The 51,826-nt window shown below is 75.4% G+C and carries 46 protein-coding genes; 35 read left to right on the forward strand and 11 right to left on the reverse strand.

Annotated features, from left to right (window positions below; all coding sequences use genetic code 11):
- Positions 1 to 35 precede the first annotated feature (35 nt).
- Complete coding sequence (locus ACFUVW_RS03020; protein WP_430569871.1) at positions 36 to 866, reverse strand: spermidine synthase; 831 nt, start codon at positions 864 to 866, stop codon at positions 36 to 38.
- 312 nt (positions 867 to 1,178) lie between these two features.
- Here ACFUVW_RS03020 and ACFUVW_RS03025 point away from each other — a divergent pair, with 312 nt between their 5' ends.
- Genes ACFUVW_RS03025 through ACFUVW_RS03035 form a run of 3 tightly spaced genes read left to right on the forward strand, consistent with a single transcriptional unit; the run spans position 1,179 to position 3,315 of the window.
- A complete protein-coding gene (locus ACFUVW_RS03025) occupies positions 1,179 to 1,574 on the forward strand; it encodes an SAV_6107 family HEPN domain-containing protein (protein WP_430569872.1) in 396 nt (131 codons plus the stop codon).
- On the forward strand, positions 1,571 to 2,848 hold the full coding sequence (locus ACFUVW_RS03030; RefSeq protein ID WP_430569873.1) for a DNA polymerase IV: 1,278 nt from the start codon (positions 1,571 to 1,573) through the stop codon (positions 2,846 to 2,848). The genes ACFUVW_RS03025 and ACFUVW_RS03030 overlap by 4 nt, the downstream gene beginning before the upstream one ends.
- A 38-nt stretch (positions 2,849 to 2,886) precedes the next feature.
- Complete coding sequence (locus ACFUVW_RS03035) at positions 2,887 to 3,315, forward strand: DUF3040 domain-containing protein (protein WP_430569874.1); 429 nt, start codon at positions 2,887 to 2,889, stop codon at positions 3,313 to 3,315.
- 181 nt (positions 3,316 to 3,496) lie between these two features.
- Here ACFUVW_RS03035 and ACFUVW_RS03040 read toward each other — a convergent pair whose 3' ends face one another.
- From ACFUVW_RS03040 to ACFUVW_RS03050, 3 genes are read right to left on the reverse strand one after another with little or no spacing between them, the layout of a single operon-like run.
- Complete coding sequence (locus ACFUVW_RS03040) at positions 3,497 to 5,734, reverse strand: transglutaminaseTgpA domain-containing protein (RefSeq protein ID WP_430569875.1); 2,238 nt, start codon at positions 5,732 to 5,734, stop codon at positions 3,497 to 3,499.
- On the reverse strand, positions 5,731 to 7,131 hold the full coding sequence (locus tag ACFUVW_RS03045) for a DUF58 domain-containing protein (RefSeq protein WP_430569876.1): 1,401 nt from the start codon (positions 7,129 to 7,131) through the stop codon (positions 5,731 to 5,733). The genes ACFUVW_RS03040 and ACFUVW_RS03045 overlap by 4 nt, the downstream gene beginning before the upstream one ends.
- Before the next feature lie 8 nt (positions 7,132 to 7,139).
- The gene (locus ACFUVW_RS03050; RefSeq protein WP_430569877.1) at positions 7,140 to 8,252 is read right to left on the reverse strand and encodes an AAA family ATPase; all 1,113 of its coding nucleotides are present in this window, start codon (positions 8,250 to 8,252) and stop codon (positions 7,140 to 7,142) included.
- Between the two features lie 392 nt (positions 8,253 to 8,644).
- On the opposite strand from ACFUVW_RS03050, the gene mraZ reads away from it, so the two are divergent.
- The 23 genes from mraZ (at position 8,645) to ACFUVW_RS03165 (ending at position 35,085) form a co-directional block, all read left to right on the forward strand.
- Positions 8,645 to 9,079, forward strand: a complete 435-nt coding sequence (gene mraZ, locus ACFUVW_RS03055) for a division/cell wall cluster transcriptional repressor MraZ (protein ID WP_429762671.1) — start codon at positions 8,645 to 8,647, stop codon at positions 9,077 to 9,079.
- A 227-nt stretch (positions 9,080 to 9,306) separates the two neighbouring features.
- The gene (rsmH, locus tag ACFUVW_RS03060) at positions 9,307 to 10,359 is read left to right on the forward strand and encodes a 16S rRNA (cytosine(1402)-N(4))-methyltransferase RsmH (protein WP_430569878.1); all 1,053 of its coding nucleotides are present in this window, start codon (positions 9,307 to 9,309) and stop codon (positions 10,357 to 10,359) included.
- Positions 10,356 to 10,787 (forward strand): hypothetical protein, encoded by a 432-nt coding sequence (locus tag ACFUVW_RS03065; RefSeq protein ID WP_430569879.1) that lies wholly within the window; start codon positions 10,356 to 10,358, stop codon positions 10,785 to 10,787. The genes rsmH and ACFUVW_RS03065 overlap by 4 nt, the downstream gene beginning before the upstream one ends.
- Positions 10,788 to 11,209: 422 nt before the next feature.
- Positions 11,210 to 12,937, forward strand: a complete 1,728-nt coding sequence (locus ACFUVW_RS03070) for a peptidoglycan D,D-transpeptidase FtsI family protein (RefSeq protein ID WP_430569880.1) — start codon at positions 11,210 to 11,212, stop codon at positions 12,935 to 12,937.
- A 130-nt stretch (positions 12,938 to 13,067) separates the two neighbouring features.
- On the forward strand, positions 13,068 to 14,711 hold the full coding sequence (locus ACFUVW_RS03075; protein WP_430569881.1) for a UDP-N-acetylmuramoyl-L-alanyl-D-glutamate--2,6-diaminopimelate ligase: 1,644 nt from the start codon (positions 13,068 to 13,070) through the stop codon (positions 14,709 to 14,711).
- Positions 14,708 to 16,192, forward strand: a complete 1,485-nt coding sequence (gene murF, locus ACFUVW_RS03080; RefSeq protein ID WP_430569882.1) for a UDP-N-acetylmuramoyl-tripeptide--D-alanyl-D-alanine ligase — start codon at positions 14,708 to 14,710, stop codon at positions 16,190 to 16,192. The genes ACFUVW_RS03075 and murF overlap by 4 nt, the downstream gene beginning before the upstream one ends.
- Entirely contained in the window at positions 16,189 to 17,271 is a 1,083-nt protein-coding gene (gene mraY / locus ACFUVW_RS03085; protein ID WP_430569883.1) for a phospho-N-acetylmuramoyl-pentapeptide-transferase, read from the forward strand. The genes murF and mraY overlap by 4 nt, the downstream gene beginning before the upstream one ends.
- Complete coding sequence (murD, locus tag ACFUVW_RS03090; RefSeq protein ID WP_430569884.1) at positions 17,268 to 18,743, forward strand: UDP-N-acetylmuramoyl-L-alanine--D-glutamate ligase; 1,476 nt, start codon at positions 17,268 to 17,270, stop codon at positions 18,741 to 18,743. Before mraY ends, murD begins: the two co-directional genes overlap by 4 nt.
- A gap of 36 nt (positions 18,744 to 18,779) precedes the next feature.
- A complete protein-coding gene (gene ftsW, locus ACFUVW_RS03095) occupies positions 18,780 to 20,123 on the forward strand; it encodes a putative lipid II flippase FtsW (protein ID WP_430569885.1) in 1,344 nt (447 codons plus the stop codon).
- A 9-nt stretch (positions 20,124 to 20,132) separates the two neighbouring features.
- Positions 20,133 to 21,314 carry an undecaprenyldiphospho-muramoylpentapeptide beta-N-acetylglucosaminyltransferase gene (murG, locus tag ACFUVW_RS03100; RefSeq protein WP_430569886.1) on the forward strand — a complete coding sequence of 394 codons (1,182 nt, stop codon included), beginning with the start codon at positions 20,133 to 20,135 and terminating at the stop codon, positions 21,312 to 21,314.
- Positions 21,311 to 22,834, forward strand: coding sequence for a UDP-N-acetylmuramate--L-alanine ligase (murC, locus tag ACFUVW_RS03105; RefSeq protein WP_430569887.1), 1,524 nt, complete (start codon positions 21,311 to 21,313; stop codon positions 22,832 to 22,834). The genes murG and murC overlap by 4 nt, the downstream gene beginning before the upstream one ends.
- A gap of 137 nt (positions 22,835 to 22,971) precedes the next feature.
- Positions 22,972 to 23,832: a cell division protein FtsQ/DivIB gene (locus ACFUVW_RS03110; RefSeq protein ID WP_430569888.1), complete on the forward strand. Its 861-nt coding sequence runs from the start codon at positions 22,972 to 22,974 to the stop codon at positions 23,830 to 23,832.
- A 261-nt stretch (positions 23,833 to 24,093) separates the two neighbouring features.
- On the forward strand, positions 24,094 to 25,449 hold the full coding sequence (gene ftsZ, locus ACFUVW_RS03115) for a cell division protein FtsZ (RefSeq protein WP_430569889.1): 1,356 nt from the start codon (positions 24,094 to 24,096) through the stop codon (positions 25,447 to 25,449).
- 52 nt (positions 25,450 to 25,501) lie between these two features.
- Positions 25,502 to 26,275: a peptidoglycan editing factor PgeF gene (gene pgeF / locus ACFUVW_RS03120; RefSeq protein ID WP_430569890.1), complete on the forward strand. Its 774-nt coding sequence runs from the start codon at positions 25,502 to 25,504 to the stop codon at positions 26,273 to 26,275.
- A 118-nt stretch (positions 26,276 to 26,393) separates the two neighbouring features.
- Positions 26,394 to 26,864, forward strand: coding sequence for a cell division protein SepF (locus ACFUVW_RS03125; protein ID WP_430567103.1), 471 nt, complete (start codon positions 26,394 to 26,396; stop codon positions 26,862 to 26,864).
- Positions 26,865 to 26,964: 100 nt separating this feature from the next.
- Entirely contained in the window at positions 26,965 to 27,258 is a 294-nt protein-coding gene (locus tag ACFUVW_RS03130; protein WP_430569891.1) for a YggT family protein, read from the forward strand.
- 209 nt (positions 27,259 to 27,467) lie between these two features.
- Positions 27,468 to 28,100, forward strand: a complete 633-nt coding sequence (locus ACFUVW_RS03135) for a DivIVA domain-containing protein (protein ID WP_430569892.1) — start codon at positions 27,468 to 27,470, stop codon at positions 28,098 to 28,100.
- A gap of 159 nt (positions 28,101 to 28,259) precedes the next feature.
- On the forward strand, positions 28,260 to 28,721 hold the full coding sequence (locus ACFUVW_RS03140) for a TraR/DksA family transcriptional regulator (RefSeq protein WP_429728575.1): 462 nt from the start codon (positions 28,260 to 28,262) through the stop codon (positions 28,719 to 28,721).
- 51 nt (positions 28,722 to 28,772) lie between these two features.
- On the forward strand, positions 28,773 to 29,489 hold the full coding sequence (locus ACFUVW_RS03145; RefSeq protein ID WP_430569893.1) for a signal peptidase II: 717 nt from the start codon (positions 28,773 to 28,775) through the stop codon (positions 29,487 to 29,489).
- Positions 29,490 to 29,491: 2 nt separating this feature from the next.
- Complete coding sequence (locus ACFUVW_RS03150; protein WP_430569894.1) at positions 29,492 to 30,430, forward strand: RluA family pseudouridine synthase; 939 nt, start codon at positions 29,492 to 29,494, stop codon at positions 30,428 to 30,430.
- 64 nt (positions 30,431 to 30,494) lie between these two features.
- A complete protein-coding gene (dnaE, locus tag ACFUVW_RS03155) occupies positions 30,495 to 34,082 on the forward strand; it encodes a DNA polymerase III subunit alpha (protein WP_430569895.1) in 3,588 nt (1,195 codons plus the stop codon).
- On the forward strand, positions 34,079 to 34,621 hold the full coding sequence (locus ACFUVW_RS03160) for an NUDIX domain-containing protein (RefSeq protein ID WP_430569896.1): 543 nt from the start codon (positions 34,079 to 34,081) through the stop codon (positions 34,619 to 34,621). Before dnaE ends, ACFUVW_RS03160 begins: the two co-directional genes overlap by 4 nt.
- Before the next feature lie 59 nt (positions 34,622 to 34,680).
- On the forward strand, positions 34,681 to 35,085 hold the full coding sequence (locus ACFUVW_RS03165; protein WP_430569897.1) for a pyridoxamine 5'-phosphate oxidase family protein: 405 nt from the start codon (positions 34,681 to 34,683) through the stop codon (positions 35,083 to 35,085).
- Between the two features lie 38 nt (positions 35,086 to 35,123).
- Here ACFUVW_RS03165 and ACFUVW_RS03170 read toward each other — a convergent pair whose 3' ends face one another.
- Positions 35,124 to 35,402, reverse strand: coding sequence for an RNA-binding S4 domain-containing protein (locus ACFUVW_RS03170; RefSeq protein ID WP_430569898.1), 279 nt, complete (start codon positions 35,400 to 35,402; stop codon positions 35,124 to 35,126).
- 58 nt (positions 35,403 to 35,460) lie between these two features.
- On the opposite strand from ACFUVW_RS03170, the gene hisD reads away from it, so the two are divergent.
- Both hisD and ACFUVW_RS03180 read left to right on the forward strand, forming a co-directional pair.
- Positions 35,461 to 36,786, forward strand: a complete 1,326-nt coding sequence (gene hisD / locus ACFUVW_RS03175; RefSeq protein WP_430569899.1) for a histidinol dehydrogenase — start codon at positions 35,461 to 35,463, stop codon at positions 36,784 to 36,786.
- A 107-nt stretch (positions 36,787 to 36,893) separates the two neighbouring features.
- A complete protein-coding gene (locus tag ACFUVW_RS03180) occupies positions 36,894 to 40,238 on the forward strand; it encodes an SNF2-related protein (protein ID WP_430569900.1) in 3,345 nt (1,114 codons plus the stop codon).
- 33 nt (positions 40,239 to 40,271) lie between these two features.
- On the opposite strand, the gene ACFUVW_RS03185 is transcribed toward ACFUVW_RS03180, so the two are convergent.
- Both ACFUVW_RS03185 and ACFUVW_RS03190 read right to left on the reverse strand, forming a co-directional pair.
- The gene (locus ACFUVW_RS03185; protein ID WP_430569911.1) at positions 40,272 to 42,515 is read right to left on the reverse strand and encodes a RecQ family ATP-dependent DNA helicase; all 2,244 of its coding nucleotides are present in this window, start codon (positions 42,513 to 42,515) and stop codon (positions 40,272 to 40,274) included.
- A gap of 253 nt (positions 42,516 to 42,768) precedes the next feature.
- A complete protein-coding gene (locus tag ACFUVW_RS03190) occupies positions 42,769 to 43,191 on the reverse strand; it encodes a hypothetical protein (protein ID WP_430569901.1) in 423 nt (140 codons plus the stop codon).
- Between the two features lie 91 nt (positions 43,192 to 43,282).
- Here ACFUVW_RS03190 and ACFUVW_RS03195 point away from each other — a divergent pair, with 91 nt between their 5' ends.
- Entirely contained in the window at positions 43,283 to 43,816 is a 534-nt protein-coding gene (locus tag ACFUVW_RS03195; RefSeq protein ID WP_430569902.1) for a ubiquinol-cytochrome c reductase iron-sulfur subunit, read from the forward strand.
- 25 nt (positions 43,817 to 43,841) lie between these two features.
- Here ACFUVW_RS03195 and adhP read toward each other — a convergent pair whose 3' ends face one another.
- Positions 43,842 to 44,873, reverse strand: coding sequence for an alcohol dehydrogenase AdhP (adhP, locus tag ACFUVW_RS03200; RefSeq protein WP_430569903.1), 1,032 nt, complete (start codon positions 44,871 to 44,873; stop codon positions 43,842 to 43,844).
- Positions 44,874 to 45,151: 278 nt separating this feature from the next.
- Here adhP and ACFUVW_RS03205 point away from each other — a divergent pair, with 278 nt between their 5' ends.
- The 6 genes from ACFUVW_RS03205 to ACFUVW_RS03230 all read left to right on the forward strand — a co-directional run bounded on the left by ACFUVW_RS03205 (position 45,152) and on the right by ACFUVW_RS03230 (position 49,896).
- The gene (locus ACFUVW_RS03205; RefSeq protein ID WP_430569904.1) at positions 45,152 to 46,381 is read left to right on the forward strand and encodes a histidinol-phosphate transaminase; all 1,230 of its coding nucleotides are present in this window, start codon (positions 45,152 to 45,154) and stop codon (positions 46,379 to 46,381) included.
- Positions 46,381 to 46,983, forward strand: coding sequence for an imidazoleglycerol-phosphate dehydratase HisB (hisB, locus tag ACFUVW_RS03210; RefSeq protein ID WP_430547395.1), 603 nt, complete (start codon positions 46,381 to 46,383; stop codon positions 46,981 to 46,983). Before ACFUVW_RS03205 ends, hisB begins: the two co-directional genes overlap by 1 nt.
- A gap of 4 nt (positions 46,984 to 46,987) precedes the next feature.
- Positions 46,988 to 47,533: a hypothetical protein gene (locus ACFUVW_RS03215; RefSeq protein ID WP_430569905.1), complete on the forward strand. Its 546-nt coding sequence runs from the start codon at positions 46,988 to 46,990 to the stop codon at positions 47,531 to 47,533.
- 84 nt (positions 47,534 to 47,617) lie between these two features.
- Entirely contained in the window at positions 47,618 to 48,346 is a 729-nt protein-coding gene (gene hisH / locus ACFUVW_RS03220; protein WP_430569912.1) for an imidazole glycerol phosphate synthase subunit HisH, read from the forward strand.
- A 30-nt stretch (positions 48,347 to 48,376) separates the two neighbouring features.
- Positions 48,377 to 49,108, forward strand: a complete 732-nt coding sequence (gene priA / locus ACFUVW_RS03225) for a bifunctional 1-(5-phosphoribosyl)-5-((5-phosphoribosylamino)methylideneamino)imidazole-4-carboxamide isomerase/phosphoribosylanthranilate isomerase PriA (protein WP_430569906.1) — start codon at positions 48,377 to 48,379, stop codon at positions 49,106 to 49,108.
- Positions 49,105 to 49,896 (forward strand): SseB family protein, encoded by a 792-nt coding sequence (locus tag ACFUVW_RS03230; RefSeq protein WP_430569907.1) that lies wholly within the window; start codon positions 49,105 to 49,107, stop codon positions 49,894 to 49,896. Before priA ends, ACFUVW_RS03230 begins: the two co-directional genes overlap by 4 nt.
- A 10-nt stretch (positions 49,897 to 49,906) precedes the next feature.
- On the opposite strand, the gene ACFUVW_RS03235 is transcribed toward ACFUVW_RS03230, so the two are convergent.
- From ACFUVW_RS03235 to ACFUVW_RS03245, 3 genes are all read right to left on the reverse strand, one after another.
- On the reverse strand, positions 49,907 to 50,722 hold the full coding sequence (locus tag ACFUVW_RS03235; protein WP_430569908.1) for a S1C family serine protease: 816 nt from the start codon (positions 50,720 to 50,722) through the stop codon (positions 49,907 to 49,909).
- Complete coding sequence (locus ACFUVW_RS03240) at positions 50,719 to 51,204, reverse strand: hypothetical protein (protein ID WP_430569909.1); 486 nt, start codon at positions 51,202 to 51,204, stop codon at positions 50,719 to 50,721. The genes ACFUVW_RS03235 and ACFUVW_RS03240 overlap by 4 nt, the downstream gene beginning before the upstream one ends.
- A 97-nt stretch (positions 51,205 to 51,301) precedes the next feature.
- The gene (locus ACFUVW_RS03245) at positions 51,302 to 51,703 is read right to left on the reverse strand and encodes a DUF1844 domain-containing protein (RefSeq protein WP_430569910.1); all 402 of its coding nucleotides are present in this window, start codon (positions 51,701 to 51,703) and stop codon (positions 51,302 to 51,304) included.
- Between the last annotated feature and the right edge of the window lie 123 nt (positions 51,704 to 51,826).

Consider the following 51,826-nt stretch of genomic DNA (forward strand, 5'->3'; position numbering starts at 1 on the left):
CCCGACGGGGGGCGCGGCCGTCGTCGTCGGGGCTGTCAGGCCCCGGCGAACCTCGCGAGCTCGTCGCCGACGAGGAGCCGGGCCGGGACGGGGAGGCTGCGCAGCCGTCGCGCGAGGCCGGCGTCGTGCAGGTCTGGCGCCTCCCGGGTGCGGTCGCCGGCGTCGTCCGACGTCGGGGACGCCGCGTCGTCGGGCGCGGCCCGCACCGCGACGAGCACCACGTTGCCGTACCGGCGGCCCTTGAGGATCGCGTGCTCCGCGATCACCGCCAGCCGGCCGTCGGCGGCGGCGTCCCGCCCGAAGGCGGCGGCGAGCGTGGCGGCCTCGCGGCGCGCGAGGGACAGCGGCGGGCGGTCCGCGCAGTTGGCGAGCAGGACGCCGCCGGGCCGCAGCGCCCGGTGCGCGGCCGCGGCGAACGCGTCGTCGGCCAGGTGGTCGGGCGTGCGGTCGCCGGCGAAGACGTCGCGTACGACGACGTCGAACGAGCCCGGCGCCAGCGAGGCGAGGGCGCGGCCCGCGTCGTCGGCCCGCAGCCGGAGCCGTGGCGAGCGCGGCAGCGCGAACCAGGACCGCACGAGCTCGAGGAGGCGCGCGTCGACGTCGACGCCGAGTTGGCGCGAGTCCGGGCGCTCGTGCTCGACGTGCCGCGCGAGGGCGCACCCCGCCGCGCCGAGGTGCAGCACCCGCAGCGGTCCCGAGGGCAGCCCTGCCAGCACGGCGGCCATCTGCTGCATGTACTCGAAGGCGAGGAAGCCCGGGTCGCCGAGGTCGAGGGCGGAGCTGGGCACGCCGTTGACGTGCAGCGTCACCCGGTCGGGGTGGTCCGGGTCGCGCTCGACGCGCGCCGTGCCGGTGTCGATCGGCACCTCCTCGTCGGGGAGTGTCGGTGCGTCGGAGGATGCTGGGTGGCGTCGACCGGACCGGCGCTCGGGGCGCGATCCGCCTCGGGAGGAGCGGGACATGCGACCAGTCTCCCCGCTCCTGAGGGCGGGGAGGGCCGGTCGGCGGTTGACAGGTTCGAACAGGTGTTCGACACTGGACGGGCGCGGGGAACCGCGGAGCACGGGAGGTGCAGGATGTCGGCTCGCACGAGATCTGCCGGTGCGACGGGCGGCCGCGGCCATGCCGGCCGAGCAGGCCACGCCGGTGCGGGCGCGACGCTGCCCCCGAGCCCGGAGGTGACCCGGCTGCTCGACCGCTCCGACGCGGAGCTCGCGGCGGCCGCGACGGCGACGGACGCGGCCGAGCGCTTCGTGCACGCCCACCTGGCGGCGCTGCGTGCGGCCGCCGCCGTCGTCGCGCTGCGCGGTCGTCCCTCGGCCCGGAGCCGGGCGCGATCGGTCTGGGACATGCTGGCCCTCGTCGAGCCCGACCTTGCCGCGTGGTCGGGATACTTCGCCTCCGGCGCCCGCGTCCGGGCGGCGGTCGAGGCGGGCCTGGAGCCCGACGTCGACGCCCGCCGGGCGGCCGAGCTCGTCGCGTGCGCGGAGGACTTCCGGGACGAGGTCGGCCTCCTGATCGACCCGCGCGCCGGGTTCGCGCGACCGCTCGCCGTCGCGCCGGCGGCGTCGTGAGCCGGGGTCCGCGGTCCGCCGAGGCGTTCCGCGACTGGGGCACCGACGAGTCCGGCACCTCCGTGCTGCACGTCGACATGGACGCCTTCTTCGCGTCCTGCGAGCTCGCCCGCCGGCCTGAGCTGCGCGGCCGCCCCGTCATCGTCGGGGGACGGGAGCGCGGCGTCGTGCTCGCGGCGACCTACGAGGCGCGGGCCTTCGGCGTGCGCTCCGCGATGTCGATGGCCGCGGGGCTGCGCCTGTGCCCGCAGGCCGTCGTGGTGCCGCCCGACCACACGCTGTACCACGAGGTGTCCGAGTCGGTCATGGCGATCCTCGCCACGATCACGCCCCTGGTGGAGCGCATCTCGGTCGACGAGGCCTTCCTCGACGTGAGCGGCGCCCGCCGACGGCTCGGCGCGCCGACGGCCATCGGGGCCCGTCTGCGCGAGCAGGTCCGGGCCGAGCACGGGATCACCTGCTCCGTCGGCGTCGCGCGGAACAAGTTCGTCGCCAAGCTGGCGTCCACCCACGCGAAGCCGGACGGGATGATGCTCGTGCCGGCGGACGCGACCGTGCCCTTCCTGCGGACGCTGCCGGTCGGAGCGCTCTGGGGGGTGGGGGAGAAGACGGAGGCCGCCCTGGCGCGCTGGGGCATCACCACCGTGGCCCAGCTCGCGGACACCGACGTGCCGACGCTGCAGGCGGCGGTCGGGTCGGTCTCCGGGGCGCACCTGCACGACCTCGCGTGGGGGCGTGACCCGAGGCCCGTCGTCCCGGGACACGAGGAGCGCAGCGTGGGGGCCGAGACGACGTTCGAGCGCGACCTGTGGGACCTGGACGCGGTGGAGCAGCGCGTCCTCGAGCTGGCGGACCGGGTCGCTGCCCGGCTGCGGCACCAGGGCGTGGTCGCGCGGACGGTGTCGATCAAGGTGCGCACCTCCGACTTCCGCACCCTGACCCGCTCCCGCACGCTCGACGGCCCCACCGACGTGGCGCGCGAGATCTTCCTGGTCGCGCGCGAGCTGCTGGGTGCGGCGGACCTGCGCGGGCTGCCCGTGCGGCTGGTCGGCGTCCGTGGGGAGAACCTGCAGGTCAGGGCCGGTCTCGCCGAGCAGGTGACGCTCGACGAGGCCGTCGACCCGCGTCAGGAGGCCCGCCGGGAGGCCGAGCTCGCGCTGGACGCCGTGCGCGAACGCTTCGGCCGATCCGCCATCAGCCTGGGTGCCGCGCCGGGCCGTCGTCGAGGTTCACCCCCGCCGACTACCGTGCCGGGCGGCGCGGGCATATCCTGAGGGCGTTACCGTTCCACCGCGAGACCCGGGGGGACTCGATGCCACTGTCCGAGTACGAGCAGCGAGTGCTGGAGCAGATGGAGCGCGCGCTGAGCAGCGACGATCCCCGTCTGGCCAACACCCTGCAGCAGGCGCGCCGCCGGTCGCCCCTGCGCTATGTCCTGGCCGGCGTAGGAGTCGTCGCGGGGTTGCTGCTGCTCGTGGTCGGTGCTGCGACGTCCCAGGCCTGGGTCGGTGTCGCCGGCTTCGTCCTCATGTTCGCCGGCGTCGCCTACGCGTTCGCGGCCCCGCGCCGGTCGGGCCCCACGGGAGTGGTCCGGCCGGACGGCACCGTCGACCCCGTGACGAACCCGGACCGCGCGCGGCCGGGCCGCACCGCCCCGCGTCCGGCTCCCGCGGCGAAGAAGGAGGGGTTCCTGGCCCGCCTCGAGGAGCGCTGGGAGCGGCGACGCAACGAGGGCCGGTGACGCGCCGGCGAGGCCTGGTCGTCGAACGGCCCGGCCAGCGCCTCGTCACCAGCACCGCCGCGACGAGGGCCGGGTGACAGGCGCCACAGGCAAGCACCGAAGGGCCCGGCCCGTCTCCAGGACGGGGCGGGCCCTTCGGTCGTGTGGGCCGCGCGCCTCGCTCGCGGCCCAGCTGCCGGGATCATCGCGTCGACAGGGTCTCCCCGAGACCGGCGGTCACCGCCGTCGCGAGCCGTTCGAGCTCGTCGGGCTCGGGCGGGACGGGCTCCCGTGCGTACCGGCTCGTCTCGGCGGCCCGCGCGAGCGAGGCGAGGTCCTCGCGCACCTCGGGGGCGAGGTCGCGGCCGGTCCGGGTGGTCACGGCCGTGGCGATGGCGTCGGGGGCGCGCCGGAGCGTGGTGGCGGGCGGTAGCGCCACGCCCTCGGCGGCGAGGGCGGCGAGCACCTGCTGCCAGGCGAGCTCGGGATCGAGCTCCTGCGAGGCGCGCCGTCGCCGGGCGAGCAGCAGCACCAGGCCGCCGACCAGGACGACGACGAGGCTGCCCGAGGTGATCCACACCCAGCCGGGCAGGCCGGTGTCGACGACGGGTGTGGCCGCCACGGCCGTCGACGCGGACGGCGTCGCCTGCTCGTCGGTCGCGGTGCTCCCCGCCGTGGGCTGCCGCTCGCGGAGGTCGTTCCCCGTGGGCGCCGCGGTCGGGTCGCCCTGGACGCGGGGCGTCGTGTAGGCGGGCGGGCTCCCGGTCTGCTGGGCGGGCGTGGGCTCGAAGCGCACCCACCCGGCGCCGGCGAAGTAGATCTCCGGCCAGGCGTGCGAGTCCTGCCCCGTGATCCGCCACGTGGTCTCGCCCGTGCGGTCGCCGGGCAGGTAGCCGACCGCGAGGCGCGCGGGGAGGCCGAGCGACCGCGCCATGACCACCATGGTCGTCGCGAACTGGATGCAGTAGCCCGTGCGGTGCTGGAGGAAGTCCCAGACCGGGTCACCCGTGCCGCCGCGGGGGACCGTCGTCGAATAGGTGAAGCGGGTGGGGTCCCGCAGCCAGCGCTGGAGGGCGACCGCCTGGTCGTAGGCGGTCTCGGCGTCGCCCACGGCCTCACGCGCGGCCGTCTCGACGTCGCCCGCGTGCGCGGTCTCGGGCACCTGGGTGTAGACCTCGTCGAGGTCGGCCGCCGGCGCCTCCCGGAGGGCGGCGGGGTCGAGGTCCCGCTCGTGCACGGTGAGGGTGTAGGAGTCGCCCGCCGCCGTCAGCCCGCCGACCACCTCGTCCCGGGCGGGGTCGTAGCCCCACCCGCCGCCGTCCGTGGCCACCTGGCGCGGGTCGATGGTGATGGGCAGCTTGTCGTCGCGGAGCTCGCCCACGTCGAGGGCGACGCTGCGCACGGAGGTCTCCCCGGACGGCGGGTCGTCGGGCCACAGGACGTCGCGGTCGCCGAACTCCCGGCCGCCGCGCTCCTCCCCGCGCTGCCACCGCCGCCCGTCGAAGGCCGTGGCGGTGTAGCTGCGCAGCGGCCCGACGTCGGTGTCGGAGCCCGTGTCGTAGGACAGGACGACGGAGCCGGACCGTTCGGTCAGGCTCCGCAGGATGTCGAGGTCCTCGGCGAGGCGGATCGTGTCGCCCGTGGTCGTGAAGGTCCGGTACCAGCCCGCCGGCCCGCCGGGGAGCGCGGCGGACGCGGTGCCGACGAGCCCGGCGACGACGGCGAGGACGACGGCGCCGGCCGTCGTCGCGACGGCCCGGGACCGCTCGGCCCGCCGCACGGGCGCGGGCGTGCGCTCGGCCCGTCGCGTCCGAGCGACCAGCGGGCCGTCGAGGGTGAGGAGCAGCAGCAGCGCCGTGACGGTCACGACGAAGACGCCCCACGGCACGTGTCCCGTGAGCACGAGCGGCGGGGTCCAGAGGGCGAGGAGCGGCAGGCCGACCGCCGCCGGGCGGCGCAGCGCGCCCGCGAGCGCGTCGGCGAGCAGCAGCACGAGCAGCGTGCCGCCGACGGTGAGCAGCCCCATGGGGACGCTCCCGGTCACGGGAGCGACCTCGGACCGCGCGATCTCGCCGGCCTCGCCGAGCCGGGCCACGACGCGCGACAGGTGCTCCGGGGTGACCAGGAAGGTGGGGTCGGCGGTCGGGCCGCCGTACCGCGCGAGCACGAACCAGGCGGCGACGACGCCGCCCAGCAGGCTGGGCCACGCGGAGCCGGACTCCTTGGAACGCAGGCCCCGGGCGCGGGCCCGTCGCTCGATCACCACGCGGGACGTGACCGTCGTCGCGCTGACGAGAAGGATGCCGAGGAGCCCCGCGCGCGTCCAGCCGCCGGGCAGCACGATGCTCGTGAGCGAGAGCATCGACGCGGCGACCGCCACCGCGACCAGGACCCCGGAGGCAACGGTGCGGGCCGTCGGGCCCGCGTGGGCGGGGATCATGCGGCTCCCTCCGCGAGGAGCGCCCAGGCGCGGTCGGGCGCCGTGCCCGGGCGGCAGGTGGCCACGCGCCAGCCCGCGGCACGCAGCGCGCCGACAGTGGCCGCGGCGGGCGCGGGCCCGGGGCCCGGGGCGTCGTCCGGCGCCACGACGAGCGCCCAGCAGGTGCCCTCGACACCGAGCTCGGCCGCCTCGCGCAGCGCCGTCTCCGGCTGGGGCCCGAGCACGGCGACGACGATCTCCTCCTGCGAGCGCGAGGCGCGCAGGGCGCGGACCGTCTGCAGGACGGCGCGCTCGGCGTCGGCGGTCCCGCGGTGCCCGCGCAGGTCGACCGCCTGGTCGAGGACCGTCGCGCGGCCGGTGCGCGCGCCGGCCGCGAACGGCACGGGCGCGGGGCCCGAGCCGGTGGGCACCAGGCGCGCCGGGTGGCCCGCGTCGAGGAACGACGTGGCGACCGAGGCCGCGAGCTCGACGGCGAGCTCGCCCTCCGCGTGCGTGCGGGAGCCGCGGGTGGACGGCCACACGCCCGTGCGCGGGTCGGCGGGCGCCGGCAGCAGCGACCGGTCGAACAGCACGGTCACGGGCCGCACGCCGGCGCTCTCGTCCGCCCGGACCATGAGCCGGCCCTGGCGCGCCGACCCCGCCCAGTGCACCCGGCGGGGGTCGTCCCCGGAGACGTACTCGCGCAGGACGGAGTCGTCCGTGGACGCCAGCCGTGCGCCGGTGGCCGCGCGCTCGACGTCGCCGAGCACCCGCGTCCGCGTGGGCAGGGCCACCGTGCGTGGCCACACCGCCACCCGGGTCGCGGCACCGAGCGGCTGCGTCGTGCGGACCAGCCCGAAGACGTCGGTGCGCGTGGTCAGCAGCGGGCCGAGGGCCCAGCGGCCCCGGCGGGACGGGGTGAGCGCGTAGGAGACCGCGATGCGGTCCGCGTGCGCCGTCACCCGGGCGCGGATGCCGTGCGGCCCCGCCAGCTCGTGCGCGGCCTGCTCGGACAGCCGCAGGCGCGCCAGCCGCTCGTAGGCCGCGCCCGTGCGTGCGCGGGCGCCCACGACCAGGCGCACGGCGGCCGTCTGGTCGCGCACGACGGGGTTCGGCGTCAGCTCGCGGGTGACCACGAGCGCCCCGCGGCCGGCGTCGAGGCGTTGCGCCCCCATGAGCACCCAGGACAGGAGGACGGCCAGCACGGCGGCGGCGCCGAGGCCGACGACGTCGGGCAGCTCGAGCAGCGTGCCGACCGTGACGAGCAGCAGGCCCGCGACGAGCAGGGCCAGGCCCCGGCGCGTGGGCCGGACACGGACGACCCGCCGGAGCGCCGGATGCTTGGTGTCGTGCGGGCCGCCGTGCCCGGCCCTGCGCTCGGGGGCGGGGACCGCGCCGGACTCGTCGTCGCCGGACATCGCCGGCCCTACCGGCCGCGTTCGCGGGAGGGTCGCGCGAACGACCCCGTGGGCGGGGCGACGGCGACGCGGCCGCCGGGCACGGCGGTGCGCTGGACGATCTCGGAGATCACGTCCTCGGGCGTCACGCCGCCGAGCCGGGACTCCGTGCTGAGGATCAGCCGGTGGGCCAGGACCGGGACGGCGAGGGACTGCACGTCGTCGGGCAGCACGTGCTCGCGGCCCGCCATCGCCGCCGCGGCCTTGGCGGCCCGCAGCAGCTGGAGCGAGGCCCGCGGCGAGGCGCCGAGCCGTACGCCCTCGTGCTGGCGCGTCGCGCCCACGAGGTCGAGCACGTACTGCTTGACGGGTCCGGCGGCGTAGACGGCGCGCACCGCCTGCGCGTACCGCACCATGTCGGCGCCGGTGGTGACGGGGGACAGGTGGTCCAGGGGGTCGGCGGACTCCTGGCGGTCGAGCATCTGCAGCTCGGCGTCCGTGTCCGGGTAGCCGACGGTGAGGCGTGCCATGAACCGGTCGCGCTGCGCCTCGGGCAGCGGGTACGTGCCCTCCATCTCCACCGGGTTCTGCGTCGCGACGACCAGGAACGGCCGCGGCAGCGTGTGGGTGGTGCCGTCGATCGTCGTCTGGCCCTCCTCCATGCACTCGAGGAGCGCGGACTGCGTCTTGGGCGAGGCGCGGTTGATCTCGTCGCCGATCACCACGTTGTTGAACACCGGCCCGGGCCGGAACTCGAAGTCGTGCGTGGCGGTGCGGAAGATGTTGACGCCGGTGAGGTCGCTCGGCAGCAGGTCGGGCGTGAACTGGATGCGGCCGACGCGGCAGTCGATGCTGCGGGCGAGGGCCTTCGCCAGCGTCGTCTTGCCGACACCGGGGACGTCCTCGATCAAGAGGTGACCCTCGGCGAGGAGGACGGCGACGGTCACCTCCGCGAGGCCGGGCCGCCCGGAGACCACGGAGTCGATCGCCGCCCGCACCCGCGTGGTGGCGGTGACGAGCTCGTCGAGCTCCCTGGTCAGGGCGTCGACGTCGGCCCCCGTGGAGGGGATGGCACCGTCCCTGCGGTCCTCCGTCTCCGTGCGTGCGCCGGCCAGCGTGGGGGAGACGGGTTCTGGGTGCACGGGTGACCTCCGGTTCACGTGCTCGTGACGGTTCTCGCAGCCTAGTGGAATCGGGGCCGGACGTGACGACGATCACCCCCTCCACCTCCCTCCACGACGCCCCCGAGGACGGTGGTCGGGTCTGCGCGACGCCTCGCGGGTCCTGACGGCGCCCCGCACGACACGCGCCCGGCGGCCGGCCCTCCACCGCCGCTCCACCGGAGGTCCCGCTCGCCCAAGGCGCCTGACCTGCGGCGATGTGTGGGGACTGTGGGGAGAGGGGGTGAGATGGGGAGAACTCCCCACGTTTGGCCGCGCCCGGTGGAGGAAAGTGGAGTAGCGTGGAGGCTGCGGGAGCGCGAGGGGAGGTGCGAGCCGTGGCAGGTCTGGAGGACACGTTTCCGGGGGCCGGGCTGCTGCTCGGCACCTACACCCCCAAGCTCGACGAGAAGGGCCGGCTCATCCTCCCCGCGAAGTTCCGTGCCCGTCTCGCTCCCGGCCTCGTCATGACGAGGGGGCAGGAGCGCTGCCTCTTCCTCCTCCCGATGGACGAGTTCGGCCGCATGTACGAGCAGGTGCGGCAGGCCCCCGTGACCAGCCGGCAGGCGCGCGACTACCTGCGCGTGTTCCTGTCGGGTGCCAGCGACGAGCTGCCGGACAAGCAGGGGCGGGTCGTCATCCCGGCCGCCCTGCGCGCGTACGCCGGCCTCGACCGGGACGTCGCCGTGATCGGCGCCGGCACCCGCGTGGAGGTCTGGGACCGCACCACCTGGGAGACCTACCTGGCCGAGCAGGAGTCCTCGTACTCCGAGACGTCCGAGCAGATCTTCCCGGACCTGCAGTTCTGAGCCGGCACGACCGAGGCAGCACAGGGCCAGCGCAGAGGCAGCACAGAGGCAGTACCGACAACCGCACAGCAGGAACGCAGTGACGGGCCCCGCACGACGAGGCCTCCTCCCGCGAGGGTCTGGCGCACTTCCCCGGCGCCAGAACGGCGCGGAGGGAGACCTGGCCGGGCGGGGCCCCGGCGACCAGACCGGCACGAGCCGGCACGAGCACGAGAGGAGGAGCACCGATGAGCACACCGGACGACGCGCGACCCGCGGGCGACCGCCACCTGCCCGTGCTGCTGCAGCGGTGCGTCGACCTCCTCGCGCCGGCGCTCGCCGAGCCCGGGAGCGTGCTGGTCGACTGCACGCTGGGCATGGGGGGCCACACCGAGGCGGTGCTGGAGCAGGTCCCGACCGCCCGGGTCGTGGGGATCGACCGCGACACCCAGGCGCTGCGCCTCGCCGGCGAGCGGCTCTCCCGCTTCGGCGACCGGTTCACCCCGGTGCACGCGGTCTACGACGAGATCGGCGAGGTCGTCGCGGGGCTCGGGCTGGACGGCGTCCAGGGCGTCCTCATGGACCTGGGGGTCTCGTCGCTGCAGCTCGACGAGTCCGGACGGGGCTTCGCCTACGCCCAGGACGCCCCGCTCGACATGCGGATGGACCAGACGCGCGGCGCCACCGCGGCCGACGTCCTCAACACCTACGACGAGCGTGACCTCGCCCGGGTGCTGCGCGAGTACGGCGAGGAGCGGTTCGCGCCGCGCATCGCCCGCGCGATCGTCCGGCGCCGCGAGGAGCGGCCGTGGGAGCGGACGGGGGAGCTCGCGGACCTGGTGCGCGCGTCCATCCCGGCCGCCGCCCGCAAGACCGGCGGCAACCCGTCCAAGAGGACGTTCCAGGCGCTGCGGATCGAGGTGAACGGCGAGCTCGAGGTGCTCGAGCGCGCCGTGCCCGCCGCGATCGAGACGCTGGCCGTCGGCGGGCGGATCGTCGTCGAGTCCTACCAGTCGCTGGAGGACCGGATCGTCAAGCGGGCCGTCGCGCGCGGGACGACGTCGAGCGCCCCTCCCGGCCTGCCCGTCGAGCCCGAGACGCACAAGCCCTACCTCGAGGCCCTCACGCGGGGCGCCGAGGAGGCGGACGAGGCCGAGCTCGAGCGCAACCCGCGCGCCGCGTCCGTCCGCCTGCGGGCCGCCCGACGGGTCCGGCCCACCCCCGACCACATGCGTCCCGCCACGCCTCGCCCGCAACCTCGCCCGCACCCCCGTTCGCACACCAAGGAGGACCGCCGATGAGCGCCCTGCGTGCCCCCGCCACCCCAGGGACCCGCCCCGCCGCGGCACCCCGCCGTGCGCCGCTGACCTCGTTGCCGGGCGGTGCCGCGGACCGTGGCCGTCGTCTCGACGCGGTCCGCGCGCCCCTCCAGGCGACGTCGGGCGTCCCGTTCCTCGTGCTGTGCGCGGTGATCCTCGCCGCCGCCCTGCTGGCGGCCCTGCTCCTCAACACGTCGATGGCGCGCGGCTCGTACGAGGCGTCGCGGCTGCAGGCCGAGGTCGGGCAGGTGGCGCAGGACGTCCAGACCCAGCAGGAGAAGCTCCGTGCCGCGGAGGCGTCGCTGGCGGAGCGCGCCACGAAGCTCGGGATGGTCCCCGCCGAGGACCCGACGATGATCAGCGTCGAGAAGCGCGCGAAGGTCGGGATCGGCGACACGGAGACGCCGTGACCGGGCGGACGCCCCCGGCGCGCGGGGGTGCGCGCAGCGGCGGCTCGGGCGCGGGCTCCGGCGGACGCTCGGCGGGTGGGCGCTCGCCCGGTGGACGCTCGGCCGGCGGGCGCGCGACACGCCCGGGCCCGGCGCGCACGACCCGGTCCCCGGCCCCGCAGACTCGAGGGGTGAGCACCTCCCGTACCGCGAACGGCTCGGCGCCGCGTCCGGCCGCGCGTCCCGGCACGGGGTCGACGTCGCGCTCGACCTCACGCTCGACGTCGCGCTCGACGGGCCGTGGCACGACGCCGCGGTCCGGCGCGGTGCGCGGGCCGACGGGTCGGACCACCGTCCGTGGCGGCGGCGCCCCCCCGCGCCCGCGCGGCGGAACCGCGAGCCGGGGGCGTCCGGGCGACCCCGGGCGCCGGCAGCGCTGGATCATGGTCGTCGCGGCGCTCGTGCTCACGGTCTTCGTGGGCCGGCTGGTCCAGGTGCAGATCTTCCAGGGGCCGGCGCTCGCGGCGAAGGCGCAGGAGGCGCGGACCACGCACGCGGTCGAGCTCGCCCACCGCGGCGACATCGTGGACACGAACGGACGCGTGCTCGCGACGTCCGTCGACCGGTACACGATCTCGGCCGACACGCTCGCCATCCAGGGCTTCCAGGGCGGCCAGCGCGTGGACACGGCCACGGGCAGGGCCGTGCAGGACGGCGCGCTCGGCATCGCGCAGCTCCTCGCGCCGGTCCTCGACGAGGACCCCGCGGAGCTCGCCGCGAAGCTCAACGGGGACGACCGGTACGTGATCCTCAAGCGCAACGCGGTGCCGGAGGTGCAGCGGGCGATCGCCAAGCTCGACCTGCAGGCCTACATCCGCACCGAGCTCACCTCGCGCCGCACCTATCCCGCGGGGGTCGTCGCCGGCACGCTCGTCGGCTTCGTGGACCGCGACCAGGTGGGGCGGGGCGGGCTCGAGCGCGCCTACGAGGACGTGCTCGCGGGCGCCGACGGCCAGGTCACCTACGAGCGGGGCCGTGACGGTGTCCCGATCCCGGGCTCCGAGCGGGACGCCACCGAGGCCGTGGCCGGCAGCGACGTGCAGCTCACGATCGACTCCGACGTCCAGTGGAAGGCGGAGGAGCTGCTCGACGACGCGGTCTCCAAGACCGGGGCGAAGTACGCCATGGCGGTCGTGGAGGACGTGCGCACGGGCGAGGTGCTCGCGGTGGCCGACTCGGGCGACGTCGACCCCAACGACCGCTCGACGTCCGCCGTGGCCAACGGCTCCCGCGCCGTCAAGGACGTCTTCGAGCCCGGCTCCACGGGCAAGGTGATCACGATGGCGGCGGCCCTCGAGGAGGGCTACTGGACGCCCGCCAGCCAGTTCCGCGTGCCGTACCGGTACACCACGCCCAACGGCGAGACGTTCAAGGACTCCCACGAGCACCCGGAGCAGCGGCTGACGCTCGCCGGCGTGCTGGCGCACTCCTCGAACACCGGCACGGTGCAGATCGGCGAGAAGATCCCGCTCGACGTCCGCTACGACTACCTCGGCAAGTTCGGGTTCGGGAACCCCACCGGCCTCGGGCTGCCGGGCGAGTCGGCGGGCATCCTGCCCTCGGAGCAGACGCTGGCGCACGACGCGCGCACCCCGTACACGATCCTGTTCGGGCAGGGCGTGGCGGTGAACGCGATGCAGGCGACGCAGGTCTTCTCGACGATCGCCAACGGCGGGGTCCGGGTGGAGCCCAGCCTGGTGGCCGGCACGCGCGCGCCCGACGGGACGTTCACGCCGGCCGAGGCCCCCCGGACGGACCGGGTCGTCTCCGAGAAGACGGCGTCCTCGGTGATGCGGATGATGGAGTCGGTCGTGGGGGAGGAGGGCACTGCCGCCAACGCGCGGGTGCCCGGCTACCGCGTGGCCGGCAAGACCGGTACCGCCCAGATGTGGACCGGGTCCGGGACCACCTACATGGCGTCGTTCATCGGCGTCGCGCCCGCCGACGACCCCCGGTACACGGTGTCGGTCTTCCTGCGCAGCCCGCAGTCGTCGATCTACGGTGGCGTGGTGGCCGCGCCCGTCTTCAGCGACCTCATGGGGTACACGCTGCAGAAGATGGACGTGCCGCCGAGCTCGACGCCGTTCAAGTCCTACGACCTCACATGGTGAGCCGGCGGTGAGCAGGTGGTGAGCGGCCGGGCGAGCGACCCGGCGAGCATCCGCCCGAGGTCCGTGACGGTTCTCATGCCGGGCACCCTGGGTGCCGGGCCCGCAGCACGCAGACGGTAGGTTCTTCTCCGTGACATCCCCGCTTCCCCGTATCCGGCCCGCGGGCACGACGCCCCGGCGGGTGCGGGACCTCGCCCTGACCTTCGGGCTCGAGGTGACGACACCGGCGGCACCGGACGAGGCCGGCCCTCGTCCGCAGGTCCCCGCCGACGTCGTCGTCACCTCGGTCGCGTCCGACAACCGCGTGGTCGCAGGCGGCGACCTGTTCGTCGCCCTGCCCGGCGCGCACGCCCACGGCGCGCGGTTCGCCGCCGACGCCGTGGCCCGCGGGGCCCGCGCCGTGCTCACCGACGAGGCCGGCGCCGCCGCCCTCGCGGCCGGGCCGGACGCCCTCGACCCGGCGGTGCCGGTGCTGGTCGCGGACGACCCGCGCGCGGTGCTCGGCCCCGTCGCGGCCTGGGTGTACGGCGAGCCCGCCGAGCACCTCATGACCTTCGGCGTCACCGGCACGAACGGCAAGACGACGACGACGTACCAGGTCGACCACCTGCTGCGGGCCCTCGGCTGGACCGGCGGCCTGATCGGCACGGTCGAGATGCGCGCGGGCGACACGGTGCTGCCGAGCCGGCTCACCACCCCGGAGGCCGCGGACCTGCAGGCGCTGCTCGCCGCCATGTGCGAGGCGGAGGTGCGCACGCTGGCGATGGAGGTGTCCTCCCACTCGCTGTCGATGCACCGCGTCGACGGCATCGAGTTCGGCGTGGTCGGGTTCACCAACCTCAGCCAGGACCACCTCGACTTCCACGGCGACCTGCAGTCGTACTTCGACGCGAAGGCGTCCCTGTTCACGCCCGAGCACGCGCGCCGCGGCGTCGTCGTGGTCGACGACGCGTGGGGCGAGCGCATGGCGGCGGCCGCGCGGGTGCCCGTCGCGACGCTGCGCACCCGCGCCGCGCGAGAGGGCGAGGAGGCGGCGGACTGGACCGTCACCGAGGTCGCACCGCACGGCACCGGCTCCGCGTTCACGCTCACCCACGCCGACGGACGCTCCCTGCGCACGTCGACGTCGCTGCCGGGCGGGTTCAACGTGGCCAACGCCGCGCTGGCCGTCGCCATGGTCCTCGAGGGCGGCGCGCACGTCGAGGACGTGGCCGAGGCCCTCGCCGCGGCCGACGGCCTCTCCGCCGTGGTGCCCGGGCGCATGGAGGTCGTCGGCCCGGGCGGGGACGGCCACCCGCGCGTCGTCGTGGACTTCGCGCACAACACCGAGGCCCTCGAGCTCGCGCTCGCGGCCCTGCGCCCGACGACGGCCGGCCGGCTCGTCGTCGTCTTCGGCGCCACCGGCGACCGCGACAAGGGCAAGCGGCCTGCGATGGGCGCCGCCGCCGTCGCGGGCGCGGACGTCGTCGTCGTCACCGACGACGACCCGCACGGCGAGGACGCCGCCGCCGTGCGCGCCGCGGTGCTCGAGGGGGCCCGCGCCGCCCGCGACGCGGCGCGCGAGTCCGGCCGCGACGTCATCGTGACCGAGGCCGCCCCGCGCGCGACCGCCATCGAGAGGGCCGTGCTCGACGCGGGGGCGGGCGACACCGTCCTCGTGGCGGGCCGCGGCCACGAGACCATCCAGGAGGTCGCGGGCGTCGACCTCGAGCTCGACGACCGGGACGAGGCCCGCCGCGCGCTGCAGCGGCGGCACGAGAGGACCACCGCATGATCGCGCTGACCGCCGCCGACGTCGCCGAGGCGACCGGGGGACGGCTGCACGCCGACGCCGCCACGCCCGTGACCGGGCCCGTCGTCGTGGACTCCCGCCGCGTGGAGGCCGGGGGGCTGTTCGTCGCGCTGCCCGGCGAGCGGGTCGACGGGCACGACTTCGCCCGCGGCGCCGTCGAGGCCGGCGCCGCGCTGGTCCTGGCCGCCCGCGAGCTCGAGGGCGTGCCGACCGTCGTCGTCGACGACGTCCAGGCCGCGCTGGGGGAGCTCGCCCGCGTCGTCCTGGCGCGCGTGCGGGCGGCCGGCGACCTGCGGGTCGTGGCCGTCACCGGCTCGGTGGGCAAGACCACCACCAAGGACCTGCTCGGCCAGCTCCTCGCCGACCTGCTGCCGGACGGCGTCGCGCCCGAGGACGGCCTGGTGGTGCCCACCGGGTCGTTCAACAACGAGGTCGGCCTGCCGCTGACCGTGCTGCGCGTCACCGAGGCCACGAGGTTCCTCGTGCTGGAGATGGGCGCGGACGGGCCCGGCAACATCGCCTACCTCACGCGGATCACGCCGCCCGACGTCGGCATCGTGCTCGCCGTCGGCGTGGCCCACGTGGGCAAGTTCGGCTCGGTCGAGGCGATCGCGCGCACCAAGGGCGAGATGGTCTCGGGCGTCGTGCCGGGCGGCACCGTCGTGCTCAACGCCGACGACCAGCGCGTCGCGGCCATGGCGTCGCTCGCGACCCCCGAGCACACCGTCACCACGTTCGGCACCATCTCGTCGGCCGACGTGCGCGCCGCCGACGTCGAGGTGGACGCCTCCGGCCGGGCGACGTTCGGGCTCGCGGTGTCGGGCGGCCACGACCAGGGCGACCCCGCACCCGTGGCCCTGCGCCTCGTGGGCGCGCACCACGTGAGCAACGCCCTCGCCGCGGCCGCGGCGGTCCTCGCGCTCGGCGGCGCCACGCCCGCCGTGACCAGGCGGGTGGCCGAGGGCCTGTCCCGCGCGACGCCCGTCAGCCCGCACCGGATGGCCGTCACCGAGCGCCCGGACGGCGTCACGGTCGTGGACGACGCATACAACGCCAACCCGGACTCCATGCGCGCCGCGCTGCGGGCGCTCGCCGTCATGGCGGGCCGCACGCGCCGATCCGTCGCCGTGCTGGGCGAGATGCTCGAGCTCGGGGACGGGTCGCGCGCGGCGCACGACGAGATCGGCCGCCTCGTGGTGCGATTGAACGTCAAACTCCTCGTCGTCGTCGGCGACGGGGCGTACCACATCCACGAGGGGGCCCTGCAGGAGGGCTCCTGGGGAGAGGAGTCGGTGTTCGTGCCTGACCTCGACGCCGCGCGCGCGGTGCTCGCCGAGGCGCTCGAGCCGGGCGACGTCGTCCTCGTGAAGTCCTCCCTCGGGTCCGGCCTGTGGCGGCTCGGTGACGAGCTCGCCGCGGGCGGGCCGGCCGTGCACGACGCCGCGTCGGAGGTCGCCCCGTGATCGCGATCCTCGTCTCGGCCGGCGTCTCCGGGCTGGTCGCCCTCTTCGGCACGCCCCTGTTCATCCGGTTCCTCATCCACCGGAACTACGGCCAGTTCGTGCGCCAGGACGGGCCGACGGCGCACTTCACCAAGCGCGGCACTCCCACGATGGGCGGCGTCGTGATCATCGCGGCGGCCCTGGTCGGCGTCGCGGTGTCCATGCTGGTCGCCGGGAGGCCGCCGAGCGCGTCGGCGCTGCTGTGCCTGTACCTCATGACCGGGCTCGGCCTGGTCGGCTTTCTCGACGACTTCACGAAGATCCGCAAGCAGCGGTCCCTGGGGCTCACGCCGAAGGCGAAGATCATCGGCCAGGGGTTCGTGGGGATCAGCTTCGCGGTGCTCGCCCTGCAGTTCCCCAACGCCAACGCCCGGACGCCCGCGTCCACGCGGATCTCCTTCCTGCGCGACACCAACCTCGACCTGGCCTTCGCCGGCGTCACGGTGGGCCTCATCCTCTTCGTGATCTGGGCGAACTTCCTCATCACCGCGTGGTCCAACGCGGTGAACCTCACGGACGGGCTGGACGGCCTGGCGACCGGCGTGTCGATCATCGTGTTCGGCGCGTACGTCCTCGTCTGCATCTGGCAGCTCAACCAGTCGTGCCAGCGGCTCGCCGCGGCCGGGCCGCGCTGCTACGAGGTGCGCGACCCGCAGGACCTCGCGATCGTCGCCGCCGCCATCGCGGGCGCGTGCATCGGCTTCCTCTGGTGGAACGCCAGCCCCGCGAAGATCTTCATGGGCGACACGGGCTCGCTGGCCCTGGGCGGCGCCCTGGCCGGCATCTCGATCCTGTCGCGCACCGAGATCCTCGCCGCGATCATCGGCGGGCTCTTCGTCGTCATCGTCATGTCGGACGTCATCCAGATCGGCTTCTTCAAGCTGACCGGCAAGCGCGTGTTCAAGATGGCGCCGCTGCACCACCACTTCGAGCTGTCCGGGTGGGGCGAGGTCACCATCGTCATCCGGTTCTGGCTCATCGCCGGCCTGTTCGCGGCCCTCGGCATGGGCGTCTTCTACGCCGAGTGGGTGGCCACGTGACCGAGCCCGGCCCGCGCGCGCTGCCCGACGGCGCGCGCGTCGTCGTGGCGGGGCTCGGCGTGACCGGGCGCGCCGTCGTCGCGGCCCTGTCCGGCCGTGCGGGTGCGGCCGTGCGGGCGGGCTCCGTCGTGACGGTCGACGGCCGCGCCCCCGACGCCGACGTGCGCGACGCCGACGACCCCGCCGTGGCCGAGCGCGTCGTCGCGGGCGCGGACCTCGTCGTCGCCTCCCCGGGGTGGGCGCCGAGCACGCCGCTGCTGACCGCGGCGCGGGCCGTGGGCGTCCCCGTGTGGAGCGAGATCGAGCTGGCCTGGCGGCTGCGCGCCGAGCGCGCCGGCGCACACGGGCCCGCTCCCTGGCTCGCCGTCACCGGGACCAACGGCAAGACGACGACGGTCGAGATGCTCGCGTCGATCCTCACCGCGGCGGGCCTGCGCGCCGCGGCGGTCGGCAACGTCGGCACCCCCGTGGTCGAGGCCGCGCAGGACCCGTCGCTCGACGTGCTGGCGGTGGAGCTCTCCAGCTTCCAGCTGCACCACACGCTCACGACCTCCTTCGAGGCGGCGGCCGTGCTCAACGTGGCCGCCGACCACCTCGACTGGCACGGCTCCCTCGACGCCTACGCCGCGGACAAGGGGCGCATCTACGCGCGCGCCCAGGTCGCCTGCGTGTACAACGTGGCCGACCCGCGCACCGAGCAGCTCGTGCGCGACGCCGACGTGTCCGAGGGGGCCCTCGCCGTGGGGTTCACCCTCGGCGCCCCGGGCCCCGGGCAGCTGGGCGTGGTCGAGGACGTGCTCGTCGACCGCGCCTTCCACACGGAGCCCGGAGCCCGCGACCGGCAGCGCACGGCCGCCGAGCTCGGCACCCTCGCCGACCTGGCGCACCTCGCGCCGGGCGGCGGCGACGGCTCGCCGAACGTGCCGCCGCACGTCGTCGCCAACGCCCTGGCGGCCGCGGCGCTCGCCCGCGCGCACGGCGTGCCCGCGGCGGCCGTGCGCGACGGCCTGCGCGCCTTCCGTCCCGGCGCGCACCGCATCGCGCGCGTCCGCGAGCTCGACGGCGTCGCGTGGGTGGACGACTCGAAGGCGACCAACGCGCACGCGGCGGCGGCCTCGCTCGGCGCGTACCCGCCCGGCACCGTGGTGTGGGTCGCGGGCGGGCTCGCCAAGGGGGCGTCGTTCGACGCGCTCGTCGCCGACCGGTCCGACCGTCTGCGCGCGGCCGTCCTCATCGGCGTCGACCCGGAGCCGGTCCGCGGGGCGCTGGCCCGACACGCGCCCGAGATCCCCGTCGTCGTGGTCGATCCCGGAGACACTGGGTCGGTGATGCGGCGCGCGGTCGCGGCGGCACGGGACCTGGCTCGGCCGGGGGACACCGTGCTGCTGGCGCCCGCCGGGGCGTCCATGGACCAGTTCGCCTCCTACGCCCAGCGGGGGGAGGCGTTCGCCACGGCCGTGGCGGAGCTGTAGCGGCACGACGCCGCGAGGACGAACGAGGGGTGGCGGATGGCGGTCACGACGGGCACGCGACGCGGGCCGGCCGCCCGGCCGTCGAACGCCACGCCGTCGCGCACGACGCCGAGGCGCACGCCGCAGAAGCGGGCGGAACGCCCGTGGCTCGGTCAGTGGAACAGCACCGTCACGAGCTACTACCTGCTGGTCGGGGCGACCGGGCTGCTGCTCGTCATCGGCCTCGTCATGGTGCTGTCCAGCTCGACGGTGACGTCCATCGCCGAGGGGAACTCGCCGTTCGCCGCGTTCCTCGTCCAGGGCCGGTACGCGCTCATCGGGCTGCCGCTCATGCTCGTCGCGGCCCGTCTGCCCGTGCGGTGGTACAAGCGGCTGGCGTGGCCGGCGCTCCTCGCCTCGCTCGCGATGCTCGCGGCCGTCCCGTTCGTCGGCAAGCTCGTCAACGGCAACCGGAACTGGCTGGTGGTCGGCCCGATCCAGTTCCAGCCCTCCGAGCTCGCCAAGCTGGCGCTCGCGGTGTGGCTGGGGGCGGTGCTGGGCCGCAAGCAGCACCTGCTCGGCAGCTGGGGCCAGGCGATCGTCCCCGGGGTGCTGGGGCTGGCCGCGGTCCTCGGGCTCGTCATGGCGGGGCACGACCTCGGCACGGCGCTGATCATGGCGCTGCTGGGTCTCGGCGCCTACTGGGTCTCGGGGGCCCCGGCGTCCCTGCTGGTCGTCGGTGGCGTCGGTGCCGCGCTGGTGGTGGGCTGGGCGTTCATCCTCAACCAGGGCAGCTCCGACCGCCTCACCCGCATCCTCGCCGCGTACGGCACGTGCACCGACACGCAGGGGCAGTGCTACCAGTCGATCCACGGGATGTACGGGCTGGGCACCGGCGGGCTGTTCGGCGTGGGCCTCGGCGCCAGCCGCGAGAAGTGGAAGTACCTGCCCGAGGCGCACAACGACTTCATCTACTCCGTGATCGGAGAGGAGCTGGGGCTGCTCGGCACGCTGCTGGTGCTCGCGCTGTTCGCCGTCCTCGGGATCGCGATGGCGCGCGTGGTGCGCCGCCACCCGGACCCGTTCGTGAAGATCACCACGGCCGCGATCGGCTGCTGGGTCGTCGGCCAGGCGTTCGTGAACATCGGCGTGGTGATCGGCGTCCTGCCGGTGATCGGCGTCCCGCTGCCCCTGGTGTCGGCGGGCGGGTCGGCCCTCGTCACCACGATGGTGGCGCTCGGCGTGGTGATCAGCTTCGCGCGCAGCGAGCCCGGTGCCGCCGAGGCGCTGGCGGCGCGGCGGAGCGTCGTCAAGCGGTCGGTCGCGGTCCTCTCGCGACGGGGCCGGGACGGCGTCACGGGCGGGAGGTCCCGGCGCCGCGGGGGCGACGGCGGCCGATAGGGTCTGCCTGTGAAGAGCTCTGCAGTCACGTCCGTCGTCCTCGCCGGGGGCGGCACCGCCGGCCACGTCAACCCGCTCCTCGCCGTCGCGGACGAGCTCCGCGCCCGCGAGCCGGAGGCCAGGATCCTCGCCCTCGGCACCACGTCGGGGCTCGAGGCCGACCTCGTCCCGGAGCGCGGCTACCGGCTGTGGCCGATCCCGCGCGTGCCGCTGCCGCGGCGCCCGAGCGTCGACCTGCTGCGGCTGCCCGGGCGGCTGAGCGCGGCGGTGAAGGCCGCCGAGGCCGCGATCGACGAGATCGGCGCCCAGGCGGTCGTCGGCTTCGGCGGGTACGTCTCGACCCCCGCTTATCTCGCCGCCCGGCGCAAGGGCGTCCCCGTGGTGATCCACGAGCAGAACGCCCGCGCCGGCCTGGCCAACAAGCTCGGCGCCCGCTGGGCCGCGCGCGTCGGCGCGACGTTCCCGGGCACTCCGCTGCCGGGCGCCCGGGTGGTGGGCCTCCCGCTGCGGGTCGAGATCGCGGAGCTCGTGTCGGCGCGCGAGGCCGACGCGGTGGCCGCGCGCGTGCAGGCCGCCGACGCGCTCGGTCTCGACGCCCGCCTCCCGACGCTCGTGGTCACCGGCGGCTCGTCGGGGGCCGCGTCGGTGAACGCCGCGCTGGCCGGCTCGGTGGAGGCGCTGCTGCGTGCCGGCGTCCAGGTGCTGCACCTGACGGGCAAGGGCAAGGACGGGCCCGTCCGGGCCGCCGTCGACGCGGCCACGGCCGCGGGCGGGTACGAGGCCGCGCGCTACCAGGTGCGCGAGTACCTGTCCGAGATGCAGCTCGCCCTCGCCGTCGCGGACCTCGTGGTCGCCCGCTCGGGCGCCGGGACCGTGTGCGAGCTCGCCGCCCTCGGCGTGCCCGCCGTCTACGTGCCGCTGCCGATCGGCAACGGCGAGCAGCGGCTCAATGCCGCGCCGCTGGTCGAGGCGGGCGGCGGCCTGCTCGTCGACGACGCCGACCTCACGCCCGCCTGGGTGGCGGAGCACGTGCCCGCGCTGCTGGCCGACCGGCCGCGGCTCGACGCGATGGCGTCCGCGGCGCGGGCGACCGGGGTGCGCGACGGGGCCGCCCGCGTGGCGGACCTCGTCGCCGAGGCGGTCACGCAGTCGGCCGCCGGCGCTGGCTCGGGCACGGGGCGCCAGGCATGAGCGCCGCCCCGTCGACGCGGCCCCCGGCGCTGCCCGTCGAAGAGCTCGGCCGCGTGCACCTGGTCGGTGTCGGCGGCGCGGGCGTCTCCGTCGTCGCGCGGCTGCTGGCGGCCCGCGGCGTGGACGTGCAGGGTTCCGACGCGGCGCCCGGCCCCGCCCTCGAGGCCCTGCGCGCCGACGGCGTGCGGGTCTGGGTCGGGCACGACGCGGCGCACGTCGTCGGCCCGGACGGCGCGCCCCTGGTCGACACGGTCGTCGTGTCTTCCGCGGTGCGGGAGACGAACCCGGAGCTGGCCGCGGCCCGCGCCGCCGGCATCCGGGTGCTGCACCGCTCCCAGGCGCTCGCGTCGCTGATGCTGGGGCGCCGCGCGGTGGCCGTCGCCGGCGCGCACGGCAAGACCACGACGTCCGCGATGGTCGCGACCGTGCTGCGCGCGTGCGGCGTCGACGCGTCGTTCGCGATCGGGGGCACCGTGCGGGTGCGGGACGCCGAGGGCCACGAGAGCGCGGTGCCCGGCGGCCACCTCGGGGCATCTGACGTGCTCGTGGCCGAGGCGGACGAGTCGGACGGGTCGTTCCTCAACTACGCCCCCACGGTGGCGGTCGTGACCAACGTCGAGCCGGACCACCTGGACCACTACGGCTCGCAGGCGGCGTTCGAGCGGGCCTTCGAGGAGTTCGCCGGGCGGATCGCCGACGGCGGCACGCTCGTCGCGTGCGCGGACGACGCCGGCTCGGCGGCCCTCGCCGACGCGCACCGGGCCGCGGGCGGGGCCGTGGTGACGTACGGCGAGGCCGCGGAGGCCGACGTCCGGGTGCGCGACGTCGTCGTCGGGGCGGGGACGGTCGAGGCCGTCGTCTCCGGCGGCCCGCTGGGCGACGAGCCGCGCGCGCTGCGCCTCGCCGTGCCCGGGGCGCACAACGCGCTGAACGCGACGGCCGCCGTCGTGACGGCGGTGCTGCTCGGCGTCGCCCCGGGCGACGCCGTCCGGGGCGCGGGCACGTTCGTCGGCACAGGGCGACGCTTCGAGCCCAAGGGCGAGGTCGACGGCGTGCGGGTGTTCGACAGCTACGACCACCACCCCACCGAGGTGGAGGCGCTGCTGCGGGCGGCCCGGCCGGTGGCCGGGGACGGCCGCATCGTCGTGCTCTTCCAGCCGCACCTGTACTCGCGCACGCGGATCTTCGCCGACCGGTTCGCCGCGGCCCTGGCGCTCGCGGACGAGGTCGTCGTCACCGGGATCTACCGGGCCCGCGAGGACGTCGACCCGACGGTGGGACCGCGCACCATCACCGACCTGCTCGACCGGACGTCGTCGGGCGGGGGAGTGCGCGCGGTCGAGGACAGGCTCGAGGCGGCCCACGTGGCCTCCGCGCTCGCCCGCCCCGGCGACGTCGTGCTCACGGTCGGCGCGGGCGACGTCACCGAGCTCGGCCCGGTGATCCTGGCGGACCTCGCCGCGCGCACCTCCGGCGTGGCGTCGCCGGGCGGAGCCGCCCCCGACGAGACCATGGGGTGATGCGACCGCCAGCCCGCCCACGCCCGACACCCCGCACGTCGTCGGGCCCGTCGACGTCCGGCCGGTCCGGCAGCGGCGCGCGTGAGGCGAAGGGGAGCGCGTCGAGGCCGAGGACGGGCGCCACGACGACGGCGCCGGTGCCGGCCACGAAGCCGGCCACGAAGCCGGCCTCGAAGCCGGCCCGTACGGAGGTGCCCGGTCCGGCGCGGCAGCCGCGTCCCCGCACCGCCGCGACGGCGGTGGTCCCGGCCGGGCAGCAGGTCTCGCCCCGGGTGTCGACGGCGATGGCGGACCGGCTCGCCGAGCGCACCGCGATGCGCCGGCACCGCGCCTGGCGGCGCGTACTCGCGTGGGTGCTCTCGCTGGCGCTCGTCGCGGGCCTCGCGTGGGTGGCGCTCTGGTCGCCGGCGCTGGCCCTGGAGAAGGCCGAGGTGACCGTCACCGGAGCCGGGCGGTACATCGACGAGGCCAGGGTGCGCGAGATCGCCGAGACCCCGGACGGCACCCCCCTGCCTCGCCTGGACACCGTGGCGATGCGGGAGCAGGTCCTCGGGCTGCGCGGGGTGAAGGACGTGCGGATCGCGCGCGCCTGGCCCCACGGGCTCGCGGTGGAGCTCACGCCGCGCGTCCCGGTCGCGGCCGTGCCCGACGGCGACCGGCTGGCGCTCCTCGACTCGTCCGGGGTGCGCGTGGCGACGCGCGACGCGGCGCCGAAGGGCCTGCCCCAAGTGGACGTGCCCCTGGACGACGCGCTGGCGCTGCAGGCGGCGCTCCACGTGCTGGCGGCCCTGCCCGCCAAGCTCGCCGGCCAGGTGGACCACGTCAGCGCCGACACCCAGGACGCCGTCGAGACGGTCCTGGAGGACGGCACCACCGTCCGGTGGGGCGGCAGCTCCGAGGTTCCCCTCAAGGTCGAGACGGTGCGCACGCTGCGCAAGCTCGCCGACGGCGCGCGGACCATCGACGTCTCCTCGCCCGAGCTGCCGGTGACCCGATGACGGGCGCGGTGACGGGCGCGGTGACGGGCCAGGGGGTGGTGTGGCACGCCCGGGCGGGTGAGGCAAGCACCGGGCGCGCGCGACACGCCGATGCACGTCCGTCCGTGCGCCCGCCGTGCCGCCTACCGTCGATCGCAGCAGCAACCTGACATAACTCTAACCCTCAACTCGAACCTTAAGGTTAGGCCCGCGGGCCGGCCGGGGCCGACGGGGGAGCGAGGACCGGACGTCGGGACAAGGAACGACCCGAGAGGCAACGACGTGGCAACTCCGCAGAACTACCTGGCAGTGATCAAGGTGGTCGGTATCGGCGGTGGCGGCGTGAACGCCGTGAACCGCATGATCGAGGTCGGGCTCAAGGGTGTCGAGTTCATCGCCATCAACACCGACGCGCAGGCGCTGCTGATGTCGGACGCCGACGTCAAGCTCGACGTCGGCCGTGAGCTCACCCGTGGCCTGGGCGCCGGCGCCGACCCCGAGGTCGGCAAGAAGGCGGCCGAGGACCACGCCGAGGAGATCGAGGACGTCCTGCGCGGCGCCGACATGGTCTTCGTGACGGCGGGCGAGGGCGGCGGTACCGGCACGGGCGGCGCGCCCGTGGTGGCGCGCATCGCCCGCTCGCTCGGCGCGCTGACGGTGGGCGTCGTGACGCGGCCCTTCACCTTCGAGGGGCGCCGCCGCTCCGTGCAGGCCGAGCAGGGGATCGACACCCTCCGCGAGGAGGTCGACACCCTCATCGTCATCCCCAACGACCGGCTCCTGTCGATGTCCGACAAGAGCGTCTCGGCGATCGCCGCGTTCCACTCGGCGGACCAGGTGCTGCACTCCGGCGTCCAGGGCATCACCGACCTCATCACGACCCCGGGCCTCATCAACCTCGACTTCGCGGACGTGAAGTCCGTGATGCAGGGGGCGGGCTCGGCGCTGATGGGCATCGGCTCGGCCCGGGGCGAGGACCGCGCGGTGCAGGCGGCCGAGCTCGCGATCTCGTCCCCGCTGCTCGAGGCCTCCATCGACGGCGCGCACGGCGTGCTCCTGTCGATCCAGGGCGGCAGCGACATCGGCCTCTTCGAGGTGCACGAGGCCGCGCGCCTCGTCCAGGAGGCGGCCCACTCCGAGGCGAACATCATCTTCGGCACGGTCATCGACGACGCGCTCGGCGACGAGGTGCGGGTCACCGTCATCGCCGCCGGGTTCGACGGCGGCGTGCCGCAGGCCCGCAAGGACGGCCGCGGGCTCGGCCAGATCGCCGGCGCGCCGGCCAAGCCGACGGTCACCGTCGGCGAGGGCGGCACGACGGCGACGTCCGCGCCGCAGCCCGGGGTGCAGGCCGCCCCGCCGCGCCCGCCGCAGCCGACCACCCAGTCGGTGCCGGCGGCCTCCGTGCAGCCGCGGCCGATCCCGGCGGAGCCGGACGACGTCCCCGTGAGCCTCGACGCGCCGCCGGCCCCGCCGGCGGGGGCGCGGCCCGCCGCGGAGCAGCGCCGCCCGTTCACGGTGGTGGAGGACGCCGAGGGCGAGGGCGTCACCGTCGAGCGGCCGGTCGAGGTGCCGCGCCTGTTCGACGAGCCGCGCCGTCCCGCCGAGGAGCTCGACGTGCCCGACTTCCTCAAGTGAGCGCCGGGTGAGCGGAACTCAGGGCGCGGTCGGCTGGGCACAGGAGGCGCTGTTGCCGGACCAGTTCGGTGCGGGGCTGCTGCGGGTGGACCTCGGGGAGGGCGTCGTGGCGGGCTTCACCACGCGTCACGGCGGCGTGTCGCCCGCCCCCTGGTCGTCGCTCGACCTGGGTACGTCCACGGGCGACGATCCCGTGCGGGTGCGGGAGAACCGTGCCCGCCTCGGGGCGTGGGTCGGGGCGCCGGTGGCGTTCTCCGCGCAGGTGCACGGGGACCGGGTGCTGGACCTGGGGGCCGCCGAGCTCGCCGAGTGGTCGTCGACGGAGCCGCCGGCCGCGGCGGGCGAGGCCGACGCCATGGTGACCGCGGAACCCGGTCTCGGGCTGGGGGTCCTGGTCGCCGACTGCGTGCCGGTCGTCCTCGCGGACCCGGTGGCGCGCGTCGTGGCGGTCGCGCACGCCGGCCGGGGCGGCGTCGCCCTGGGGGTGGTGCACCGCGTGGTCGAGCGGATGCTCGCGCGCGGGTCCCGGGCCGAGGACCTGCGGGCCGCCGTCGGCCCGGCGGTCTGCGGCGCCTGCTACGAGGTGCCTGCCGCGATGCGCGAGGAGGTCGCCGCGGTCGTCCCCGAGACGTGGGCGACGACCACGGCCGGCACGCCCGCGCTGGACCTGCCGGCCGGCGTGGTCGCCCAGCTGGCGGCGCACGGCGTGTCCGCCACCCGGGTGGACCGCTGCACGCTCACGGACACCGACCTCTACTCCCACCGTCGCGCCACCGCCCAGGGTGCGACGACGGGGCGGCAGGCGGGGGTCGTCGTCCTGACCTGACACGCCCGCGACGCACGACACACCGGCGTGTCGTGCGTCGATGCCGCCGCGGGCGTGGTTACCGTCGTGACACCGTCCGGGACGGAGGGCGGGACGTGGCGACGAACGGAGCAAGGCGATGGGCGGAGCGCTTCGCAAGACGATGCTGTACCTGGGGCTCGCCGACGACCAGGGTGAGTCGGAGGAGTACCTCGACGAGTACGAGGAGCTGGAGGCACCGGTGCGCGACCGTGACGACTACCAGGCGCAGGTCACCCCGCTGCACCGTGGCGGAGGGAGCGAGTCGGTGATCGCCTCCGACCTGCGACGCATCACGACCATCCACCCGCGCTCGTACAACGACGCCCGCACCATCGGCGAGGCCTTCCGCGGCGGCACGCCGGTGATCATGAACCTGTCGGACATGGACGACGCCGACGCGAAGCGCCTCGTGGACTTCTCGGCAGGCCTGATCTTCGGGCTCCGCGGGTCGATCGAGCGCGTGACGAACAAGGTCTTCCTGCTCTCGCCGGAGCACGTGGAGATCGCGGGCGAGGAGCCGCCGGCGGAGAAGGTCGCGGGGCGCGGGGCGTTCTACAACCAGAGCTGACCGCGCGCCGAGAGCGCCGATCGCGCGCCGATCGCACCGTCCGGCACGGGCCGGGGCAGTCCTGCCCCGGCCCTGCGTCGTGCTCGGGTAGGTTCGACCCGTGAGCCTCGTCTTCAACCTGGTCTATATCGTCCTGTGGCTGTTCCTGCTGTGCCTCATCGTCCGGCTCGTCTTCGACTGGGTGCAGTTCTTCGCGCGCGACTGGCGGCCGAAGGGCGTGCTGCTGGTCCTGGCGGAGGCGGTCTACACGGTCACCGACCCGCCGCTGCGCTTCCTGCGCCGGCTGATCCCGCCGCTGACCCTCGGGCAGATCCGTCTCGACCTCGCGTTCCTCGTGCTCTTCATCGGCACGGGCATCCTCATGCGGGTGGCGTCGTTCCTCGCCACGGCGTGACGGCCGCCGCGGCCGCTCCGATGTGACCTGGGTCGGGGTTCGCACCGCCCGGCGAGGGCCGCCCCGGTGCTGACCTGTGAAGACGTCGTGTGGGCGGGACGACCCGGCCTCGTCGGGCAGGTCGCCCGCCGACTCGTCCGCTACCGTGGTCATCCAGACGGCCCGGGAACCGGGTCCCACCGACCCTGCAAGAACGATGAGGTGAGACGATGGCGCTGCTGACGGCAGAGGACATCCTGAACAAGAAGTTCGCCGCGACCAAGTTCCGCGAGGGCTACGACGTCGAGGAGGTCGACGACTTCCTCGACGAGGTCGTGCGGACCCTCACGGCGGTCCAGGAGGAGAACGACGACCTGCGCTCCAAGCTCACCGCGGCCGAGCACCGGGTCGCCGAGCTGAGCCGCTCGGACGCTGCCCAGCAGGCGCAGCCGACCCCGACCCCGGCGCCCGCCCCGACGCCGGCCCCCGCCCCGGCCGCCGCGAAGCAGCAGCCCGCGGAGCCGGAGTCCGCCACCGGGATGCTCCAGCTGGCGCAGAAGCTGCACGACGACTACGTGCGGTCCGGCCAGGAGGAGGGCGACCGTCTCATCTCCGAGGCCAAGTCCGAGGGCTCGCGCATCGTGCGCGAGGCCGAGGAGACCAGCCACCGGACCCTCTCGCAGCTCGAGCAGGAGCGCTCGCTCCTCGAGCGCAAGATCGACGAGCTCCGCCTCTTCGAGCGTGACTACCGCACGCGCCTCAAGAGCTTCCTGCAGAACCTGCTGGGCGACCTCGACGCCCGCGGCTCGGCCCTGCCGCCGCAGCGGCAGAACGCCGGGGCCGGTCGCGGCTCGGAGCTCTGAGCGGGGGGCCGTCACCCCGCGCACCCCGCTCCCTCGTCACGCCTCACGCCGAGCGGCCCGCACGACACGCACGCGTTCACCGCGCGTGCTGTTGTGCGGGCCGCTCGGCGCACTTACGCTGCGGTGACTCGTCGTCGACGCACCAACGAAAGGGCACCGATGGCCAAGCTCTCGACCACCACGCGCGCGGCACTGCGCGAGAACTTCCCGCACCTCGCGCGGGACGTGAAGTCGTTCCCGGTCCGTGACGGCGAGGAGCCCTGGACCCTGCACGAGGTGGAGGAGCTGGCGGCCTTCCTGCTCGAGGAGAAGGAGCGACTCGAGCGCGAGCTCGCGGCCGCCGACCAGGAGCTGTCGGACCTGCTGCGCAACTCGGGCGACGGCGCGGGCGACGACCAGGCGGACTACGGCTCGAGCGCCCTCGAGCGCGAGCAGGAGCTCACCCTGGTCAACAACATGCGCGACCTGCTCGCCCAGACCGCCCACGCCGTCGACCGCATCCGCAAGGGCACCTACGCCACCTGCGAGATCACCGGGCTGCCGATCGGCAAGGCGCGGCTGCAGGCGTTCCCGCGCGCGACGCTCTCAGTCGAGGCGAAGGCGCGCGAGGAGCGCCGCTGACCGGGCGGGCCCGCCCCGGCGACCGGTCCCGTCCGCCTACACTTGCGGACGATGTCGACCACGCCCGCCGGCTCCGCCCCGGCCCCTGAGCCCGCGCCGCGCGACGGCGCACCCGAGACGCCCGGGTCGGGCGCGCCCGCCGACGCCGTCCCCGCGGGAGGCGCGGGCCCCGTCGCCGAGGAGGCCGAGGCCCCGGTGCCCGCGGCGCGCCGTCGCCGGCTGATCGCGGGGACCTTCGTGCTCGCCGCACTTGTGCTGCTGGTCGACCAGCTGACGAAGTGGTGGGCCGAGTCGGCCCTCGTCTGGGGCGACGACCCGAAGCCCCTCGTCGGTGAGCTGCTGCAGCTCCGCCTGATCTACAACCCGGGCGCGGCGCTCTCCATCGCCACCGGCATGACGTGGATCCTCACGATCGTGGTGGTGATCGTGGTGGTCATCATCGTGCGGGCGATCCGCCGGATCGGCTCGACCGGGTGGGCGGTGGCCCTCGGTCTGCTGCTGGGCGGGGCGCTGGGCAACCTCGGCGACCGCTTCTTCCGCGAGCCCGGGTTCGCGGAGGGTCACGTGGTCGACTTCATCGACTACGGCGTCTTCGTCGGCAACGTCGCGGACATCGCGATCGTGGCCGCCGCGGTGCTCATCGTCATCCTGTCGTTCCGGGGGATCGGCCTCGACGGCCGGCGGCACGTCGAGGGCGGGGACGCCCCGACAGAGCCGACCGAGCCGACCGAGCCGACCGAGCCGACCGAGCCTGCAGAGGGGCGCTGACCGTGCCGACGGGGTCCACCCGCACCTTGCCCGTGCCCGACGGCCTCGCGGGCGAGCGCGTCGACGCGGGCCTGGCCCGCATGCTCGGCTTCTCCCGCACCCAGGCGGCCGAGCTCGCCGCCTCCGGGGCGGTGCTCCTGGACGGCCGCGAGGTCGGCAAGTCCGACCGGCTCGTCGCCGGCGGCTGGCTCGAGGTCACCGTGCCGGAGGCCCGGCCGGCCGCAACAGTGGTCGCGGAGCCGGTGCCCGGCATGGGGATCGCCTACGAGGACGACGACGTCGTCGTCGTCGACAAGCCGGTCGGGGTCGCGGCGCACCCGTCGCCCGGCTGGACCGGCCCCACCGTGGTCGGCGCGCTGGCCGCGGCCGGCTACCGGATCGCGACCTCCGGTGCCGCCGAGCGGCAGGGCATCGTGCACCGGCTGGACGTCGGCACGTCCGGCCTCATGGCCGTGGCGAAGAGCGAGGCGGCGTACAGCGGCCTCAAGCGGGCGTTCAAGGAGCGCACGGTCGAGAAGGTCTACCACGCGCTCGCCCAGGGTCATCCCGAGCCCACGACCGGCACCATCGACGCCCCGATCGGGCGCCACCCGAGCGCCGACTACCGGTTCGCCGTGGTCGCGGACGGCAAGCACTCGGTGACGCACTACGAGGTGCTCGAGATGCTGCCCGCCGCGTCGCTCGTCGAGGTGCACCTGGAGACGGGGCGCACGCACCAGATCCGGGTGCACTTCCAGGCCGTGCGCCACCCGCTGGTCGGCGACCTCACGTACGGCGCCGACCCGGTGCTCGCGTCGAGGGTGGGGCTGGAGCGGCAGTGGCTGCACGCCGTGCGGCTCGGCTTCGAGCACCCGCTCACCGGCCGCCGGGTGGAGGTGACCAGCGAGTACCCGGACGACCTGGCGCACGCGCTCGAGGTGGTGCGGGGCGCCTACGCCTGACGGTGTGAGAAGTACCCCGGCGCGGACGTTGGATCGTGTCGGACCCTCCTGGAAGACTCGGCCCATGCCCGACGCAGGTTCCTCCACCGCCCAGCCGACCGGTACCTCCGAGGACGACTTCGTCCACCTGCACGTGCACACCGAGTACTCGATGCTCGACGGCGCGGCGCGCATGAACGACCTGTTCAGCGAGGTGTCGCGACTCGGTCAGAAGGCCGTCGCGATCACGGACCACGGCTACCTGTTCGGCGCGTTCGACTTCTGGAGCACGGCGCAGAAGCACGGCGTCAAGCCGATCATCGGCGTCGAGGCGTACGTGACGCCGGGCACCAGCCGCCACGACCGCACCAAGGTCCTCTGGGGCGAGCAGCACCAGCGGCGCGACGACGTCTCCGCGGGCGGCGCCTACACGCACATGACGCTCTGGGCGCGCGACAACGAGGGCATGCACAACCTCTTCCGTGCGTCGTCTCTCGCGTCCCTGGACGGCCAGATGGGCAAGTGGCCGCGCATGGACCGCGAGCTCCTCGAGACGTACGGCAAGGGCCTCATGGGCACCTCGGGCTGCCCGTCCGGCGAGGTGCAGACGCGGCTGCGGCTGGGCCAGTGGGACGAGGCGGTGCGCGCGGCGGGCGAGCTGCAGGACATCCTCGGCAAGGAGAACTTCTTCGTCGAGCTGATGGACCACGGGATCGAGATCGAGTCCCGCACGTACAAGGACCTGCTGCGCCTGGCCGAGCACATCGACGCGCCGCTGGTGGCCACCAACGACCTGCACTACACGAAGCGGGAGGACGCGCACTCGCACGAGGTGCTGCTCGCGGTGAACTCGGGGTCGACGCTCGACGAGCCGACCTACGACCAGGGCGGCAGCCGGTTCGCCTTCAGCGGCGACAGCTTCTACGTGCGCTCGGGCGCGGAGATGCGCCGTCTGTTCTCCGAGCTGCCGCAGGCGATCGACAACACGCTGCTCATCGCGGAGCGCTGCGACGTCTCGTTCGACACCAAGGCGAACTACATGCCGCGGTTCCCGGTGCCGGACGGCGAGGACGAGGTCAGCTGGTTCGTCAAGGAGGTCGAGAACGGTCTGCGCCGCCGCTACCCCGACGGCATCAGCGACGACGTGCGCAAGCAGGCGGACTACGAGGTCGAGGTCATCATCCAGATGGGCTTCCCGGGGTACTTCCTCGTGGTGGCCGACTTCATCAACTGGGCGAAGGAGCAGGGCATCCGCGTGGGGCCCGGCCGTGGCTCGGCCGCGGGCTCGATGGTCTCGTACGTCATGGGCATCACCGAGCTCGACCCGCTCAAGCACGGCCTGATCTTCGAGCGCTTCCTCAACCCGGAGCGCGTGTCCATGCCCGACGTCGACGTCGACTTCGACGAGCGCCGGCGCTCCGAGGTGATCCGGTACGTCACCGAGAAGTACGGCGACGACCGCGTCGCGATGATCGTCACGTACGGGTCCATCAAGGCGAAGCAGGCGCTCAAGGACGGCTCCCGCGTGCTCGGCTTCCCCTTCGCGATGGGGGAGAAGCTCACCAAGGCGATGCCGCCCGCCGTCATGGGCAAGGACATCCCGCTGTCCGGGATCTTCGACCCGAAGCACGAGCGCTACCCGGAGGCCGCGGAGTTCCGCGCGGTGCACGACGCCGACCCGGAGGCGCAGCGCGTCGTCGAGACGGCGCGCGGCATCGAGGGCCTGAAGCGGCAGTGGGGCGTGCACGCCGCGGGCGTCATCATGTCGAGCCACCCGCTGATCGACATCATCCCGATCATGCGCCGCCCGCAGGACGGCGCGGTCATCACGCAGTTCGACTACCCGACGTCCGAGGGCCTCGGCCTCATCAAGATGGACTTCCTCGGGCTGCGCAACCTCACGATCCTCGACGACGCGCTCGAGAACATCGTCATGAACGGCAAGGAGCCGGTGGCGATCGAGACGGTCGAGCTCGACGACAAGGCCACCTACGACCTGCTCGCCCGCGGCGACACGCTCGGCGTGTTCCAGCTCGACGGCGGCGCGATGCGCTCGCTGCTGCGACAGATGCGGCCGGACAACTTCGAGGACGTCTCCGCCGTCATCGCGCTGTACCGCCCGGGGCCGATGGGCATGAACTCGCACATCAACTACGCCCTGCGCAAGAACGGCATGCAGAAGATCGAGCCGATCCACCCCGAGCTCGAGGAGCCGCTCGCGGAGGTGCTCGACGAGACGTACGGCCTCATCGTCTACCAGGAGCAGGTGCAGCGCGCCGCCCAGATCCTCGCCGGCTACTCGCTCGGCCAGGCCGACCTGCTGCGGCGCGCGATGGGCAAGAAGAAGAAGGAGATCCTCGACAAGGAGTTCGTCCCCTTCGAGGCGGGCATGAAGGAGCGCGGCTACTCCAAGCCCGCGATCCAGGCGGTCTGGGACACGCTGGTGCCGTTCGCCGGCTACGCGTTCAACAAGGCGCACTCGGCCGGGTACGGCGTCGTGTCCTACTGGACGGCGTACCTCAAGGCGAACTACCCGACCGAGTACATGGCCGGCCTGCTGCAGAGCGTCCGCGACGACAAGGACAAGATGGCGCTCTACCTGGGCGAGTGCCGTCGCATGCACATCACGGTGCTGCCGCCGGACGTCAACGACTCCGCCGCGAAGTTCACCGCCGTCGGCGAGGACATCCGGTTCGGCCTGACGGCGATCCGCAACGTCGGCGCCAACGTCGTGGACGCGATCATCGCCGCGCGCGAGGAGAAGGGCGCGTTCACCTCGTTCACGGACTTCCTCGACAAGGTTCCGGCCGTGGTCTGCAACAAGCGCACCATCGAGTCGCTCATCAAGGCCGGCGCGTTCGACTCGCTGGGCCACCCGCGCCGGGCCCTGCTCGTGGTGCACGAGCAGGCCGTCGACTCGGTCATCTCCGTGAAGCGCAAGGAGGCCGAGGGGCAGTTCGACCTCTTCGCCGGCTTCGGCGGGGCGGAGGAGGACGCGGCGATGACGTTCGCCGTCGACGTCCCCGACCTGCCCGACTGGGACAAGAAGCAGCGGCTCGCGTTCGAGCGCGAGATGCTCGGCCTGTACGTGTCGGACCACCCGCTGTCGGGGCTCGAGCACGTGCTGGCGCGCGCGGCGGACACGTCGATCGCGTCGCTCATGGCGGACGAGGGGCGCCCGGACGGCTCGCAGGTCACCGTCGCGGGACTGCTCACCAGCGTGCAGCGCAAGATGAGCAAGAACGGCAACCCCTGGGCGGCCGTCACGGTGGAGGACCTCGAGGGCGCCGTCGAGGTGATGTTCTTCGGCGAGACGTACCTCGCGTACTCGACGATCCTCGCGGAGGACCAGGTCGTCACGCTGCGCGGCCGCGTGCGGCGCCGCGACGACCAGATGCAGCTACAGGCGATGGAGGTGTCGCTGCCGGACACGTCCGCCGTCGCCGACGCGCCCGTGCTGGTCACGGTGCCGCACACCCGCTGCGTCGAGCCGGTCATGGTGCGGCTGCGCGAGGTGCTCGCCACGCACCCGGGCTCGGCGGAGGTGCACGTGAGCGTCGCGGAGCCGGGCAAGCGGACGGTGGTGCGCGCGGCGGACACCCTGCGGGTCGAGAAGTCGCCCGCGCTGTTCGGCGACCTCAAGGCCCTCCTCGGCCCGAGCTGCCTGTCATGACGCGTCCGGGCACCGGGGGGAAGGACAGCCCGGCGGACGACGGCTCGGCGGACCACCGCTTCCGCGTCGTGCCGGCCGCGTACGTCTACCTGCGCCGCGAGGGGCAGGTGCTGCTGCAGCTGCGGCAGGGCACCGGGTTCAGGGACGGGCACTGGGCCGCCGCCGCGGCGGGGCACGTCGAGGCGGGGGAGTCCGTGCGCGCCGCGGCCGTCCGGGAGGCCCGCGAAGAGCTGGGCGTCGTCGTCGACCCCGCCGACCTCGTGCCCGTGACGACGATGCATCGCGGAGTGCCCGGCGGCCCGGCCCTGGAGCAGCGCGCCGACTTCTTCTTCACCGCGACCCGGTGGAGCGGCAGCCCGGAGATCCGCGAGCCCGCGAAGGTCGCCGACCTGCGGTGGTTCCCGTTCGTCGCGCTGCCGGACCCGGTCGTGCCGCACGAGCTGGTCGTGCTGCGCGCCCTGCACGACGAGGGGCGGCACGGCACCCGTGTGCCGCCGATCCTGACGGACGGGTTCGAGGGCGCCGCGAGCGACGGCTGACGGGGCCCCGGGGAGAGGTGCGGGCTCGGCGAGCGTCCCGGGCGCCGTAGGCTCGGGGAGTGTTCCGTCTCAACCCCGAGCAGCTCGTGTTCGTCACCGAGCGGCATCTCGCCACCCTGACCACGCTGCGCGCCGACGGCAGCCCGCACGTCGTGCCCGTCGCCTTCACCTGGGACGCCGACGCCGGGGTCGCGCGCACCACGGCACGGCGCACGTCGACGAAGGTCGCCAACGCGCGCCGGGCGACCGCCCAGGGAGGCCGGCCGCGGGCCGCGCTCTGCCAGGTCGACGGCGGGCGGTGGCTGACGCTCGAGGGGACGATCGAGGTGAGCGACGACCCGGACGAGGTCGCGGACGCCGTCGCGCGGTACACGAAGCGCTACCGGCCGCTCGAGCACGACCCCGAGCGCGTCGTCCTGCGCCTCACTCCCGACCGGGCGATGGCCTCCACCTACATGGCCTGATGGTGTGGGCGCCGAACGAGCGCCCACACCGATCGACCTCAGGCGACGACGGCGGTCTCGTCGCCCTCGGGCAGGGCCACGGTGACGCGGTCGCCGCGGACGAGCTGGCGGCCGCGGCGGGTCTCGGCCTCGCCGTTGACGCTGACCTCGCCGTCGGCGACAAGGTCCCGGGCGTGCGTGCCGGACTCCGCCAGGCCCGCGAGCTTGAGGAACTGGCCGAGGCGGATCATGTCGTCGCGGATGGGGACGTCCGTCCCGTCGGTGTCACGGTCGGTGTCACGGTCGGTGTCACGGTCGGTGTCGTGGTCGGCGCTCATCCGTCCATTCTCCGGCACGAGGGCCCGGGTGCGGACGCCCGCTGCCTAGACTGAGCGGGTGATCCGACGCATCGACCTCCGCGGGCAGGACCTGACCCGCACCGAGCTGCTCGGGGTGCTGCCGCGCCCCGAGGTCGGGGTGGACGAGGCCGTCCAGGCCGTCACCCCGATCATCGCCGACGTCCGGGCCCGCGGCGCCGCCGCGCTCCGCCACCTGTCGGAGCGCCTCGACGGCGTGCGTCCGGAGCATCTGCGCGTCCCGGCCTCGGCCCTCGCCGACGCTCTCGCCGGGCTCGACCCGCAGGTGCGGGCGGGGCTCGAGGAGGCGATCCGGCGCGTCCGCGCGGTGCACGCCGCGCAGGTGCCGACGGAGCACGCCACGCAGCTCGCCCCGGGCGCGGTGGTGCGGCAGCGATGGATCCCGGTGCAGCGCGTGGGCCTCTACGTGCCCGGTGGCCGCGCCGTCTACCCGTCGTCGGTGATCATGAACGTGGTCGCCGCGCAGGAGGCCGGCGTGCCGGGGCTCGCCGTCGCGTCGCCGCCGCAGAAGGACGCGGGCGGCCTGCCCCACCCGACGATCCTCGCCGCCTGCGCGCTGCTCGGCGTCGACGAGGTCTACGCGGTCGGTGGCGCCCAGGCCGTGGCGATGTTCGCCTACGGCGCGGCCGGCAGCGAGCCGCAGGACGGCGACGTGCTGTGCGAGCCGGTGGACGTCGTCACGGGCCCTGGCAACGTGTACGTCACGGCGGCCAAGCGCCTGGTGCGCGGCGTCGTCGGCATCGACGCCGAGGCCGGGCCCACGGAGATCGCCGTGCTGGCCGACTCCACCGCCGACGCGGGGCACGTCGCGCTGGACCTCATCAGCCAGGCCGAGCACGACCCGATGGCCGCCGCCGTGCTGGTCACGCCGTCGGTGGAGCTCGCCGGCGCCGTCGAGGCCCGGCTGAGCGACCTGGTGAGCTCCACCAAGCACTCCGCCCGCGTCCTGCAGGCGCTCGGCGGGCCGCAGTCGGCCGTCGTGCTCGTCGACGACCTGGAGCAGGGGCTCGCGGTGGTGGACGCCTACGGCGCGGAGCACCTGGAGATCCAGACCGAGGGCGCCGCCGCGCTCGCGGAGCGCGTGCGCTCGGCGGGGGCGATCTTCGTCGGCCCGTGGTCGCCCGTCTCGCTCGGCGACTACATGGCCGGCAGCAACCACGTGCTCCCCACCGGCGGCTCCGCGCACTTCTCCAGCGGGCTCGGCGTGCACGCCTACCTCAAGTCCGTGCAGGTCGTGGAGTACGCCCGCGACGCGCTCGAGGAGCTCGCCGACCGCATCGTCGCCGTCGCGAACGACGAGGACCTGCCCGCGCACGGCGAGGCCGTCCGCGGCCGCTTCCTCTGAGCCGCCGCACCCGCCCACGACCGGCGGGTGCGGGCGCGCGGAATAGTGTGCCAAGCGGCGTGGTGCACACGGCCGGTCGCGTCGGAGGGGCGTGCGAGCATGGACGCATGCCCGCGCCGCCCCCTCGCCTCGACCCGGTCGCGGTGGGCGACGTCGTGGGGAGCGCCGCGTTCCGCCGGGCGCAGGGCTATCAGCGCGCGGGCATGGTGCGCACGTGGCACTGGGACCCCGACGGGCGGGTGCTGACGGCCCGCGTCGCGGGCAGCGGCGCGCAGCCCTACTCGTGCCACGTGTCGTTCACCGTCGGGGCCGACGGGCGGTACGCCTACGAGGGCTCGACCTGCAGCTGTCCGGTGCGCGCGGACTGCAAGCACGTCGCGGCCGTGCTGCTGCACGTCGGCGCCCAGACCGAGGCGACCGGCGCCGTCGGCACCGCCGCCGGCGAGGAGGACGACGACGGACCCGCCGGCTGGCGCGGACGACTCGCCGCGGTGACCCGGGCCCCGGACACCGGGCCGCGGGGCCCGGCCGTGCCCGTGCGCGACGGCGGTGTCCTCCCGGTCGCGCTGCGGTTCCGGCTCGACGAGGCGTTCGGCGGCCTGGCCCCGGAGCTCTCGGTGCGGCCGGTCGTGCCCGGGCGCACCGGCTGGAAGGTCGCCCCCGAGGCGAGCTGGGAGGCGCTGGCCACCGGCCTGTACGCGTTCGCCGACGTGCGCGCGACGCCCGCCCCCGAGGTACGCCGCTGGTTCGCGGACCTCGGGTCCGCGCTCGGCGACGGGGGCGGGTTCGGCCGCGGCAGGCGGGCCTGGCGGCCGCTGGCCGCGGGTGGCCGCGGGCTGTGGGCGCTGCTCGCCGAGGCCGCCGACCTGGAGATCCCGCTCGTCGCGCACGGGGCCCGCGACGAGGTGGTCCTGGCGGACGCGGCCGAGCTCCGGCTGGTGGTCGGGGCGGAGGACGGCGGGGTGCGTCTCGACCCGGTCGCGGCCTTCGACGGCACCGACGCGGCGCCGGGAGGCCCGCTCGGCACGGTGGGCGACACCGGCCTGTACGCGGTCGAGGCCTCGGGTCGGCGGACCGTGCTGCGGCTGGGGCCCACGCCGCGCCGGTTGTCCGACGCCGCGCGCGAGCTCGTCGTCGTGGGCCGGGTGGAGGTGCCGGGCGACGACGTGGCGGAGCTCTACGCCGAGCACCTCCCGGTGCTCCGCCGCGCCGTGCGCGTCGTGTCCGACGGCTCCGTCGCGCTGCCCGACCCGCCGCGCCCCGTGCTCGTCGCCGGGGTCGCGTTCGCGTCGCCGGAGCACGCCGTCCTGTCGTGGACGTTCGAGTACCCGAGGCCGGAGCCCCCGGGGCCCGGCGGCGCGGGCTCCGCACGTCGCGTCCCGCTGGACGGGACGGCGTCGGACCCGCTGCGAGACCCGGACACCGAGGCCGAGATCCGTGCGAAGGCCCAGGCGACCGTCCGGGGCGTGCCCGGGTTCGAGCGCTTCGACCTCGCCGCCCGGACGGAGCTCAAGGGCCTGGACGCCCTCGACCTCGCCCACGCCGTGCTGCCCGCGCTGGCGGCCGCGGGCGACGTGCGCGTCGACGCCACCGACGTCCCGCACTACCTCCACCTGGACGCCGCGCCCCGTGTCGTCGTGTCCGGGGCGCCCTCCGGGGACGCGGACTGGCTCGACCTCGGCGTCTCCGTGACCGTCGCGGGCAAGGAGCTCCCGTTCGCCCGCCTGTTCACCGCCCTCGCGCGGGGGGACAAGCGGCTGCTGCTCGTCGACGGGTCCTGGCTGCGCCTCGACCAGCCGGTGCTGGGCCGCCTGCGCGACCTCATCACGGAGGCCACCGCGCTGAGCGACCGGCCGGGCAAGGCGCGGGTCAGCCGCTACGACGCCCACCTGTGGGGCGAGCTCGAGGACGTGGCCGACGTCGTCGAGGCCGCGGAGGCCTGGCGGCGGTCCCTGGCCGGCCTGCGCGCGCTCGCCGCGGGCGAGCGCGTCACGGAGGCGGTGGACGTTCCCGAGGGCGTGCGGGCCGAGCTGCGGCCGTACCAGCGACAGGCGTTCGAGTGGCTGGCCTTCCTGTGGCGGCACGGGCTCGGGGGGATCCTCGCCGACGACATGGGGCTCGGCAAGACGGTCGAGGCCCTCACGTTCCTGGCGCACGCGCGGACGACGGCCCCGGACGCCCCGCCGTTCGTCGTCGTGGCGCCCGCGTCGGTGGTGGGGAACTGGGCGGACGAGGCGGCGCGCTTCACGCCCGGCCTCCGGGTGGCGGTGATGCCGGCCACGGCGCGCACGATGGGCACGGAGCTGGCCGAGCTCGCGTCCGGGGCCGACGTGCTCGTGACGTCGTACGCCGTCTTCCGCCTCGAGTTCGACGCGTTCGACGCCCTCGAGTGGGGCGGGCTGATCCTCGACGAGGCGCAGGTCGCGAAGAACCCGCGCACGCGGGCCCACGAGACCGCCCGGCTGCTGCGCGCCCCGTTCAAGCTCGCGATCACGGGCACGCCGCTCGAGAACAACCTCCTCGAGCTGTGGGCGGCCCTCGCGATCGTCGCGCCGGGGCTCTACCCCTCGATGCACCGCTTCAAGGCGGAGACGGCGCGCCTGGTCGACGCCGCGGCCGCCGACGACGACCCGCAGGTCGTGGCGGCCGGCAACCGTGCGCTCGCGCGGCTCAAGCGCCGCATCCGCCCGCTCGTGCTGCGCCGCACCAAGGAGCAGGTCGCACCCGAGCTGCCCGAGCGCACCGAGCGCGTGCTGCGCGTGCCGCTCACCCCCGACCACCGCAAGGTCTACGACACCCACCTGCAGCGCGAGCGGCAGCGGCTGCTCGGGCTGCTGGAGGACTTCGACGCGAACCGCGTGGCCATCTTCCGGTCGCTGACGACGCTGAGGCGCCTCGCGCTCGACGCCTCGCTGCTCGACGACGCGTACGCGGGCGTGGGCTCCGCCAAGCTCGACGTGGTGACGGACGAGCTGACCGAGATCGCGGCGGAGGGCCACCGGGCGCTCGTCTTCTCGCAGTTCACGTCGTTCCTGCGGCGGGTCGAGCAGCGTTGCGCCGCCGCCGGCCTGCCCGTCGTCTACCTCGACGGCGCCACCCGCCGGCGCGCCGACGTCGTGCGCGCCTTCAAGGACGGCGACGCGCCGGTGTTCCTCATCTCGCTCAAGGCGGGCGGCGTCGGGCTCAACCTCACCGAGGCCGACTACGTGTACCTGCTCGACCCCTGGTGGAACCCCGCCGCGGAGGCGCAGGCCGTGGACCGCACGCACCGCATCGGCCAGACCCGCAACGTCGTCGTGACGCGCCTCGTCGCGCAGGACACGATCGAGGAGAAGGTCATGGCGCTCGCGCGCCGCAAGGCCGCGCTGTTCGACGCGGTGCTCGACGACGCGTCGGGCACGTTCGCCCGGGCGCTCGCGGCCGACGACGTCCGGGGCCTGCTCGACGGCTGACCCGCCGTCGCGACCCCGTCCGTCGTCGGCGCGTCAGCGCACGCCGAGCACGAAGGGATGCACCGCCGCGGCGCCGGCCTGGCGCAGCAGCCGGGCGGCCACGGTGAGCGTCCAGCCGGACTCGGTCCAGTCGTCCACCAGCAGCACCGTGCGCCCGGGCAGGCCGCGCAGCGCGGCGTCGCCCAGCTCCAGCCGCAGGCGCCGCGCCACCCCGGCCAGACGCATCGCCGAGTTCACGTCGTGCCGGTCGGGCTGCTCGGAGCCGGCGGCCGGCCCCACGGCGCCGATGAGCGGCACTCCGAGGTACGCGGCCAGCCCGGACGCCAGGTGGTACGTCAGCTGCGGTCGGGTCGCGGACCGCACCGCGACGACCCCCTCGATCGTCGTGCGGCGTCCGCCGTCCGCGGCCGGCTCGGCGCCTTCGGCTCCCTCGGCGCCGCCGGGGCGGATCGCGTCCCAGTCGTCGAGGACGCGTGCGGCGGCGTGCCGCAGCGGCACGGGCACCTCGCCGTCGGGGGCGCCTGCGGCGAAGAGGTCCCGCAGCGGGCCGGACCAGCCCAGGCCGTCGAGCCGGGCCACCGCGCGACCCGGCTCGGCGCGCTCCTCGGGCGCGATCTTGCCCTTGAGGTCGAGGCCGAGGGCCGCGAGCCCGGACGGCCACATCGCGCGCGGCCCGACCTCCACGCCGGGCCGGTCCATGTCGGCGCGCGCCGCGGCCACGGCCTCGGCGTCCGGGACGGCGGGCAGCGTGACGCCGTCGCACCGGTCGCAGCGGCCGCAGGCCCAGCCGTCGGGCAGCTCGGGGTCGTCGAGCTGGGCGCGCAGGTACGCCATCCGGCACCCGGAGGTGGCCACGTAGTCGACCATCGCCTGCTGCTCCGCCTGGCGGGTGGCCTCCACCCGCGCGTAGCGCTCGGCGTCGTAGGCCCAGGGGGTGCCGGTCGCGACCCAGCCGCCCTGCACGCGCCGCACCGCGCCGTCGACGTCGAGCACTTTGAGCATCGTCTCGAGCCGGGAACGCTTGAGGTCGACCTGCGTCTCCAGCGCGGCGGTGGACTGCGCCGCCTCGGACGCCCCGAGGGCGCCCAGCGTGGCGCGCACCTGCGGCTCGGCCGGGAACGCCTGCGACCCGAACCAGTCCCAGATCGCCCGGTCCTCGTGCCCGGGCAGCAGCACGACGACGGCGTCGTCCACGCCACGGCCGGCGCGGCCCACCTGCTGGTAGTAGGCGATGGGGGAGGACGGGGCGCCGAGGTGCACGACGAACGCGAGGTCGGGCTTGTCGAAGCCCATGCCGAGCGCGGACGTCGCCACGAGGGCCTTGACCCGGTTCTCCTTGAGGTCCTCCTCGAGCTGCTCCCGCTGGGTGGGGTCGGTCCTCCCGGTGTAGGCGGCGACCGCCAGGCCCGCGCCCCGCAGCTGCTCGGCCACCTGTTCGGCGGCGGACACGGTGAGGCAGTAGACGATGCCCGACCCCTCGACGTCCTGGAGCGCCTCGACGAGCCAGGCCACCCGCGTGGGCTGGTCCGGCAGCTCGAGCACCGCCAGGTGCAGCGACTCGCGGTCCAGCCCGCCCCGCAGCACGAGCACCTCCTCGTCGGGGACGGGGTCGCCGCCCGAGGTCGCCCCGTGCACGCCCAGCTGCTCGGCGACGTCGGCGGTGACCCGCGCGTTGGCGGTGGCAGTGGTCGCGAGGACGGGGATGCCCGGCGGCAGGTCGGCGAGCAGGGTACGGATGCGGCGGTAGTCGGGCCGGAAGTCGTGCCCCCAGTCCGAGATGCAGTGCGCCTCGTCGATGACCACGAGGCCGGCGTCGGCCGCCAGGCGGGGGAGCACCTCGTCGCGGAACGCCGGGTTGTTCAGCCGCTCGGGGGAGCACAGCAGCACGTCCACCTCGCCCGCGGCGATGGCCGCGTGCACCTGGTCCCACTCGGTGACGTTGGAGGAGTTGATCGTCACGGCGCGGATCCCGGCGCGCGCCGCGGCCGCGATCTGGTCGCGCATGAGCGCCAGGAGCGGCGAGACGATGACGGTGGGCCCCGCCCCCCGGGACCGCAGCAGGGACGTGGCGACGAAGTAGACGGCGGACTTGCCCCACCCGGTGCGTTGCACGACGAGCGCGCGACGGCGGAACGCGACGAGCGCCTCGATCGCGCGCCACTGGTCCTCCCGCAGCGTCGCGTCCTCGCGGCCGACGAGCGCGCGCAACGACTCCTCCGCCTGCTCGCGCAGCGTGCCGCCGCCCTCGCCCGCGCTGTCGAGCAGGCCTCGGAGCATCGCCAGCTTCGCTCGCTTGGCGGCGTCCGGCCCGGGGGAGGCGGGCGCCGTCTCGGGCGCAGGAGCCGGCGCAGGGGCCGCGGCGGGCCCGGGCGGGGCCCCGCGCTCGGGCTCGGGCGCCAGGTCGTCGGGCGGCGGGACGTCCTCGTCCGTCGGGTCGAACACGAGGTCGGCGTACGGGTCGTCGGGATGGCTCACGTCCTCGATCGTAGGGGGCGCCGCCGACGGCGGCGGCCCGCCCTCCACAGACCCGTCAGCGCACGTACTCCCGCAGCAGGGCCACGGCGGACGCGACGACCACGACCACCTCCGACACGGCGGCGACGATCTCGTTGACGCCGGCGAACGACTCGTTGACCCCGTAGAAGCCGACCGTCGTGGAGAGGACGAACGCGAGCAGCGTCAGGCCTCCGAAGCCGATCCCGCCGACGAGCGGCAGCCAGTGCCGCCAGAGCACCAGGAGCACGGCCAGCACGACCCCGGCCACGGCGTTCAGCAGGAAGAGCGGCCCCACGACCGCGATCGTGTCGTAGCCGTCGAGGTAGAGGACGACGTGCACCGCGGCCGAGACGAGCGCCGCGACGGCGGCGACGAGCCGCCAGCCACGGGCGAACGGCGGCCGCGCCGGGGTCGTGGCCTGCGGCTGCGGTGGCACTGCGCCCTGCGACGAGTCCATGATGATGATGTTCCCACTCCTCGGGCGCGCCGTCATGGGGGCGGCCGAGCCGTCGGCGGTCGTCCGGGACCGACCCACCCCGGAGGCCCGTATGCGCAGCACCACGACCGTGACCCCCGCACCGCCCGAGCCCTCGGCGGCCCTCCCGGCGGCCAGCCCCGCCCGGCACGAGGCCACGGACGTCCGCTGCGCGTGCGGACCGACCCGGCGGCAGCTCCTGCGCGGCACCGGTGCGGCGGCCGGTGCGCTCGCGGGAGCCGGGGTGGTCGCGGCCTGCTCCGGGCAGACGCCGTCGCCGCAGGAGGCGGCGGAGTCCGTGAGCGCGGCCGAGCCCGGCACGGTCGTCGTGGCGCTCGCCGACGTCCCGGTGGGCGGCGCGGTGGCGGCGAAGGTGGGCGGTCAGGACGTGCTCGTCACCCAGCCGACCGAGGGCGAGGTGCACGCGTTCAGCGCGATCTGCACCCACGAGGGGTGCGCCGTGACGCCGGGGGACGGGGAGCTGCTGTGCCCGTGCCACCAGTCGCGGTACGCGCTCACGGACGCCGCGGTGCTCGGCGGCCCGGCTCCCGAGCCGCTCCCGTCGATCGAGGTCGAGGTCTCGGGGGACGACGTCGTGGTCGCGTGAGCGGCGTGCGCTCGGACAGGGGGTGTCAGCTGCGCATGTCCATGACGACGCGGCCGTCGATGCGGCCGGCGACCATCTCGTCGAAGATCGCGTTGATGTCGCCGAGGGGCCGCACGGTGTAGGTCGGGTCGACCTTGCCGCGGGCGAAGAAGTCGAGCGCCTCCGCCATGTCCTTGCGTGTCCCGACGATCGAGCCCCGGACGGTGAGACCGAACAGCACCGTGGTGAAGATGTCCAGCGGGAACTTCTCCGGGGGCAGCCCCACGAGGGAGACGGTGCCGCCGCGGCGCAGCGCGCCGACGGCCTGCGGGAACGCGTGGGCGTTGACCGCCGTGACGAGGGCGCCGTGCACGCCGCCGCCGGTCTTCTCCTGCAGCTCGGCCGCGGCGTCGGGGGAGGTGGCCGCGTTCACGGTGACCTCGGCCCCGTGCTTTCGCGCCAGGGCCAGCTTGGCGTCGTCGACGTCGACCGCCGCGACGCGACGTCCCATCGCGACGGCGTACTGCACGGCGATGTGGCCGAGCCCGCCGATGCCGGAGATCAGCACCCATTCGCCGGGCTGGGTGTCGGTGACCTTGAGGCCCTTGTAGACCGTCACGCCCGCGCACAGGATCGGCCCGACGGCGGACAGCTCGACCCCCTCGGGGATGATCGGCGCATACCGGGAGTCGACGAGCATGTACTGACCGAAGGACCCGTCGACCGAGTAGCCGCCGTTCTTTTGGTTCGGGCAGAGGGTCTCCCAGCCGGTCTCGCAGTACTCGCACTCGCCGCACGCGCTCCACAGCCAGGCGTTGCCGACCGTGTCGCCCACCTTGACGCGCGTCACCTGGTCGCCGACCGCGACGACGTGCCCGACGCCCTCGTGGCCCGGGACGAACGGCGGCGCGGGCTTGACCGGCCAGTCGCCGTGCGCGGCGTGCAGGTCGGTGTGGCACACGCCGGTGTAGTCGACCTTGACGAGGGCCTCGTGCGGGCCGGGCGTCGGGACCTCGCGGCCCTCGACCGACAGGGGCTCGGTGAACGAGCGGACGACGGCGGCCTGCATGGTGCTCATCTGCTTCTCCCTCTCACGGGCCGCTCGCCGCGGCCCACATGTCGTGCTGCTGATACCTCGACGGTAGGCAGGTCGTGCCCCGCGGCGCACTATCAGGGCTTGTGAAGACGATCACAAGGCCCGGAATATGGCGGCTCGCGCCACGTGAAATGCTTCACAAGCGCGCGGGTCGGGTGGCGCAGGGCCGCTGTCCGGGGCCGAACGGGCGCCGGCAGCGCCCCGCGGGCCGAGGGGCGGACGTCACCCCGACCTTCCCCGTGGTTCCGTAGACTGACGCGGTGACCACCCCCCTGTCCGCCGCCGCACCCGCGGGCGGCGTCGACGGCGCGCGGCTGCCGCTGCGCCCCGAGCTCGCCGCCGAGGTGCCCTACGGCGCCCCGCAGCTCGACGTGCCCGTCCGGCTCAACGTCAACGAGAACCCGTACGCGCCGTCGGAGGCCGTCGTCGCGACGATCGCCCGCCACGTCGCCGACGCGGCGCGCGGGCTCAACCGCTATCCCGACCGCGACTTCGCGGACCTTCGCGCCGACCTGGCCGACTACCTGGCGCTCGAGTCCGGGGTGCGCGTCGGCCCGGAGCAGGTCTGGGCCGCCAACGGCTCGAACGAGGTCATGCTGCACCTGCTGCAGGCGTTCGGCGGGCCCGGGCGCACCGCGCTGTCCTTCGCCCCGACCTACTCGATGTACCCCGAGTACGCGCGGGACACGCACACGCGCTGGGTCACCGGCCGCCGGGAGAGCGACTTCACCCTCGACGTCGACCACGCGGTCGCGACGATCGCCGAGGTCCGGCCCTCCGTGATCCTCCTCGCCAGCCCGAACAACCCGACCGGCACGGCGCTGCCGCTCGCGACGGTGGAGGCGATCCTGGACGCCGCGGCGGCCGTCGAGGTGCCCGACGCGCCCGAGCACGACGGCCGCCGAGCCGGCGCCGTCGTCGTGGTCGACGAGGCCTACGCGGAGTTCCGCCGCCCCGGCACCCCGTCGGCCCTCGAGCTGCTCGGTTCCCACCCGCACCTCGCGGTCTCGCGCACGATGTCGAAGGCCTTCGCCGCGGCCGGGCTGCGGCTCGGCTACCTGGCCGCTGCCACGGCGCTCGTCGACGCCCTGCGCGTCGTCCGGCTGCCCTACCACCTGTCGGCGGTCACGCAGGCGGCCGCGCGCGGCGCGCTCGCGCACCACGACGAGTTGCGTGCCCAGGTCCGCGACCTGCGCGACGAGCGGGACGCGCTGGTGGCGTGGCTGCGGGGGCAGCTCGTGGACGGCCGCCCGCTGCAGGTCGCGGACTCGGACGCGAACTTCGTGCTGTTCGGCACCTTCGGGGACCGGCACGCCGTCTGGCAGGGCCTGCTCGACCGCGGGGTCCTGATCCGCGAGACCGGCCCCGACGGCTGGCTGCGCGTCTCCGTCGGCACGCCCGCCGAGAACGCCGCGTTCCGGGCCGCGTTCACCGAGGTCGTCACCGGCGTCCCGGCACGGTCCCGGGCCGCCACCGAGAAGGAGGACTGATGCAGCACCGCACGGCCCGCGTGGAGCGCACGACGAGCGAGTCGAGCGTCGTCGTCGAGCTGGACCTCGACGGCACGGGGCGCACGGAGATCTCGACGACCGTGCCCTTCTACGACCACATGCTCACCGCGCTCGGCAAGCACTCGCTGATCGACCTCACGGTGCGCGCGACCGGCGACACCCACATCGACGCGCACCACACCGTCGAGGACGTCGCGATCGTGCTCGGCGAGGCGCTGCGCGAGGCGCTCGGCGACAAGCGCGGCATCTCCCGCTACGGCGACGCGACGGTGCCCCTCGACGAGGCGCTCGCGCTCGCGGTCGTCGACGTCTCGGGCCGCCCGTACCTGGTGCACTCCGGCGAGCCGGAGGGGCAGGAGTACCACCTCATCGGCGGGCACTTCACCGGCTCGCTCACGCGGCACGTGCTCGAGTCGATCGCGCACCACGCCGGCATCTGCCTGCACGTGCGCGTGCTCGCGGGCCGCGACCCGCACCACATCGTCGAAGCCCAGTTCAAGGCGCTGGCCCGTGCGCTGCGCGCCGCCGTCGCCCCCGACCCGCGCGTCGAGGGCGTCCCGTCCACGAAGGGTGCGCTGTAGCCGCATGACCACCGACCCCGACCGGCACCCCGACCCGCAGCCGGACGTGCCCGACGCGCTGCCCGAGGGCTTCGAGGTCCCCGACGACCTGTCGGCCCTCGACGGCACCCGCAAGGACCCCGACCTGGCGGTGCTCATCACGCAGATCGCGGGCGCGGAGCCGCTGGCCGCCGCGTGCGCGCTCGCCGAGCTCGACGTCGACGCGGCGCCGACCCCGGTGGGGGCCGTGGCCGTCCTGCGCGACACGAGCGACGACGCCCCGGACCATGCCGCTGCCGCCATCTCGAAGCTCGTGGCCGGCGTCCCGCTCGTGCTCGTGACCCGCTGGGGGGAGCAGCTCACCTGCGTGCGGTACGCCGACGGGGAGGCCGAGGGCGAGCTCCCGCCGGGCCTGGTGCTCGGCGGCGCGCCGGAGGCGCTCGAGGACCTCGTCACCGGCCAGCTCACCGTGGCCGACCTGCCGGGCGTCGTGCCGTCGTCCAGCATCGGACGGTTCAAGGCGATGCGGATGCTCACCGGCGCCGCGCGCAAGGCCCGCAAGAAGCAGTAGGGGAGACGCATGCCGGACACGCCCAGCGCCCGGTCCAGCTCGACCGACCGGGACCGGATCGCCGCGGCTCAGGAGGCCGCGGGCATCTCGCCGCTCCTGCCGCCCGGCGGCGCCGCGGCCGAGCTCAACCCCACGCAGGCCCCCGCCCGCGCGGGCGACCGCTCCCACGTCGTGGTGCTCGACTACGGCTTCGGCAACGTCCGCTCCGCCGTGCGCGCCCTCGAGCGCGTCGGGGCCGACGTGGAGCTCACCGCGGACCTCGCGCGCGCCGCGGAGGCCGACGGCCTCGTGGTGCCGGGCGTGGGTGCGTTCGCCGCCTGCATGGCCGGCCTCCGTGCGGTCCGGGGCGACCAGGTGATCGACCGGCGCCTCGCGGGCGGCCGCCCCGTGCTGGGCATCTGTGTCGGCATGCAGGTGATGTTCGACGCCGGCGTGGAGCACGGCGAGCGCGCCGAGGGCCTGGGCGAGTGGCCCGGCGTCGTCGAGCGCCTGGACGCCCCGGTCGTGCCGCACATGGGCTGGTCGCCCGTGGAGGTCCCCGAGGGCTCCCGCCTGTTCGCGGGGGTGGAGCACGAGCGGTTCTACTTCGTGCACTCGTACGCGGCGCAGGAGTTCACGCAGGGGCACGACGGCGACGCCGACCCCCGCTACACGCCGCCGCTGGTCACCTGGGCGCGGCACGGCGCGCCGGGCTCCGAGGCCCGGTTCGTCGCCGCCGTCGAGAGCGGCCCCCTCGCCGCCACGCAGTTCCACCCCGAGAAGTCCGGCGACGCCGGCGCGACCCTGCTCGAGAACTGGGTGCGGTCGCTCTGACGGCCGCACCACCGAACGATGGAGAACCCTGTGACTGACCGCCTCGTGCTGCTGCCCGCCGTCGACGTCGCCGACGGCCAGGCCGTCCGCCTCGTCCAGGGGGAGGCCGGCTCCGAGACGTCCTACGGCGACCCGCTGGCCGCCGCCCGCGACTGGCAGGCGGGCGGCGCCGAGTGGATCCACCTGGTGGACCTCGACGCGGCGTTCGGTCGCGGCTCGAACGCGGACCTGCTGGCGCAGGTCGTGGCCGAGCTCGACGTCCAGGTGGAGCTGTCGGGCGGCATCCGCGACGACGCCTCGCTCGAGCGCGCCCTGGCCACCGGCGCGCGCCGCGTCAACATCGGCACCGCCGCCCTCGAGGACCCGGAGTGGACCGCCCGCGTCATCGCCGAGCACGGCGACGCCGTCGCCGTCGGCCTCGACGTGCGCGGCACCACGCTCGCCGCCCGCGGCTGGACGCAGGAGGGCGGCGACCTGTGGGAGGTGCTCGCCCGCCTGGACGACGCCGGCTGCGCGCGCTATGTCGTCACGGACGTCACCAAGGACGGTACGCTGCGCGGGCCGAACGTCGACCTGCTGCGCGAGGTCGCGTCGCGCACGCCGGCCAAGGTGGTGGCGTCGGGCGGTATCTCCTCGCTCGCCGACCTCGAGGCCCTGCGCGCCCTGGTGGCGGACGGCGTCGAGGGCGCCGTGGTGGGCAAGGCCCTGTACGCCGGGGCGTTCACGCTGCCCGAGGCGCTCGACGTGGCAGGCCGGGCGTGACGGCCGGGGACGGCCGGTCCCTGCCGGGGCACCTGAGGTCCATCCAGCCGACGTCGCAGTTCGCGGGCGACGACGGGTCCGCCGACCCGGAGCTCGCCGCCCTGCTCGCCGCGCACGCCGCCGGCACCGGGTCGCTGGAGGACGTCGTCCGGCGTCTCGCCGTCACCCGCGTGCTGGTGCCCGTGCTCGCCGAGCTGGCCGTCGCCGACGTCGTGGAGCACGAGGGCCCCTCGGGCACGCAGGAGCTGCACGTCGACAAGGAGGCGGCGGCCGGCGTGGTGGCCATCGAGGCGCCCGACGGTCGCCGGGCGCTCCCCGTCTTCACGTCGGTGGACGCGATGACGGCCTGGCGCGCCGACGCCCGTCCCGTCCCGGTCGAGGCGGCCCGTGCCGCCCTCTCGGCGGTGAGCGAGGACTGGTCGCTGCTGGTCGTGGACCCGGCCGGGCCCGCGACCGCCCTCGTGCCACGGCCGGCGGTCTGGGCGCTCGCCCAGGGCGAGGAGTGGCGCCCGGCGCTCGTCCCCGCGGGCGCGGACGGCGCCCTCGAGGTGGACCCGGAGGTCGCCGCCGCGGTCGCGGACGCCGCCGCGCCCGTGCAGCACGTCGTCCGCGCGCACGCCGAGCGCGGGCGGAGCGCGGAGGTGGCCGTCGTCCTCGCCCTCGACCCGGGCCTGGACCGGTCGGGGCTGGACCGCGTGCTCGCGCAGGTCAACGCCCGCCTCGGCGCCTCGACCGTGATCTCCGGCCGCGTGGACTCGCTCGAGCTGCGGGTGGGCGCGGCGCGCTGAGCGGACGCCCCTAGCCCGGGGGCGTCGCCGAAGGGCTGACGGACGGCTGACCGGACGGCCGTGCGCAGGGCGGCAGCGCCCGGAACGCGTCGGCGTCGTCCAGCAGCCGTTCCAGGGTGGAGAGCGGCACCAGCAGGGAGCGGCCGTCGGAGGTCTTCGCGTACACGACCCCGATCACCCGTCCCCGCGTGTCGAGTGCCGCCGACCCCGACGAGCCCGGCTCGACCGGCGCGTCGGTGAGCAGCACCTCGCCCAGGTTCTCGTGCAGGGGATCGGTGGTCGGGCCGATGACCTCGCCCGCGGTGATGGTCAGCTCGCCGCCCTCGGGATAGCCGACCACGGTGACGGCGTCGCCGGGTCGCGGGTCGGCGTCCGCGAGGGTGGGGTAGCTCGGCAGCGGGTCGGCAGTGCGCACCAGGGCGAGGTCGGCCAGCGACGCGCTGCCCGCGGCGGAGACCTCGAGGTCCCGGCCGTCGTAGGTGCTGACCTCCAGGGACTCCGAGTCGGCCACGACGTGGCGGTTGGTGACGAGCGTGTGGGCGTCGACGGCGAAGCCCGACCCGGTCGACAGCCCGTCGCAGCCGACGTTGCGGATCCGCACGGCCATGCGCTGCACGGCGTCGAAGCCGTCGGGGGACAGGCCCGCTCCGTCGGAGGCGAGCGGCGCGGGGGCGGACGGCGCGACGCGCGTCGGGACGACGTCGTCCGGCACCGCGGGCGGCAGGGCGGGAAGCACCCCGCAGCCGGCGAGCGCCGCGGCGAGGAGGACGGCGGGCGCCGGGCGCAGGCCCCGCGCGACGCCCCGCGAGCGCCCCGGTCGGGTCACTGCGCGAGCTCCTGCTCGAGCTGGTCGTTCGCCTCGGAGGCCTGGCGGCACAGGGTCTCGACGTCGGAGGCGAACCGGTCGAGGTCCTTCGCGTCGTACGAGCCCCGGTCCTCGAGGTACGTGATGAGCTGCGACTGGGCGTCGACGCAGTCGCCGAGCGCCGTGGTCACGACACCGGCCGCCTCGCTCACCCGCCGCTGGTAGTCCAGGTACTGCTGCGAGGCGACGTTCTCGTCCCCGAGCTGGGCCTTCTCGTTGGCGAGGTCGGTGATGCGGGCGGTGGCGGTGGCGAGCTGCTCGCGGGCCGCGAGCAGCTCCGCGTCGGTGGCCTCGAGCTCGGCGTCGAGCGACGCCACCCGGTCGGCGTACCCCCGGGCCTCGTCCTCCCACGCGGCGCTGTGCGCCTGCCAGCGCGTCGTGGTCACCCACAGGTACGCGCCGAGGCCGAGCGACCCGACGAGCAGCACGGTCAGGACGGTCACGGCCGGGCGTCGGCCGCGTCGTCGCGCGGGCGCGCCGCCGCCCGGGGGCGACGGCGGGTGGTCCGAGGGCGGCGGCCAGGCGGACGGGGCGGACATCTCAGACGACGGAGCCCGTGTACTTCTCGCCGGGGCCCTCCCCGGGGGCGTCCGGCACGACCGACGCCTCGCGGAACGCGAGCTGCAACGACCGCAGGCCGTCGCGCAGGGAGCGGGCGTGCTGGTTGCCGATGTCGGGGGCGCTCGCCGTGACGAGCGCCGCGAGCGCGGTGATCAGCTTGCGGGCCTCGTCGAGGTCCAGGTGTCCCTGGGCGTCGGCGTCCTCCGCCAGGCCGCACTTCACGGCGGCGGCGCTCATGAGGTGCACGGCCGCGGCGGTGATGACCTCGACCGCGGCGACGTCGGCGATGTCCCGGGTGGCGTCGTCGGCGGCGGAGCTCGCGGGGATCTCTGCGCGGATCTCAGCGGGGGCGGGGGAGGTGGCGTCGGGCGAGGTGCTCATGGGGTCCATCTTCGCATCGGGGCGGAGCGACGACGGCGCCGCCGGAGACGGCGGGGGGGGGGCCGCCCCCGGGGGGCGGGCGGCCGGGGGGGGGGGGGGGGGGGGCCGGGGGGGGGGGCCGCC

The sequence above is a fragment of the Isoptericola sp. NPDC057391 genome, from assembly GCF_042668085.1.
GTDB lineage: Bacteria > Actinomycetota > Actinomycetes > Actinomycetales > Cellulomonadaceae > Isoptericola.

Excerpts from the sequence above, each read along its gene's own strand:
- ACFUVW_RS03145 (WP_430569893.1), top strand. The coding sequence starts at position 28,773 with ATGTCGACCACGCCCGCCGGCTCCGCCCCGGCCCCTGAGCCCGCGCCG.
- hisB (WP_430547395.1), top strand. The coding sequence starts at position 46,381 with ATGCAGCACCGCACGGCCCGCGTGGAGCGCACGACGAGCGAGTCGAGC.
- adhP (WP_430569903.1), bottom strand. The coding sequence starts at position 44,873 with ATGAGCACCATGCAGGCCGCCGTCGTCCGCTCGTTCACCGAGCCCCTG.
- ACFUVW_RS03065 (WP_430569879.1), top strand. The coding sequence starts at position 10,356 with ATGAGCGCCCTGCGTGCCCCCGCCACCCCAGGGACCCGCCCCGCCGCG.
- ACFUVW_RS03215 (WP_430569905.1), top strand. The coding sequence starts at position 46,988 with ATGACCACCGACCCCGACCGGCACCCCGACCCGCAGCCGGACGTGCCC.
- ftsW (WP_430569885.1), top strand. The coding sequence starts at position 18,780 with ATGGCGGTCACGACGGGCACGCGACGCGGGCCGGCCGCCCGGCCGTCG.
- ACFUVW_RS03180 (WP_430569900.1), top strand. The coding sequence starts at position 36,894 with ATGCCCGCGCCGCCCCCTCGCCTCGACCCGGTCGCGGTGGGCGACGTC.
- rsmH (WP_430569878.1), top strand. The coding sequence starts at position 9,307 with ATGAGCACACCGGACGACGCGCGACCCGCGGGCGACCGCCACCTGCCC.
- ACFUVW_RS03185 (WP_430569911.1), bottom strand. The coding sequence starts at position 42,515 with ATGCTCCGAGGCCTGCTCGACAGCGCGGGCGAGGGCGGCGGCACGCTG.
- ACFUVW_RS03160 (WP_430569896.1), top strand. The coding sequence starts at position 34,079 with ATGACGCGTCCGGGCACCGGGGGGAAGGACAGCCCGGCGGACGACGGC.
- murC (WP_430569887.1), top strand. The coding sequence starts at position 21,311 with ATGAGCGCCGCCCCGTCGACGCGGCCCCCGGCGCTGCCCGTCGAAGAG.
- murF (WP_430569882.1), top strand. The coding sequence starts at position 14,708 with ATGATCGCGCTGACCGCCGCCGACGTCGCCGAGGCGACCGGGGGACGG.
- ACFUVW_RS03190 (WP_430569901.1), bottom strand. The coding sequence starts at position 43,191 with ATGGACTCGTCGCAGGGCGCAGTGCCACCGCAGCCGCAGGCCACGACC.
- ACFUVW_RS03035 (WP_430569874.1), top strand. The coding sequence starts at position 2,887 with ATGCCACTGTCCGAGTACGAGCAGCGAGTGCTGGAGCAGATGGAGCGC.
- ACFUVW_RS03070 (WP_430569880.1), top strand. The coding sequence starts at position 11,210 with ATGGTCGTCGCGGCGCTCGTGCTCACGGTCTTCGTGGGCCGGCTGGTC.
- ACFUVW_RS03045 (WP_430569876.1), bottom strand. The coding sequence starts at position 7,131 with ATGTCCGGCGACGACGAGTCCGGCGCGGTCCCCGCCCCCGAGCGCAGG.
- ACFUVW_RS03140 (WP_429728575.1), top strand. The coding sequence starts at position 28,260 with ATGGCCAAGCTCTCGACCACCACGCGCGCGGCACTGCGCGAGAACTTC.
- ACFUVW_RS03135 (WP_430569892.1), top strand. The coding sequence starts at position 27,468 with ATGGCGCTGCTGACGGCAGAGGACATCCTGAACAAGAAGTTCGCCGCG.
- ACFUVW_RS03040 (WP_430569875.1), bottom strand. The coding sequence starts at position 5,734 with ATGATCCCCGCCCACGCGGGCCCGACGGCCCGCACCGTTGCCTCCGGG.
- ACFUVW_RS03195 (WP_430569902.1), top strand. The coding sequence starts at position 43,283 with ATGCGCAGCACCACGACCGTGACCCCCGCACCGCCCGAGCCCTCGGCG.
- ACFUVW_RS03245 (WP_430569910.1), bottom strand. The coding sequence starts at position 51,703 with ATGAGCACCTCGCCCGACGCCACCTCCCCCGCCCCCGCTGAGATCCGC.
- ACFUVW_RS03170 (WP_430569898.1), bottom strand. The coding sequence starts at position 35,402 with ATGAGCGCCGACCACGACACCGACCGTGACACCGACCGTGACACCGAC.
- ACFUVW_RS03125 (WP_430567103.1), top strand. The coding sequence starts at position 26,394 with ATGGGCGGAGCGCTTCGCAAGACGATGCTGTACCTGGGGCTCGCCGAC.
- dnaE (WP_430569895.1), top strand. The coding sequence starts at position 30,495 with ATGCCCGACGCAGGTTCCTCCACCGCCCAGCCGACCGGTACCTCCGAG.